Consider the following 48,220-nt stretch of genomic DNA (forward strand, 5'->3'; position numbering starts at 1 on the left):
TTCGCGGGGTTGTACGCGCTGTCGATCGTGAGTGCCGCGCTACTGCCTTTGTTGAGCGGTGAGTTTGCGAATTGGAACGAGGCCTTGTACGACGGGACGTTCTCGCGTTTGGCGATTGGGAGCGTTGCCGCGCATGCGGCGGTGTATGCCGTACGCCGCGCCGATATCAGGGCATGGCTGGGTTTTGCGCTGTTTGGCGTCCATGCGTTTCTGTTCGAATCGTACCGGTTCGACCGGTATCCGTGGATCGACGACATGCTCGGCCTTACGAAGTTTCCGTTTGGAGCATTCAATCTCGCGGCCATCGCCATCCTGGGATCGGTGTTCGCCCAGTGGTTTCATAAGCACTCCGGCGACCCAGGCAAAGGCATGCGCGAACGAATCCTCCCCGTGGCGACGTGGAGTTTCATCGCCTCGTATTGCGTGGAATGGATTCAGTCCAGCGAACATCACGATGTCACGACGGCCTTGGCGCTGTTATCGGTCGGGTTGACAGGGTATCTGGTGATGGCGTCGTATGCGATGGGGACCTTGGGCATTGTGGTGCCTGCGCTGCGGGCGATCGGAAAGAACCTGCTTCTGGTGTTCATCGTCACAGCCGAGGTGATAGACAGATACCTGGAGGCTGTCGCCGATACGGCTATCGAAACGCATCCCTACGCAGCGCTGCTGGTCGTCGGTGTAGTGCCGGTGGTTGCCATAACGTACATGGCGCGATTTCTCGAAAAGCGCAACATTGTGGTGAGACTGTGAGTACCGGCGAAGACTCGATTCGAAGCTCCAGCGCGTGGAAACGGCGCGCACTGATCCTCATTGCCGTTGCCGCGGTGCTGGCGCTGTTCGAGCCGGTTCGGCAGCAGGGCCGGGCGATGGAAGCGCGCGTGGAGGATGGGCGGACCGTACTGAACGTGGCGCTGGTTTGGTGGGAGTATGCCAACACGCATAACGGTGCGCTACCACCGTTGGATCCCCGGCCCGGAGTGCTCCTGTTCGATGAGTCGAAGGTCCGCAAGGGCTATGCGCTGGGGCCTGTATTGAAGGGTAACCAAGAGAATCCCGGTGCCGCGGCGTTGTTCGGCGATTTGAATGGAAACTTCTCGTATACGCTCAAAGACCTGGCCGATGCCAAACGTTTTTTCTACCTCGGCTACGGCGTCACCAATGATGCGGAGGGCCTGAGTCTGATCGAGGCGTACCGGCGGCAGATAGAATCGGGCGGTGACTTTACAGCCGATTTGAGCGTCGAGAAAGGGCGCGGAACCCTGGGATCGGATTCGCTTCGGATGCTTCACTTCAATCTGCCGGGGATACTGGCCGCGGCTGGCTTGCCTTTAAGCGGCGCCGTTCCGCGAATCCCGGTGCTGATCGAACGTCCTACCGAAAAGGAGCCGCGCGGCGGCTGGGTCGTGTACTTGGATCGTCAGATGACGTGGATGCCGTATCCCGGACCTTTCCCGATGACAAAGCAGTTCATCGAAGGTCTCGAAGGACTGACTGATCTGCAGACGAAGAAGCCATAACGCAATCACGGGTTCCAGCGTTCGTGTTCCGTGACGTCGTATCCAAAGCCCGCCGCCATCAGGACATCCCGCCAGTCGATCTTGGCTTCGTCAATCCACTTCTTCAGCGTATCGAGCCGCCCCTCGGAGAGCTTCATCACCGCAAACCGGAGACGTTCCGATTTCACAGGATCGGTGTCTTGCGTGAAGGGCAGATTCTCCGCGCATTCCGTTTCAAGTAAACGCGCGGCCTGTTCGCGAAGGGCGGGCACAAACACGCGGCTCAAACGATCAAGGGTCTTCTCGCTCAAGGGAACCATGTTCGGGACCCTCCAGGTTGGCAACGGGCGGCCAGTCCAGCTTTCCTGATACACTTGCACGTGTCGCCCGTTTCGTCAATGGGCAACCACGGCCGTGCCGCACGGTCTACGGAGGGAAAAGAAGTATGCCTCTCCTCTCGCCGGTTCGACGCATGCTGAAGCGCATCCATCCTGAGGGAATTCCGTGGCCGGCAACGCTGCTCTACAACGCCGTGAGCCGTTCGTCGGTGTTCCAACAGCACTATGTCTTCGTTGCTCAGGACATCGCCGCGCACATCCAGGAAGGACGTGTGCTCGACGTCGGCACGGGACCCGGCTGGTTGTTGCTGGCGATCCGCGCGCAGTCTCGCGACCTGGAATTGGTAGGGATAGACATATCTCCGGCTATGGTGCATCAGGCGCACGAGAACATCGGCGCAGCGGGATTGGCCAATCATATCGAGGTGCGCGAGGGCGGCGCGGCGAACATCCCGTTTCCGGAATCCTCTTTCGATCTCGTAGTCAGCACGGGATCGCTGCATCACTGGACTGACGCCGAGGGTGGGTTGAACGAGATTTACCGCGTGCTGAAGCCGGGTGGAACGGCCCTGATCTATGACGTGGTAACGAACACGCCAAAAGCAGCGATGACTGAAGCCGCAAAGCAATTCGGACGCCTGAAGGTCCTCTTATTCTGGCTGCACGGTTTCGAGGAGCCGTTTATGTCGTCCCACGCGTTGGAGACGTTGGCGAAAGAGACGCGCTTTGGCGAAGGAGTCACGCGGTTCGCGGGCGTGCTTTGCTGCCTGAAACTACTCAAGCCTGCCTGACGTTGATGCGCGGATAGGTGTCGCTTTTCGGAGCGCTTGCGGACTCATCGATCCACATCGGTCCAAAGCAATGCTCGATTCCGGATGCAAGGGAAGCGATGTCAATTCCGTTTGCGATGCCGCGAGTCAACGCTTCGGTTTCGGCGAGCAGCGAATTCAACAGTTCGTAGGCGTCGCGGCTATGGCGGCGAGCCCCGCGCACGGAGCCCATGTGCAGTTTCAGTACCGCGGCGGCCGTCTTGATCAGTGCTTGAAGCAGGCGGCCTTCCAGCGAATCCCTGCCCGATTGTTGCCAGAGATGTTCCCATGCCTCGTGCGCCTCCCAGAGGTATCCCTGGTGGTACAGGTCTACTCCGAACAACAGGGTGTCGCGCACCAAAAGTCCCGCATGGGGCGGCGCGAGGTTGGAGTGTCCGTCGGGGTGACGCGTGGGATGCGGGCTGATTCCGGGAACATGCCGGTACGTTGGCCACGGGGCGCCCGGACAGTACCGTGGCGCATCGGCCCACACGGGGCGCGGCTCGGTCACGATGCGAACTCTCGCGCTCACTGGTCTCCGAGTTTCACGGGAGGAGTTGCGCCCGTACTCAAGGCAAGCCCCTTTTGCGAGAAGCGCGCAAACGTAATGGTCTCGTACGGGTTCTTCTCGCCGCACTCGTAGAAACAAGCGATGGAACCGTCTTTCAACGAGGCCAAATCCGAGTAGGCCGCCGGGCCGCCGTGCAGGACCCATGCGATCGGCCACGTCATGCCCGAGTCGTAGCTGAGACGCACGGTCATTCGTTCCCGCTTTGTGCTCGCGGGATTGGAGAAGATGAGGGCATCTTTAGAACCGCCCTGTTTGAGTTGGACGCGAAGTATGCTGGCTTGGCAAACCGGTTCCACCAAGGCCGGAGCCACTTGTACGGGAGTCCATGAAAGCCCGCCGTCATTGCTGAACGAAACGCGGCGCCGGTTATCTCCAAAGTAACTGCGCATGTTGAGACAGACTCGGCCATCCGCGAGTTCGACAGCGATGCACTCGTTGACTTTCGGGCCCGCGATGCCGCCCAGTTGCCATGTGTGTCCGCCGTCCTTGCTCAAGATGGCATGTGAAAACATGTGATCAACTTCTGGCCCGACGCGATTGTCGCAGGGGACGAGCAGCGTGCCGTCGCGCAGTTGAATCGAATGCCCTGGCCCCGTTGCATACCAAAGAAACTCCGGTTTGCTGACTTGGCTCGTAATCTCGACAGGGGTCGACCACGTCGCGCCGTCGTCCTGGCTCCGCATGACCCACACGCTAATCGGGGGACCTTCCTTGCGCAAGATAGCGTCTTCGCTGGTGGCGCCGTCCTTCTTTGTGAACGGCAGAATGATGTCGCCCGTTCTTTGGTCGACCACGGGAGCGGGATTTTGGCAGGCGTTTGTCTGGTCGTTGACCAAGACCTGCATCGGAAGCCACGTGTTTCCGCCGTCGGTACTGCGCTTCAACACGAGATCGATGTTGCCGTTGTCGCTGCTGCCTTTAACCCGGCCTTCGCAAAAGGCGAGCAGCGTTCCCTGCTTTGTCACCACCAACGCGGGGATGCGATAGCTTGCGTAGCCGCCCTTTCCGCTTACATAGAGAGCGGCCTGGTGGATATCCGCGGCGGGCTGAGCGGAATCGTCTTTGCGTGTTGCGCAACCGCTTGCGGCGAGCAGGCCGAGCATTGCCGCCACGACGATGAATCGATGCATGAACCTTACTCCTCGACTTCAGCTTTGCGATCAATCTCGTGTTTCTTTAGGCGATATTGCAGTGTCTTGTACGAAAGCCCCAACAGTTCCGCGGCATCTTTGATCGATCCGCCCGAACGGGCAAGGGCTTGTCGAATGAAATCCTGCTCCAGATCCTCGAGGATGATGCCGCCCGCGGGAAGCACGAAGGCTCCCGTCTCGGGCTGGCGGTGCCGCAGTTTTTCCGGCAGATCGTCCACGTGCACGGTGTCACGGTCGCACAGGATAAAAACCTGCTCCAGCGTATTCTCCAATTCGCGAATGTTCCCCGGCCACCGGTAGCGGCGCATAGCGTCCAGCGCGTCAGGTCCGACCGAAGGGCAGGTTTTCCCGATGCGCGCCCCGATCTTCTCGCGGAAATGGCGGATCAACAGCGGCAGATCCTGCATGCGGTCGCGCAAGGGAGGAAGCGGCACGGTCATGACGTCGAGGCGGAAATAGAGGTCTTCGCGGAAATCGCCGGATTCCACGTGCTTCTTAAGATCGCGATTTGTCGCGGCGATGACGCGCACATCCACCTTGCGCTGTGTGCTGGAACCGACGCGCTCCACGACGCCGTCTTGGAGGACGCGCAGCAGTTTTGCCTGGCTCTCGAGACGCATGTCGCCGATTTCGTCCAGAAAGAGCGTGCCGCCGTTGGCCGTTTCGAACTTGCCCTGGCGGCTTGTATCGGCGCCCGTGAATGCACCCTTTTCGTGGCCAAACAATTCGCTCTCCACCAAGGTATCGGGAATGGCGGCGCAATTGACTACGGCAAAGGGCTTCGATTTACGCGGCCCGGCGAAGTGGATGTGGCGCGCGACAAGTTCCTTGCCCGTGCCCGACTCCCCGAGTATCAAGACCGTCGTATTCAACGGGACCACGCGATGCACCACATTGAAGACGCGCTGCATCGCGGGACTTTCGCCGATAATGTTGCCCATTGATGCGGCGCCTGCGACGAGTTCACGCAGTTGCGTGTTTTCGCGGCGCAAATTGCTGCGCTCCAGCGTGCGTTCGATGACGACAAGCAGTTCATCCTTGTCGAAGGGTTTGGCCAGGTAGTCGCTTGCGCCTTCCTTCATCGCGGTGACGGCGGTCTTCACGGTGGCATACGCCGTCATCACGACCACGTCGATGTCGGGACGAATCCGTTTCGCCTGGCGGAGCAATTCGACGCCGTCCATTTCCGGCATGCGCAGATCCGTCAGGAGCACGTTGTAGGTTTCGTCGCGAAGCGATGCCAAGGCCTCCTTGGCCGATGCGACGCCCATCACGGCGTAACCGGACACCGTGAGGATGTCCACGAGAATGTGGCGTTGGGTCTCGTCGTCTTCTGCGATAAGAATGCGGGACTTCATAATTAGGTTGCCTTTGGTACCGTTAGGGGAGTGTGCGACTGAAGCGGGAGCGATATCAACGCCTGGCACCCTTGCCCGGGCGTACACGAAAGCTCGATAGACCCCCCATGTTCCTCAATGATGCCGCGCGTAATGGACAGCCCCAGCCCGGTTCCGGTCGGCTTCGTTGTGTAATACGGGTCGAATACGCGTTCGGCGACTTCTTTCGTAAGACCGGGGCCGTCGTCGCGGATTTCGATTTGGCAATGCGTTTCCGTGACGCGCGAGAACAATCGAACGCGCCCGTCACGCGGGCACACTTCGAGTGCGTTAATCAAAACGTTGAGTACCGCGCGCGTGCATTGTTTCGGATCGACCTGCAGACGAGTGTCGCCCGCGCGCAATTCGGAACTTAAGCGGACGCCGCGGGCTTCCGCATCCTGGCGCACCAAGCGCAGGCAATCCTCCAGCAACGCGTCGATGCGAATCTCTTCGGGCTGCAACTCGCGCTCCTTCGCGAGGGCCAGAAACCCGCCGACGATTTCGTCGAGCCTGTCGACTTCGCTGCGAATGGTCTGGACGTGTTTGACGGCAGGGGCGCTGTCCGGGTCGCCGTTCAGCGTGTCCAATACGTGGCTGGAAAGGAGCTTGATGGCGTTGAGCGGATTGCGCACATCGTGCGCGATGCCGGCCGCAAGCGATCCCAGCGCCGAGAGACGCTGTGCTTGCCGCAGGTTGGCCTCGACCACTTCTTTTTCCTGCAATGCCGAGACCATGCGGTTAAACGTCAGTTCGAGATTGCGGATCTCGCCGGAGACGTTCTTGGCTTCGACGGGAACGAAGTTGCCTTCACTGATTTGGGCGCACGAGTCGGACAATTCGCGCAGCGGGCGTAGCGTGCGCGCGATGAACACAACCATCAGCACGATGGTTACCAGAAAGCCGGTAGTGAAGGCGAGTATGTATCGGTTCTTGAATGCGCGGACAATTTCCGTCTGCGGAGTGATGTGAAACTGGGCCGTGATTATCACCGGCTTCCCGCCCGGGTAGTCGATCTGGTAGGCCGTGACCAAGTAGCCCCCCTCCACGAACTGAGAGACAACATTCTTCATTTGCGTGTTGTCATCGACCTGTTTTATGTCGACAGTCACGTCCCCGTACTTTTGGAGCGGGCCTTTCAGTTTCTCGGGATCGGGACTTTGCTCGGGGTTCTCGTTCATCCACAACTTCACATCGCCTGCCATCGCGAGCGTCTGGGCCTCCATATCGGAGATGACCTGATGGATGTAATGGACCGTTACCAACGAGACGGAACCGAACAAGCATAGGACCAGAATCACGCAGAGCGCGATCACGCGCACGATCAGCGAGTTGTACCATCGAACGGGAGGATATGTCGCGTTTGGGGCACGCATGGCCCCAGTTTACCAAAGTTCGCCGGTTTCTTGCGGCGCGCGGTCTTCGACGGGTTCGGGGCGCGAGGCGGGGGCGGTGGGCCGTGGAGGTTCGACCTCGCCTTTTAGCAGCTTCATGACTTCCTGGATGTCGTCCCACGTCTTGCGTTTGTCGGCGGGGTTGCGCAAGAGATACGCGGGGTGATATGTCACGCGCAGAGGGATGCCGTGATACAGATGCCACTTTCCGCGGAGCTTGCCGGTGGAGTCTTCGGTCTTGAGCAAGGTTTGCGCGGCGTGCCGGCCCAGGGCGCAAATGGCTTTCGGCCGCAACAACTCCAGTTGCCGAATCAGGTAGGGTTCGCACTTCTCCTTTTCGTCGGGAAGGGGATCGCGGTTGTCGGGCGGACGGCACTTGATCACGTTGCAGATATACACGTCCTCGCGGCGTATCTTCATACCCTTGACGATGATGTCGGTGAGCAGTTGACCTGCCGCTCCGACGAAGGGGATACCGCGCCGGTCTTCTTCCGCGCCGGGTGCTTCGCCGACAAACACCAATTCGGCATTCGGATTGCCATCGCTGAAGACCGCCTGCTTGCGGCCCGCGCACAGTCCGCATTTCGTGCATTGACTGACCACCGCCGCCAGTTCTTCCAGTGTCGTAATCGTCGACGGATCGATGACGGGCGTCGAGCCGGGGATCAATCCGACCTGTGGCCGGGTTTCGACGGATTGCTCCTCCGAGACCCATAGATCGTCTTCGACCGGCTCGGGTTGCCCGATGGATTCGAGGAGGGCCTTGACCTCCGGCGAAAGCGCAATGGTCCCTTTGCGTGGATGGGCCGCGCGCCGTACGAGTTCGGTTGCCAACGGGATCAACTCGGAATAGGGATCAGTCATGATGGCGGAAACCCTGTGAGGAGAGGATTCTGAACGGCTTCGGCATCATTTCCGGGCGCACTCCGCGCGCAGCCACGCCAGCGCCAGCGGATGCGACTCCCACGCATATCCGATACTTGCATGGAAACGGTCCGCCTCAAAATCGAGTTCCTCGTCTTCGGGCGTTTCGGGGTCCGGCGCATCGTCGTCCGTGTAATACAACTCGGCGAATGGATTGCGCTCGCGGGCCAGCTTAAGCGTATCGCGCGCGCCGCCGATGTCTCCGGCGAGATACCGCTCCAGAATACGCCCCCAGAGCAGTTCATCGTATTCGCGTTGGTCGTCTGGCAAGTACGAAGAGAGCACTTTGCGCGCCAGATCCAGTTCACGGGCGATCAGACACGATTGCAGAAGCTTCACACGCGTGTGCTGGAGATCCTTGGGGTCGTTTTGCAGGGCGTGGTCGATGCATTGTGACGCGCCCTCGGTGTCGCCCACTTCCAGGAGACTCACCAGCAGGATGACCGAGGCGCGCAAATATGGCAGCACAAAGATACCAGCCAGTTCATCGTCCTTGTCTGTCGCGTACGGCGTCGTCCCGAGTCGTCGCTCCGCGAGCGCAAACGCCTCGCGCAGCTTGGGAATTCGCACGTTGACGTCTTCTTCCATTGAGGCCATGACGAGGAGGGCGTCGCTGTTTTCGGGATCGATGTTCAGCGCATCCTGCGCCAGATTGGCGGCTTCGTCGGGATCTTCCGTGGCAAACGCGGCCGTACCCAGCATCTGTGCCATTTCGGCGGGACGTTTTGCCATAACGTCGGCGGCGCGCGCGGTCAGCAGGTCGATGGACATGGTTTCGAACTGCGCCAGAACCGCCTCCAGTTCCTCGCCTTTCAGATTCTTCTTCGCATCTTCCCGGATGTAGTACAAGAGACGAAACGCCGTTTCCTCCGTGAAGCTCGACATTTCTTCCGGGATCTCGTCGTCATCGAACTCGTCGTCGAGATCGCCATGAATCGCTTCATTTGCTTCGTCGACGTCGAAGTACTCTGGGTCCCAATCGCCAAAATACTCCAGGGTGTCCTGGTTCTCTTGCGACTCGGGATTGGCCAAGGCTTCCACTAAATTCAAATAGCCGCAGACACCGCCGCAGTCTTCAGGCGGGCAGGCCCGTTCGCCAGCAACGCACATGGGGTATTCCAGTTCATCGTCATAGGGGACGCGCTTTTCCACATTGACAGTGTGTACCCACGAGTCGCCGAAATCGTACGTGTACTTTGCCGAAGCCTTGGTACCTTCAAAGACATCGTTCAGGGTGTATTCCGATTCGTCCAGCCACTCGGTATCGAGTTCGTCATTCATGGGGCCATACGACTTCTTGGCGATCTCGAATTCATGGAGATGCCCGTTTTCCCAGCCCATGGCGTCCTGAATAAGGAAATGGAGATCGGCGAGCGATGCATTTCCCGGCAGCAGCACGCGTCTCCAAATAGGCGGCTTGATGTCATCCAGGGTGATCTTTATCTGAAACACTTCGGGGCCGGACTGCTCACTCTTCATTCTTTTCTCTTCCTCGTAATCGCTCGTATGTATCGGATCTGGGCGCGAGATAAAAAGCCTACTCCTTCACATACAGGTCTTTCCACGCGATTCCGTCCACACCGCCTGTGTGAAGCTGAAGCGCGAAGGCGCCCTCCGTGAGGTTGGGTGCGGGATCGGTCCAGTCGACGACGGGAATGCCATTGATCCATGTTTGAATATGGCTGCCCTCGGACTTGATCTCGATTTCATTCCAATCGGTAGGCTTTAACGCGAACGCCGCCGGGCTCTTCATGTCGGGCTCGACGAGCCAGCCGCGCTTGTAGCTCTCGTAGATCCACCCGCTGGGGCTGGCATTGCCTTGGTTGGGGTCGGCGGGGGCCACTTCGCCCTGCACGCCGGAGATCACGGGGTATTGCTTCTCGTCGTACTTGATGGTCGAGTGATAGAACAAGCCAAAGTTGCCCTCGCCTGCCATCTTGAACGTGCCGCGTACGTGGAAGTCTTTCCAGGTATCCTTCGTCGCGAGGTAACCTTCGGATTTCTTCTCGCCGCTGCGGCCCCAGATGACACCGTCCTCGACGGACCACTTCTCCTGGCCCCATTCGACCCAGCCATCGAGGTCCTTGCCATTGAACAGCGGACGCCACGTTCCGAGACGGCCAAGGTCCTTTACTTTGACGTTGCGAAACTTCATTTCGGAGGGTTGTCCATCCTGACGTTCACGGACCACGAAGGCAACGTGGCCTTTGACATACGGGGTCGTCGGGCCGCTGACTCCTCGGCTGCCTTTATGTGCCAACGTCACCGTCACTTTGCTCTCTTGTGCCGAGATGCCCAGCGTGGCCCATGATCCGGGTTCCGGTTTGAATGCCGTCGAGAAACCACTAATCGAGGTAGTTGTGGACCCTTCGGCATGCTGCACGGAAGCCCCGCAGCCCTGAATATCGCGGGGTGCGGCGGCGATAGCGGCACCTTCCGGAAGCGGCAGCTTGGGCAGCGCGTGGCCTCGAAGATAGACACTTGCGAGGAATGGCGCCTCCGCCTGGACGTCCAGCTCCAGTTCCGCATCGGCGTATTCGCGGTCGCCAATGATAATGGCCTCTTCGCCGGGTTTGGCGCGGCCGGTAAGGACTCCGTCCTTGACAGACCAGTCGCCGCTGATGACTTTCCAGCCGGCAAGGTCAGCACCAGGCGTGATGTCTTGGAATTCTTGAGCGCCAGCCGAAATGGCGGCGAATACCGCGAAAAGCGCGATTATCTGTTTCATGATGTGACTCGATCCCCCTCTGGTTCGTTGGGCGCGAAATTGGTGTACGTGCAGTCCTACACCAAACACGCGTCATTGTGCAAGAATACCAACGGGCATTGTGCCGTGATACGTCAGAAAAGTCCTTGATTCTTAAGAAGATTGCGGTATCCATTCGGCAAATGGATTGAAACGAATGCACCTTCTCGTATCCGCCTTAGGACATGTGTGGGAACTGGCGTCACCGGTCTTATCTTCCCTTCGGATGCATCATGAAGAAGATTGACGGCTGAGTCTATCATTGCGTGCCGATAGGAAATGCATGATCTTTGCTCCAGCTCGCAATAATCCGCGCGTTCGACAACGCAGCACTGTTCCTTATTCGATTCCCAGTGGCTGAAATTCACGATGAGGAGTCTATCCGGGTCTTGGAAGGGGTCGGATACGACGACGCATAAATGAGCGGCAACTCTGGGGTATGGCTTACTCCAGTACGCGAACCCCGCATCAATAACAGTGGGTTGCGTCATTCGGAGGTTGGCTAACCGCGCGAAAGCGACGCGAAGTACTTATCCTCGTCGCGATTCCGTTCAATTTCCCGAAGGTCTGCTGTTCGCCCCACAGCTTCCACGATATCGGAAAGCGGGATCGGATTGGATTGCCTCAAAGACAGTTTGCCGGGCTTGTTCTTGATGTACTCGGCAAATTCATGCGTTAGATCGCGCAACTTCCATTGATCCCAATCTCTGTATCGGTTGAAAACCTCCGTCAATTTAGCCGCTTCATACTGCGATAGAAGGTCATCGCCCGGATCGGAAATCAACTCTACGTCTTTGTCCTTCGTAGAGATATGAACCGTCCATTCGTCGGGACATGCGACTTTTCTGACACAGTTCGTGATATCGCTGAGAATCGGCCCATCCTTCAATGCAAACGGCGCATCTCCGCTAATGGGAAACCCATGCTCTTTGATGCTTTCCCGGTCTGCGATATACATCAACTTGATTAACTTAAGGTATGGCATCTTCTTGCCCTCTGCCAAGGAGAGCAAGAGTGCGGCCTCTTGAGTGGCTTTCCTGCGATTGAATACGAATGACACCTGTGCATCCTCCTCTAGGAGTATACCACAAGAAACGGTCGGATTACTGAATAGATTATCCGTGTTTCCAAAGGCTCAATACCTTAAGAACCCAAGGGCTGGGTCACGACACCGCCGCGCACGGGAGGCGCGGGCCTGAAAGGACGGACACTTCCCTGATATAGTGGTGCAAAATCGACGCGTTCTGGGTATGGGGGAGTCAACGATATGACCGCAGGAAATTACGATCCGTTCAGTCCGATGAGAACGTTTGTGCAGACCGCCCAAGCGGCGCTGCCGGAACTCGACACCTGGAAGCAGATCACGGACGAAGAGGTTGAGCTGGTCGCGGACATGACGCGCCGTAACGAGTTGTCCGGGGGTACGCCGGTGGTGCGGGCGTTCGAGGCGCGATGGCGGCAATGGATTGGCACGCGCTACTCCATCACCGTGATGAACGGAACATCCGCGTTGTACAGCGCGTACTTCGGGTTGGGCGTCGGTCCGGGGGATGAGGTCATCTGCCCCGTGAACACGTGGATCTGCACGATTGCACCGGCGGTGCTGCTGGGGGCCAGGCCCGTGTTCTGCGATATCGACCCCGAGACCCTGCTGATGGACCCCACCGATTTGGAGCGCAAGATTTCCGATAAGACGGCGTGCATCGTGCCCGTACACCTGTGGGGCAACGTGTGCGAGATGGACGCGATCATGGCAATTGCGAAAAAATGCGGCGTCCGCGTGGTCGAAGACTGTTCCCACGCGCACGGGGCCAAGTATAAGGGGCGCATGTGTGGGGCCATCGGCGATGCGGGATGCTGGAGCCTGCAGGGGTCGAAATCCGTCAGTGCGGGCGAAGGCGGCGTGATGACGACCGACGACACCGACCTATTCGAGCGGGCCTGTCTGCTGGGGCAGGTCAACCGCATCGAGGGCGTCGATCTGGTCACGACCCGGTACGAAGAGCATCAACCGCTGGGCTTGGGCATGAAATTCCGGGCGCATCCGCTGGGCGTCGGCATTGCCAATGTGCAGCTCGACAAGCTCGACGCGCTAAACGCTCGGCGGCGGGCGTACATCGAAGATGTGGAGGCCGGGCTTGAGGATATTCCCGGGCTGCGCCCCATCCATGTGCCGGAAGGCGCGGAGCGCGGTGGATACTACGGCTTCCCCGCGATCCACGAACCCGAAGCCATGGGCGGCGTATCCACAGCGGATTTCATCGCTGCGCTGAAACAAGTGGGCGTCAACGCGACGGCCACGCCCTACGTGAATCTGCACACGCTGCCCATTTTCGCGAAAGGATTCGACGTGTTCACTCGCAACCGCGGGCCGCTTTGCCCAAGCGAAGGATATGCCGGTTATGCGTCCGGGGACTTCCCGGGCGCCGAGCTTGCGGCAAAGCGAACCGTGTTTCTGCCTCGGTTGAGCAATCCCACGCCGGGGGCCGCGCAAGCGATACTGGATGCATTGTGCCGGACGGCGGAGAAGCTGATTGAGGGGGCCCGGTGAGTCCTGTCAGCTCCACAACACCGTTGGGTGAATCGCTGGCCGGTTTTGAATCGGCCATGCGCCGGTTTCAGAACGTCCTCAAGCCTGACGACCGGTTGTATGGGGCCGTATTCGACGGGACCGAAGACTGGACGAACCTGCTTGCATACAAGCTGGTGCCGCACCTTGCCGAAGAGAGTTGTCTCATCGTTGCGATCACCGGCGGCACAAACACGGGGAAGTCGACGGTCTTCAACCTGCTTCTTGGCCGGGCTGTGAGTCCGGTGATGGCGACCGCCGCCGCGACAGCGCGGCCCCTCATCGCCGCGAACGACCGCCGGGCGAAGGAATGCCTTGAGGGAAAGTTTGTGCCGGAGTTCGCGCCGCGTCCGCTGGAGCAGGCCGAAGCCGTGATTGGACGCGAGGCACCTGCCAACACGCTCTACGTCGCGCGCGAAGAGTCGTTGCCGGACCGGCTTGCCCTGTTCGACACGCCCGACGTGGACTCGATCGAGCGCGAGCATTGGGAAGTGGCAGACAATATTCGCGCGGCGGGCGACGTGCTCGTGGCCGTACTGACGGGTGAGAAGTACAAGGATGACCGGGTGGTGAGCTATTTTCGGCACGCCATCGCGTCGGGCCGCGTCGTTGTGCCGGTGATGAACAAGGCGAACCCCGCGCGAGACATGGAAGTGGCGCGAAAGCAGTTGGCGGAGTTTGTGGAACTGGTGGGGTGCGACACGCCGGTCTTTGCGATCCCGCACGACTTCAATGCTTCCGAAAAACTCGACCAACCCATTCGTGCGTTGGACCGCGATGAAACGCTGCTTGCGTATCTGTTGTCCCTGGACGTGCCGGCCATCAAACGACGGGTCTATCAAGGCACCGTTGCTCACTTAACAGAACGTGCAGGCGCGTTTCTCGAACACGCCACGGGCGTCGGGCTTGTGTTGCGATCCGCGATGAACGAATTCGACGCGCGCGCAATGGCGGCCGCGGCCAAGTACGATCCCGCTCCGGGGTCGGCGGTTGGCGGCATGTTCCATGAGTATGTTCAGCGCAAACGCGGTCTGCTGTTTCGTTGGATCGGGTCGGGAAGCAAGCTGGTGGTGCAAGGGGCGAGTGCCGTAGGGCGCACCATCACCGGGGCGTTTCGGAAGCGCGCACAGCTTGAAGCCAACGCGGCAAAACAGACCGATGCCGAGTTGCATGCGACCCACGCCAAGAACATCGATCGCATTGCGCGCGAGTTGCTGGCAGAGTCCATAGCCTTCTCGCGGAATCTGCGTGAACCCGCCGCGCACCTGGTGGAGGCACCGCTGGAGGACACGGATGTGGAGTCGGCGGCGCAAAACGTGATTGAGAATACGCTGTCTTCGGAGAACGTGTCGGAAGAGTTTCGCCGGCACGCTTATCGGACGCTGGACGCATGGTGGAGCGATCACAAGGGGAAGCGGCGCGTGCTTGAGGCGCTCGATGGCATTCTTGCCGTGACGCCCGCGGCGATTGCCGCGCCGATATCGTTGCACACGGGCGGTGTGGGCGTGGCAGAGACGATGATTGTCGTGGGGCCGGTGGTAGAACAATTCATGGCGCGCGTAATCGAGTATCAGTTTGGCGATGCCCTGTTCGATTTTCTTTCGCCGTGGCGCAAGGAGCAGCAAGACGCGCTGTACCGCGCCTTGCGCGCACACCTGTTGTCACCGGGTCTGGATGAATTGAAGCACTATTTGGACGCGCTTGAGGGAGAGCCGATGCGCGAACTGCGGAGTTGGCACGAACGATGTCGGACAGCTTAGGCGGGATACTGGCGCGGTTGGAGGAAATCGCCGCGTACGACGGGCCCTGGAAGCCATTGCGCGACGAAGCGCCGCTATTGCGGGCGCGATTGCAGGAGCTGCGCGAGCGCGAAACGCGATTGGACGATCTGCTTGTAGTCGCGTTGGTCGGCGGATCGGGCGTAGGGAAATCGACGCTGCTGAATGCCTTGGCGGGCGACCAACTCGCGGCAACGTCGGAGTTTCGTCCGTGCACATCCGTGCCGACGGTATATCACCCGCCTGGAGCCGTGCTGGGGATGAAAGACTGGAACCGGGTGTCGGGTTCCGCGCTGGAGAACTTGGTCATTATCGATACGCCCGATTCGGACACCGTCGAACATGCGCACCGCGAGAAGGTCGTGGAGGCGTTGCGAGAAGCGGACGTGATTCTCATCTGCGGAAGTCCGGAGAAGTATCTCGACGAGGCAACGTGGTCATTGCTGCGGCCGCTGCAAGGCGAACGCACCATGGTGTGCGTGGAGACGAAGGCCGATCTGTCGACGGAGGATGTGCGCGAACACTGGACAGCGCGATTGCGCGAGCAGGGGTTCGAGGTGTCCGGGTACTTTCGCATCAGCGCGCGCCGGTCGTTGGATCGCAAACTGACGGGACACGCGCCCCACGGAGACGAGTTCGATTTCGCGCGGTTGGAGGCCTTTCTCCGAACGGAATTGTCGAGCGAGCGGGCGCGGCGCATCAAACGCTCGAATGCGCTCGGTCTACTGACAAAGACGCAGCAACGCTTGACAGAGAATGTTGTTGTGCGGAGACCCGAGTTGGAGTCGCTTCAAACGAAGATCGGGGAGACCGACAAGGCGATTGCGCGCGAGACGTGTACGATTATCGGGCGCAGGCTGTTCGCGGAACCGCACCTCTGGAACTATGCGTTGGGCCGCGAAGTGGCGTTGCGCGCAAAAGGCATCGTGGGCACGTTGTACCGCATTCTGGAAGCGGCGCGCTCGTTTCCCGCGCGGCTGGCGCAACGGTTCTCGTGGGGTGGTGCAGCGTCGGCGGGGCGGCAGGCCGCGGCCATGCTGAACGAAGATGGCGTGTTCGCGGAAGACATCACGGTTGCGACCGACGCGATTCGCGACGTGTATGCGCAGCGCCGCAGCGAGCTCGCGCTGGATTGGGTGCGCGCGGGGTTCGAGCCGTCCGACGCTGAAGCGGGCTTCACGGAGTTCCATCACGCGGTACAACAGCGTCTCGGCTTCCTGTTGCGAGGTCCTGCCCGCGATCGTGTTGTGTCCCGCGCGAAATGGTTGACGTGTTGGCCATTGGCCCTGTTGGTCGACGCGCCTCCGGTCGCGTTTGTGGGGTACGCGGGATATCGCATCGTCTCCGACTATTTCATGGGCGTCGTGTTGACGAGCGACTACTTCTTGCATAGCGGCGCGGTGTTGGCGATTTTGCTTGCTGTAGAGTTGCTACTCATTTCGTTGATTTCGCGCATGTGCGCGTGGTCGGCGCGACGGCGCGCCGCGAGCGATCTGCGCGCCGCGATACTCTCGGGCAACCTCGCGTTTCTTCACGAGCGCGCGGTGCTGACAGTGGCATCATCCAGAGTGCGCGACCTCGAAGAAGTGCAGAGCGCTTCGGTATAGGTATCAATCGGTCGCTAAACGGAAAACGCCCCCGAGTTCGGGGGCGTTGCGTTTGTAAGAGCGACTGAAGTTACTTGCCTGCGGGCGATTTGGTCTTGGCGACGAGCGGCAACAGGTTCTTGTCGATGTCCGCATCGGACTTGCCGATGTCAGCCTTGAACAAATACCAATTCTCAACGTGCTCGGCCGAGCCTCCTTCGGATGCCAGTTTCGCTGTAGCCCCGAGGGATTCAATCTCAAGCATGTCTTCGTTCGTGAACGTTTCGGTGTTGCATCCGCCGTCCGGATAAATCGCGCCTTCTTTGTACGCGAAGCGCTTCACAAAGACGTCGCCGTTCAACGTATAGGCTGCCCAGCCCGGCGTGTTCTTGAAACCGACCTTCTGCGGCTTCGTATTCTTGGGATCCTGCTGAAGCTGGATGTATTTCGTGCTCCATGTCCAACGCGGGTCGGCCATGTCCGTGTAGTGCCACAACACGAGTGGACGCGCCGGCAGCAAGTAATCGGTGTGCGCGCGGAATTCCTCGTGCGGATAGATTGCGCGGCCGTTCTGCGCCATGACCGACAGCGCCCACGGGGCCAGTTCAACGTCCCAGAGATTCCGGTTCACGGCGCGATGAAGGACCGTCACGAGGTTCTCCTTCGGGTCGACCGTGATCTCCATTTGCTTCTGAATGCCCGTCGAGGCCTCGACATCTTGCGTGAGACGCAAGGTCGTTCCGTTCCACTCATACATTACAGGGGAGTTGTCGGGCGAGTACGTGCGAGGAATGGCTTCGGGCGCGTGCCAGAAGCGATGACCGCCATAGATGCGCCAGTCGTCGCCGCCGGTCTTGCCCTGCATCTCTTTGTATTCACGGAACAGATTTTGACCGCCGACAAATCCAAGGCGCACGACGCGCGGCCCGACATCCGTCGTCACGACGACCTCGATTTGTCCGTTGCTCAACACGATGCAGTTCGGCCAGCCGCCGAATTCTTTCTTCTCCATGGTCACCTCCGCGTGCGCCGCGAATACCGGCGCGAACAGTACAAACGCCACGACAAGGCTGAGACGCTGCATGTGGCACCTCCGCTTTGTTTTCCGGTTTGGGAACCCGACTCCCGCGCAGCACTGTAGCAAAAGACGGGGGTGTGTGGCGAGAATTGGCGAGGACAAGTGGACAAAGGGAAACGTGCTGGATTGGCAAGCACGCTTGTGGCTGCGGCAATCACTGGCGCCCTTACAGGGCGCACGCTTAGGGGACGTGGTTACCCGGGCTTGTGTATGCCGTGCCTGCGGCGCAATGAGCGAGCCGCATGTGGGTGCGGGCTGCGTCTTTGATTGGGTAACGTTGTGCTAACGGAACTGAGAGTGACCGGCGCTTGGGTTCTGAATTGCGTCATGAGTTGGGAAACTGCGTGCCTAAAGCGCCCTAGATTTGTAGTAAGTATGAAATCGGATAAGGCAATTGGGCAAACGTAAACAGAGGGAAATCACTGTTCTGCTTAACTCCTACAATTGATTTCTTGAGCGCCGTAGGTGCGTAATACCAGAGCCTGGGGTGCGGCATGGCGGGCCGCCATGGCGTACCCCAGGAATAATTGCCGACAAGAAGTGCGCCCTGTAGGGGCGCGAGTAGTTCGGAAGGAGGCGCGGTGTCGCAATCGTTGGCACGAATCATTCTTCATGTGGTGTGGAGCACGAAACATCGGAGGCCGGTTATCTCGGATATTGTAGCCCCTTCGTTGTATTCATACATCGGGGGGATTCTGCGCGAATGCGATTCGTCGCTGGTCGCCGCCGGGGGGATGTTTGATTACGTTCACCTTCTGTGCGAGTGCTCGAAGAACCATGGGGCTTCGAAGATCGTTAAGGAAGTGAAGGTTGGCTCATCAATTTGGATAAAGACACAAAATGCGGTGCCGGGCGATTTTTGTTGGCAGGCGTGATACGCCGCGTTTTCGGTTAGTCCGTCGAATATCAAGCGCGTTGCGGAGTATATCGGGTCGCAGCGCATGCACCATGCGAAATTGTCGTTTCAGGCTGAATTGCGGGCGCTGTTGAAGCGGCATGCGGTGACGTTTGACGAGCGGCACGTGTGGGATTGAGGGCGGAAAGCTACTCGCGCCCTTACAGGGCGCACGCTTAGGGGGCGTGGTTACCTGGGGTTCCGGTTCGCGTCTGCCGACGCAAACCTCCACCCCTGGCTGGAGTATTTCGCGCTTGCAGCGCTCTGGAGTATCGAATCAAATCATCGTTGTGTACCGGTGGTTGAGTCTCTTTGGGTTGCGGCTATGCCACCCCAGGCTGGAGTATTTCGCGCTTGCAGCGCTCTGGAGTATCGAATCAAATCATCGTTGTGTATCGGTGGTTGAGTCTCTTTGGGTTGCGGCTATGCCACCCCGGGCTGGAGTATGCCGTGGAAGAACGAATTGGGCAGGCGCGTGAGTTGCGAAATAGGATGGGACATGCCATGCCTGCGGCAATAGAGACAGATCGCGCCTAAGACGGCATAAGTATTCGCTCATAAGAATTCCCTGAGGCAAAGAGCAGGCAATATGTCGTTCGGTGCGTCTTGCTGCGATAGCCTTAAGCGATTTCTCCTTAGAATTCGCATTGCGCGCGCGACCGTGTATGCTATGCGCCGAATTGCGAATCCCCTTTACTGGAGCTACACGATGCCGTATTTCACCGAACTGTCCGCGTTGTTTGAAGAGGTTTCGAACTGGGCCGATTTACGGCATGAGCAGAAGGCGAAGATTGCGCCGATTCTTGCCAGGTTGCAGAAGACCCTTGCCGATTCCAAGCGCGACTTGGAGCGAGCGAATCCTGCCTCGGAAGTATCCAAACGAGAACCTAACAAACTCGTCGAGATTCAGGCTGTGCGCCCCAAAGGGCCGCGACGCATCGGAAACGCGATGCCCAAGGATCGCATTCAATCGCGCATGCGCGGCGCGTGGCTGGGACGTGCGGCGGGGTGTACGTTGGGTGCGCCGGTCGAGTCGTGGACGCCGGACGCGATGGAAGATCTGGCGCGCGTCGGGAAACAAGCGTTTCCGCCAACCGACTACTGGGCCGTTCATCCGAACCCGAGCCGTGTCCACTATAACGAATGCACATTTCGCGAGTATCTCAAGGGCAACCTCCGGGCAGTTCCGGTCGACGACGATCTGGCCTACACGCTGCTTGGCTTGTTGATCCTGGAACGGTTTGGGCCGAAGTTCACCACGAAGGACGTGGGCGCGGCCTGGCTCGATCATGTGCCCATGGCATACACCGCGGAAGAAGTGGCATTGAACAATCTCAAACGCGGCGTGCCCGCGGCCAAAGCTGCCGAAATCGGGAATCCCTATCAGGAGTGGATTGGCGCGGACATCCGCAGCGATCCGTGGGGCTATGCCGCGCCGGGCTGGCCGGAACGCGCGGCGGAATACGCCTACCGCGACGCGTATTTGTCGCACCGCTACAACGGCATCTACGGCGAGATGTTCTTTTCCGCCGCGATAGCCGCCGCTTTTGTCGTGGATTCGCCGATGGAAGCGCTGCGTATCGGACTGACGGAGATCCCGAAAGAGTGCCGTCTTGCCGACGACCTTCGCTGGGCCTTCAAGCGCGCGCCGCGCATTCGCGATTGGCGCGAAGCGCGCAAGGTCGTTGATGAGCGCTTCAAGGGCATGCACCACGTTCACACGAATAACAATGCGTGCCTGACCGTGTTTGGATTGCAGCTTGGGGGCGGTGACTTCACGAAGACCATCGGCGGGATTGTCGCGATGGGACTCGACAACGATTGCACGGGGGCGACGGCGGGGTCGATCTTTGGCGCGGTGTACGGTATCGAACGCATCCCGGAGCACTGGTGGAAACCGTTCGGAAATGGCGTGCGCAGTTATCTGAAGGGACACAAGAAGTTCACGACAAGCGATGTGGTGAAACGGTTCCTCGCTGTGGCGCGGCGCACGTGGGAAGACGCGACGTAGCTTCTGCTCAGCCGGATTTCGCCGGGTTCAACTCCAGCGGAGTAGTGCGCCACTTCGTATGCTCGAATGCGTAGAACGTGAGAACGAACCGGCTCACGTGGCTTACCAGTATCGCGGCCCAGATTACGTTCGTGCTCAAAAGTCCCAGCGATTTGAAGACCTGGCAGATCGTGAGCAGGATGACGATCTGGGTCACGATGGCGATCCACATTGGCTTCTTCGTTTCGCCCGCGCCAATGAGCCCACCGGTCAACGCGAGGGCCGTGGCAAGAAACAAGCCCGATACCGCCAGAAAGCGCAGCAGCGTGACCCCGTACAGCATGACGTGTTCGTCTTTTGCATTGAAGATTCCCAACAAGGCTTGCGGCACGGTCACCGCTACAATTCCCCACACGACGGCCCACACGAGCCCCATCGCCGTGGCGATATGAACGCCGCGCTTGCCTCGGGCGGGCTTGCCGGCGCCGATGTTTTGCCCCATGAGCGAAGAAGAGGCGCCGCGCAGCCCCAGGGCGGCCCACGTCAGGAAAGAAAACAACTGCGCGTAGCAGATGGTGTAGGCCGCTTGGGCCGCTGAACTGAATTCGAGCGAGCCAATGTAGCGGTATACGAAAATGCCGCCGATGTTCAGCGCCACCGCGTGAATGCCCGACGGCACGCCAATCCGCGCCACGACCTTGAGCACGGAGAAATCGGGGATCAAGGTCCATTTGGGCGGCGGCTGCAGAATCATCTTCCGGCGGAGGATCAGGGTGATCGTGATAATGATGGCGGGAATCGGGGCGAAGCACGTGCCAAGCGCGGCGCCCGTAGTGCCCATGGGCTTGAAGATGCCCAGTCCGGTGATGAAGACGGAGCTGAGCAGGATGTTCACAGCCGTTGTCAGGATGGACAACATCAGCGGGATTTTTGCTTCGCCGGAAGACTGCATGGCCGTGCTCAACAAGAAGACGGCCGAGAGCGGAAGACCGCACGCGAAGAGGGTTCGCAGGTAAGGTATCGCGTAGAGTTGTACATCGGGCTTGGCGTTGACGTGCGCAAGAACCACGGGCGACAACAGGTACCCGATCGGCGCGATGACGAAAATCACGAGGTAGAGTGTCGCGAGAAACACGTCATGCATGACGCGGCTCATTTCCTCGCGCGCCTTTTTGCCGGCGGACTGCGAGATAAGCACGCCCATACCGTGAAACAAGGACGCGAGCGACACCACGACAACCAGGAAGATAACCCACGACACGCCGATAGCGGCGTTTGCGGCCACGTCTTGGACATAGTGGCCCACCAACACCTGATCGACCAGCCCGCGCAGGCCGTTGATGATATTCATCGTGACAATCGGCCACGAGAGTTTCCATACCGAGCGCAGGATGCTGCCGGAGACTAGATCGTCGTCAAAAGCTTTCATTCGTGCCGTGCAGTTGCCGAGTAATGGCAGAAGACATGCGCCGAAACCGCATTTCGTCGCAGATTCCTGCCTCCTTGTAAGAGGCAGACTATATCACGGAGCGGGTGCGGCGGACGATTTCCCCTGTTATCGATGGGAGGGAGGACGAACTCAGGTACTCACTGGAATTGCCCTATCCGTCATTCCCGCGCAAGCGGGAATCCATCTTAGGTCCAGCCCGCACGTCACACGGCAAAGATGGACCCCCGCTTTCGCGGGGGTGACGACTAGTGTTAACGCAGATGAGTTATCGCGGAGCTAGACCGCGCTCAAATCGCAGCAGCCGCCGCGAAGGCCTTCTTTGCCGCCTCCAATGTGCGGTCGAGTTCGTTCTTGCCGTGGGCGGAACTCATGAACATGGCCTCGAACTGAGACGGAGCCAAATACACACCGTTTTCGAGCATGGTCCAGAAGAAAGCGGCGTATTGCTTCGTGTTGGAGGCCGTCGCTTCGGCGTAGTTGCGCACGGGCCCGTCGTGGAAGAACATGCACGCCATCGAACCCACGCGAGTCTGGCACACGGGTATCCCCGCTTCGCGCGCGAGTGTGCCAAGACCGTCGCAGAGAGTTTCCAGCGACTTCTCGATGGACTCGACGACTCCGGGCGATGAAAGGACTTCGAGCGTGGCGAGTCCCGCCGCGGTGGCCAACGGGTTTCCGGAGAGCGTGCCCGCCTGGTAGATGGGGCCGACGGGAGAGACGTGGTCCATGATCGAAGCGGGTCCGCCGTACGCGCCGACGGGAAGCCCACCGCCGATGACTTTGCCGAGCACGGTCAAGTCGGGCGTGATGCTATACCGTTGTTGCGCGCCGCCCAGCGCAACGCGGAAGCCCGTCATGACCTCGTCGAAGATAAGCAATGCGCCGTGCTGTTTCGTCAAGGCGCGTAACCCTTCGAGATAGCCCGGCTCGGGTAGAACAACGCCCATGTTGCCTGCGACGGGTTCGATGATGATGCACGCGATCGCGTCGCCATGTTCCTTAAATAAAGCCGTAGCCGCGTCGAGATCGTTGTAGGGCATGGTCAGCGTGCAGGACGCATAGCCCGCGGGAATGCCGGGGCTGGTCGGCACGCCCAGCGTGGTCAGACCGCTGCCGGCCTTGACGAGCAATCCGTCGACGTGCCCGTGATAGCAGCCCTCGATCTTCACGACGAGATCCCGCTTGGTGTAGCCGCGCGCGAGACGTATCGCGCTCATGGTGGCTTCGGTGCCGCTGTTGACGAGCCGAACCTTTTCGATGGAGGGGACCAGCTCCACGATGCGTTCCGCGAGACGGATTTCCGCTTCCGTGGGGATGCCGAAGCTTGAGCCTTTGGCCATGGCTTTCTTAACCGCGTCCACGACCTTTGGATGGGAATGGCCAAGCACCAACGGTCCCCAGGATAGGACGTAGTCGATGCATCGGTTTCCGTCGGCGTCGGTAATCCACGCGCCATTTCCTTCCGCGACAAAGAAGGGATCGCCGCCGACGCCTTTGAACGCGCGCACGGGGCTGTTGACCCCGCCGACCATGACGCGGTTTGCCTCTTTCCACAACTGGGCCGAACGTTCGGATTTCATGGAGCCTCCTCTAATCTGGATATATCACGAATGCACACGAACTTATCACGTAGGCTTTGCGATTGCGAGACTTGCAGCGAAAAACAAGAGACTTCTCCGAAGACAGAGTATGTTTGTGAGAAACCCATGCCTAAACAATGGTTCCCGCTCTTACTCGGTATGCGCCTGCTCCGCAAACTGCTCGATTGCGACATCGCCGTCCGGGAAACTCGCGATAACCTTGAGTTCGCCACCCATGGCGGCCACATACCGGCGCAGGGTGCTGACGTACATGTCCGCTTGGCGTTCGATTTTCGACACGGCCGTCTGGCTCATCTGCAACGTTTCTGCCATTTGCTGCTGCGTCAAGGTCATCGCTTTGCGCAACTCGTCAAGCCGCATTTCGGCCATGAGCGTTTGCGCGCGGACCGCGTTCTGTTCGCGGCGAGCGGGCGGAATAGCGGACTGAAGCCGGGAAAACGATTTCGCCATCAGAGTAGTCCTTCTTTGCGCAACGCGTTCAAGTGCTCGTCATAGGCGCGATCGGCTAAGGGTATTGCCATCTCGTACCATCGATCCGAGCCGGTCTTGTCTCCACCGAGGAGAAGGATCGCGACCCTTCTCGGGTCGAAGGCATAGAGAATCCGAAGAGGTCTTCCAGCATGCTGAATCCTCAACTCTCTCATGTGCCCGTGGCTGGAACCTTGCAGACTCGATGAATAGGGAAAGGGGAGTTGCGGACCGCGTTCCTGCAAGAGGCGCACGACCACATCAACGGAATCCTGCTCGTCATCGGACAGAGAATTCCACCAATCCTCGAACTGGTCTATATACTCCACTTCCCAGCTCACACGTCAATTATAACACAAAGGTTATAGAACAAGAAGGTTCTTTTTGGCCGTGTCGCAAAGAGGTAGAAGCAATAGAGATCGTCACCGCCCCCCAAAACGAGGTATCGTAGACGCCTGCTCGCGTGCATCCCGCCCGCGCGCACGGACGATACAGGGGGGAACGCTCATGCATGCAATTCGTTGGGGTCTCGCGGTGGTGCTGGGGGTTGCCCTTGCACACGGTGGCGAACGCGCGAAATGGACGGAGGCGGCGAAGTCTTTTGGCCTTGGGCCGATACCCGCCACAGTCGATCTGCGAAACATGCAGACGCGCTGCATCGTCGAACGAAGCTGCGTGGCGCTCGATGCGACGGCGGCGCGGCGTCACGAGGGAATCGCGGCGGGCCAGTGGCAGGCGTGGCGCGATGCGGTGCGCAAGGCCGTGGCCGAGGGCTTGGGCGACATGCCGTTCGGCGAGCGGGGCTGTCCGCTCAATGTGCGCGTGGTGTCGCGGCACGAACGGCCCGGATACGTCGTGGAGAATGTGTTGTTCGACTCGCTGCCGGGGCTGGATGTGAACGGCTCCGTGTACTTGCCGCTGGCGTCGAAATATCCGCCGCCGTGGCGGGCCATCGTGGTACCGGTCGGACATAGCGCGAAGACCAAGGAGAGCTACCAGATTCCCGCGCAGGCGTTTGCGCGCATGGGGTACGTCGCCATCACGTTCGATCCGCCGGGACAAGGCGGCGAGAAGAAGCCCGGCAACGACCATTTCGTCGACGGGGTTCGCTGTTTCCTTACAGGCGAATCATCCAACCGGTTTTTCGTCATCGACGCGATTCGATGCATCGACTACCTCGCGACGCGTCCCGACGTGGATATGTCGAACGGTGTGGGTATGACGGGCGTCAGCGGCGGCGGCACCACGACTCTCTTCGCGACGGTGCTGGACGAACGCATTCGCGTATCGGGGCCGTCGTGCTGTGCGGTACCGCTGGCGATGCATCCGGTGCTCGATGCCTATGCGCCGTGCCCGGAGACACTCGCAATCGCGCGCTTCGGACAATACGACGAAATCGATTTACTTGTCGCGGCAATGCCGACGCCGGTGCTGCTCATGGCGGGAGCCAAGGACGAAGTGTTTACCGAAGCGATGAGCCGCGACATCGCGGCGGATGTCAGCGGTTCATTCGAGCAGGCAGGATTCGGCGACAAATTCCGGTTCTTCCTCGATCCAGGCGGACACGCGTACACCGTCGCGATGGCGGTCGAGTTCACAAAGGAGATGGACCGTTGGGTGGCCGGTATCGCGCCGCGCGAGTGGCCTGACCTGAAGCGCGAAGACTTCGAGATGGCGCCCGACGAGATCCTCGCGTGCAATCCGCGCACCGACCGCAACATGCGCACCGTCACCACCGGCCGTGCCGTCGAACTGCGCGCACAACGCGCGGGAACATCCATACCGGAAGCGGCGCGCACTCTCATGCACGTTGAAGAAGCTGTCCCCGTGCCGGAATCACGCGCCGGCGAACCGCAATTGGTGTGGTATCACTATCTGCAAGAAATCCTGCTGAAACACGAGGGGAACATCGAGTTGCCGGCGACGTTCTTCTATCCCGCAAGACAAGGATGGAAGGGAGCCGCGCTCTTGTACTTCGACGACCGCGGACGCTGGACCGATTTGCACACCGGCGGCATGCTCGCGGGACTCAGCGGCGCGTTGAGCGAAGAAACGAACGGCCCGGCCATACTCACGGTGGATGTGCGGGGGTGGGGCGATTCGCGTCCGAACGATATTCGTTACGACATTGCCGGTTGGGGTTCGCGTGACCGATGGAACGCGTACGTCTCTGCCGCGCTTGGCGATCCGGTCATGGCGATGCGGATACGCGATGGCCTCGCGGCGCTGGCGTACCTGCGGACGCGTCCCGAAGTGGATGCGTCGAAGATCGTTGTGGGCGGTCGCGGATTGGGCGCGCTAGTCGCGCTGCACATCGCGGCTATCGACGATTCGGTGGCCGGAGCCGTTGCGGCAGATGGGCTGGCGAGTTACGAACAACTGGCATCGGCGGAATCGTACGCGTGGCCGCACGAAGCCTTTTTCCCCGGCGTCTTGAAGCACTACGATTTGCCTGAACTCGCGGCGGCGCTGAAGATGCCGGCGCTGATTCTGAATCCGCTGAACGCGCAGAAGAAATCGCTTACGAAAGAAGATTGCGATGCGATCTACGGCACCTTGAACATAAAGAGCCAGGTGCATTCCGGCTGGGATGAAGACACGCTGGTCCGGTTCGTGCGAGACACACTGAGCGGTGGACCGCGCTAGCGCGGGCATTGGCGGAAAGAGCAACGAGACAAACAACCGCTACTCGGTATCGGGCGGTATGCACACGTCTCTGATCGCATTCATTCACACGGTCTCTTCTGTAGAGTGACGAGGGCTCGGCAGGCTCCAGCCTGGCGCGGCATTGCCTCAACCAAAAGAGACTCAACCACGGATGAACACCGATAGACTCCGATAAACAAACCAAATGAGCGCCTCTGTTCTCGTGACCTCTGGCATCTACACTACTTCCAGCCTGCGGCATACACCACGCCGCGGTCATCGACCGCGGCGCTACCGGGGCTGCCTCTCCTTGTGGCGCAGCCGCCCTCGGCTGCGATTCAGTAGCGCAGCGCTCGCCGAGCGCGGCGCCGATAACCGAGGTCTCGGTCTTGGCTCAGCACATCCAGGCAAATCCGTAAACAGTCCGTCAAATCCGATTGAACAAAGCGCTGCACGTGCAATCGAGACGTAGTCCCCGCCTTGACCCCTTGTCCCGTCCATGCAATGTCTGCGAAATCCAGATACAATGTCTGTTTCGAGAAGCGTTTGTTCCATGCATTTGAGGTAGACACGAGATGGGAAGATCGAAGCAGCAACCTGGTGGAGTCCGCTCGGCATTCTTGAGCCGGTTGCAGACCACGGTTCGCGGGTACATTCTTCGCGGAATGCTGGTGCTGGTGCCGCTGGGCGTAACGGCGTATGTCCTCAAGTTGTGCTATGGCCTGACTGCGGGGATGCTGGTGCCGTGGCTCCGGCGCTACACGGGTGAAATGCCGGGATATGCCATTGCCCTGTTGTCGGTGTGTCTGTTTGTCGCCATTTTGTACGTCATTGGATTGGCGGCGGGCTTGGTGCTGGGTAAACGGCTGATCGCGGTTGGCGAATGGATCCTTGCGCGCATACCTGTAGTAAAGACTATTTATGGCGCGTCTCGCCAGGCCGTGGACGTCCTCTCGATTCAATCGGAAGGCCCGTCTTACAAAGCGGCGGCGCTCGTGCCCTTTCCATCTCCGAGTGTGCGGGCCATCGCGTTCGTAACAGGACGCTTGACCATCGACGGAAAAGAAGGGTTCTGCAGGACCTTTGTTCCAACCACTCCCAATCCCACGAGTGGATACTTCGAGATCTACCCGGAGGAAATGATTCAACTCACCAACCTCACCGTGGAAGATGCGGCCAAGGCCTTCATGTCGGCGGGTATTCTCACCCCGGAGCGGCTGAGTCTGCCGGAATCGGCGAGCCTGGACACGGCGCGAAAGCCGGTTGCCGCGCAGGAACCCTTGACGATCGCCACCCGTCTCGCGGCCGCGCCGAAGTCCCTCTTCAGACGCGTCGTTAAAAGCACCCGGAACCGGCTTGTGTCGGGACTGCTGGTGCTGGTGCCCATCGGCGTGACGATCTTCATCGTCACGTTCATCTACGGACTCACGGCGGGCCGGATTGAGCCGCTGGCGCGCATGATATCGGGTCCGCTTCCGCCCTACGTGATTGGGTTCATTTCGATTCTGCTGCTGCTCATCTCACTGTATCTGACGGGCCAAGTGGCGACCGCTGTTGTGGGCGCGCGCCTGATCCGGCTGATGGAATCGATCATCAACCGTATGCCGCTCATTACGACGATTTACGGAGCGACCAAACAGATCATCGAGTCGCTCATCGATCCTGGTTCCGGACCGAAATTCGAAGCGCCGGTCCTGGTCGAGTTTCCGTATCCTGGCGTACGCACCATCGGATTCGTGGTCGGCCGTATTGTGGGAATCGACGGACAAGAGTTGCTGAAGATCTTTGTGCCCACGACGCCGAACATCACCGTGGGCCTTCTGGAGCTGTGCGACCCCGCCACCGTGACAGGGTGCAGTCTGACCCTTGAAGAGGCGGTCAAGATGGTGGTTTCCGGCGGCATTGTGGGCGATGAGGCGCTGTACACCCGCCCACTCTCGGAAGTGCTGAAACCCAAGCCAGCACCGGACGCATCGGAAACCGATACGTCTGGCTGACTGCGCTGCTTATTGGAATCGGAGCGACTAAGCCCCCAGCGAAGCTTGCATCTTCTCGGAATCGCGTTTCACGAAGAACACGATGCCGATGACGAGCAGGATTCCAGAAAGCACATAGGATAGGCCGCCAAGCGCAATAGCACTGCCTAGACTGATGTCATAGTGTTGCTTGACGTAGCCCACCACAAGCGGGCCGCCGCCTCCAGCGATCCAGCCGACGGCATTCATAAAACCGGCCGCCGTTCCGCGCGCCTCGGGGCGAATCACGTCGTACATGGACGCGAAGATGTTCGCGTCGTATACACCTTTGAAGAAACCCCAGCAGAGCAAGGCGGCATACGTAAGCATGAGAGTGTGGCTTTCTCCACAGATCAGCACGAACGGGGCCGCGCCGAATACCCCGATAGCCTGAACCAACATGCGGCCGCTGGCGATTCGCCCGCGCAGTTTATCCGCGAGCCAGCCGCTGAACGGCGCGCCGAAAATACTGGCAACTTGCATAAAGAGGGTTGAACTGAGGCCCGCCACGGCGAGGCTCTTCAATTCGAAACGCTCGGTCAGGAACACGGTCATCCAGCCCAGAATGATGACGAACACGAAATTCGCGCACACAAATGCGCCGAACAGAGTAAGTACCGTCGGAGTCTTCCAAATGAGGGCGAGCGTTTCGCCAAGTGGGAGCCGCTTCGGAGGAGAAACCGGCTTGCCCGCATCAAGTTCATCCGCAGCGCCGCGGCGAGGTTCGCGAAGAAAGAAGAAAAGGACGCCAGCCAGGATGACACCCAGTCCGCCAAAGATCACGAAGGAATAGCGCCAACCCCATTGATCGGCGATCGCGCCCGCGAACAAGCTTCCCAAAATGGTGCCACCGTAGACACTCGTCTGGTGGACGCTCATGGCCCGGGAGCGCGTCGCCTTGCCGTGGTAGTCGCTCACCAGCGACATCGACGCGGGGAAATAGAACGTCTCGCCAAGACCTTCCATAGCCATGAAGCCGAAGAGCTGCCGCCACGTTTTCGAGAGGGCCGTGGCCATGCAGATGGTGCTCCACGTCACCAAGCCAAACAAAATGGCGGTCTTCCGGCGGATGCGATCGATGATGAACCCCGCGAACGGCGCGCCCAAACCGTACACCCATGCGAATGCCGAACTGACGAGTCCGATTTGAAGGTCGGTCATGTGCAGCTCTTTGCTGATGAGCGGCATAGAGACGCCAAGGGCCACGCGATCGGCGTAGTTGAAGAACGCGATGAACCACAGCATACCCACCACATACCATTTGTAATTAGGACTGACGGGTTTCTCCAGATCGTGTATGCCGGGCATGCGTGATCTCCATCAAGTGATACCGTGCGTATGAAATCTATCCGTACAATAACAGCGAGCTGTTCTCGCTTATCCGTGCGTTCTTCACTGCGATGCTGTGCGTCTCAAGACGAATTTCTCAGCCTCGACGGCCCAGAAGACGACGGAACTCAACGCCAACGCGACGGCCATGTCGAACGCCGACAGCGGAACCATAGCGAATACTTTCTGAAGAAACGGCACGTAGATGAGCGCGCACTGAAGCAACACGGTCGCCGTTACGGCAAGCATAAGCGACCGGTTAGACCAAATACCCGTGGTGAACAGCGAGTCTCTCCCCGACCGAATGGCCAGCACGTGCGCCATCTGCGAAAGCGTGAGGATCGTGAACGTCATGGTTTGCCAACGCGTGGCTCCATTCGAGCCCGCGGCTTCGTGCGACCAGTAGTACCAGCCAGCGCCCAACGCGATTACCGCCATGAGCAGACCGACCCAAACCACATGAATACCGAGACCGTGCGCGAAGATGCTTTCGCCGGACTTTGAAGGCGGACGGCGCATCACGTTTCGCTCGGGCGGTTCCACGCCTAGTGCCAAGGCCGGCAATCCGTCCGTAACGAGATTCATCCAGAGTATTTGCAGCGGTAGCAGCGGCAGCGGCATCCCCAGGAATGGCGCCGCAATCATGACCCACAATTCTCCGGAATTGGTTGTCATCAGGTACTTGATGAACTTGCGAATGTTGTCGTAGATCGTGCGCCCTTCCGCGACCGCGGCCACGATCGTGGCGAAGTTGTCGTCCAACAGGATCATGTCGGACGCGCCCTTCGACACGTCGGTGCCGGTGATCCCCATCGCGACACCGATGTTGGCCTTCTTCAGCGCGGGCGCGTCGTTCACCCCATCGCCCGTCATGGCCACAATCTCGCCGTTCTTCTGCAGGGCGTCGACGATAGCCAATTTGGATTCGGGCGCGACCCGGGCGAACACCTGCGAATGGCCCACGGATCGCCGCAATTCGTCTTCGTTCATCGCCTCCAATTCGAGGCCGGTGACGGCTTTGCCTCCGTGCTCAAGCAGGCCGAGCTCGGAACCAATGTGCGAAGCGGTCAACGGGTGGTCGCCGGTGATCATGATGGGCCGGATGCCCGCCGTCTTGCACAAGGCCACGGCGTCGTTCACCTCGGGCCGGGGCGGATCGATGAGCGCCATGAGACCGGCGAAAACAAGATGGCATTCAAGTTTGCCAACGGTCGTTTCCTGTGGCGGTTCGTTCAATGGCGCGTACGCAAACCCCAATACCCGCATACCCTGACTCGAGAGAGCGTCGTTTGTGCGAAGGGTGTCGTCGATGTGCCGCTGATCGATGGTGTGCACCGCGCCGTCAACGAGGATGCGGTCACAAACTCCCAGCAGGCCGTCGACTGCCCCTTTCACACACGTGACATACGCAGGCGCAGGTTCGCCGGGGGACACTAACCATCGAACAGGTGCATCGGACGTAACCTTGTGCAACGTGGCCATCCGTTTGCGGACGGAGTCGAAGGGGGCTTCAGCGATGCGCGGCATCGCCTGCTCCAGGCGCACCTTGTCCAAACCCAGTTCTGCCGCGCCTTCGCACAGGGCGGTTTCCGTGGGATCGCCGATGGCCTTCGTCTTTCTGTTGGCCTCTGCCTTCGTCCATTGCGCGTCATTGCACAGCGCGCCGATGGACAGCGCAATAGCAAGCGAGGGAGATTGCCCGAGCGTTGCCGGTTCGACGGGTAAATCGAATCGCTTACCTCCGGCCACCACACTTCGAACACTCATGCGGTTTTCGGTGAGCGTACCGGTCTTGTCCGTGCAGATGACCGTCACGGAGCCGAGGGCTTCCACGGCCAGTAACTTGCGGATGAGGGCATGACGAACCAGCATGCGCTGACCGCCCAGCGCCAGCGCGATGGTCACCACGGCGGGGAGTCCTTCCGGAACCGCCGCAACCGCCATGCTGACTGACGTCAAGAAGAGTTCCCGGAGATGACTGACGCCCTCCCGCCAAAGCCCGAGAACAAAGATGAGGCCCACGAGAATCAACGCAACCACGGCGAGCACCTTGCCGAGGTTGTCCAGTCGAACCTGCAGCGGCGTCGGCGAGCGGTCCACACTTTGGATCATCGTCGCGATCTTGCCGAGTTCCGTTCGCATGCCCGTCTCGGTGACCACAAACATGCCCCGTCCGTAGGTGACGCTGGTACCCATGTAGACCGAGTTTGAGCGTTCGGCAAGAGGCGTATTCTCTTGCCCTTGCCATGCCCACTCTTTTTCGGCGGGAACCGATTCACCGGTCAGCGCCGCTTCTTCCACTTGAAGGTTTGCAGACTCGACGAGGCGGCCGTCGGCGGGAATGCTCGAACCGGCTTCAAGAAACACGATATCGCCCGGGACAAGGTCGCGCGCGCTGATGGACACAAGCGCACCGGAACGGCGCACGCGCACGGAAGGAACGGCCAATTGCTTGAGCGCGGCCATGGCCTTCTCGGCTTTGTACTCCTGGCGGACACCCAACACGGCGTTGACAACGACAATCGCGAGAATGGCGATGGCGTCGGTTGTCTCACCGAGCAGGAAGGATATGGCGGCGGCGATAATCAGAATTACCACCATGATGGCGGTGAGCTGTTCCCAGAGGATGGCCCACGGACTCTTTATGCCGCGCTCTTCCAGCTCGTTATGACCGATCGTTGCGAGTCGCGAAGAAGCTTCGTCGTCGGAGAGCCCATGTGCGGGATCGACCTGAAGTGCGGAGAGCGCTTCATCAACGGTCTTGCTATACCACATACTGCTCGTGCACCCCATGTTCGGAAACCGGACCCCCGCGACCGCAGCGAACCGAATAGGGGTCGCGAAACGCGGAAGATTGCATCAAGGAGACGACTCTCAGATTACTACGCAGTCGGCGTTTGCCCGGCTCGAAAGATAATCGTGAATGGCCTTGGCCGCGCGTTTTCCGGCGCCCATGGCCTCGATTACCGTCGCAGCCCCGGTCACGATATCGCCCCCAGCATACACGCCGGGCAGGTTGGTCGCCCCCGAAACCGGATCGGCAACAATATTTCCCCACTTGTTGAGCTGGATACCCTTCGTAGCGCCCGTCAGCAGAGGATTCGCGCGAGACCCCAGGGCCGGTATCACCATGTCGCAGGGAATCTGGAATTCGCTTCCCGCGACCGGGATTGGCCTGCGGCGGCCCGACGCGTCCGGCTCGCCAAGCGACATTCGGATGCACTCCATCGCACACACGCGGCCTTGATCGTCGCCCACCAACGAAACCGGCGCGGCAAGCAGATGGAAGACGACTCCTTCTTCGCGCGCATGTTCGACTTCTTCCGCGCGCGCGGGTATCTCCAACTCCGAACGGCGGTAAACGATGGAGACGGTCTTCGCGCCCAGGCGCACCGCGACCCGCGCCGCATCCATGGCGACGTTGCCCGCGCCTACGACTGCCACGCGCTGACCAACAAACACCGGGGTTTGGTACTCGCCAAACCGATATGCCTTCATCAGGTTCACTCGCGTAAGGAACTCGTTGGCGCTGTACACACCGACCAGATTCTCGCCGGGAATGTCCATGAACACGGGCGCGCCCGCGCCCACGCCAATGAACACCGCACTGAATCCGCTCTCGAATAGAGACTCAATGGTGAGGACCTTGCCGATCACCATGTTCAACTCGATCTGAACGCCGAGGCTCTTGATGTAATCGACCTCGCGGTCGACGATGGCCTTGGGCAGACGAAACTCGGGTATGCCGTAGCGAAGCACGCCGCCCGTGTCGTGGAACGCTTCGTAAATCGTGACGTTGTAGCCCAGTCGCGCGAGATCGCCCGCGCAGGTCAGCCCTCCGGGACCGCACCCGATAACGGCGACCTTCTGTCCTCGTGGTTTCACGTGGAAGGGCTGCGGCGGCACGTGTTCGGCTTCCCAATCCGCGATGAATCGTTCCAGGGAACCGATTGCAACGGGCCGTTCCGATTTACCCACGACGCACCGTTGTTCGCACTGCTTTTCTTGCGGACAAACGCGGCCGCACACAGCGGGCAGGTTGTTCTTCTCTTTGATGATACGCGCGGCAAGGGGCAGATCGCCTTTGACGATGGCCTGAATAAACGCGCGGATATCGACCTCGACGGGGCATCCTTCGATGCATGCGGCGCGTTCGCAGCCGCGGCAGCGCAGGGCCTCGGCAAGCGCCTCCTCGGGCGTGTACGCCCGCTTCACCTCTTCGAACGTCGTGCGATGCTTGATGAGTTCGCCGATGGATTGCAGCACGCTCAAGGCCGCCGATTCTTCGAAGTACTTGGAGTAATGCTTCTGGTTTCGCGACTCAAGCGCCGCGACCATTTCCTGGATGCTTTCCTCGAATCGGCATGCGTGGCCGTCAATCGGCACTCTCGCGCGGCCTTCCAGGGCGCTCGCCTCTTGGGTCTTATACGTGCGCTGGCGTATCGTCAATTCGTCGAAATCGACGATAGCGCCGTCAAACTCCGGGCCGTCGACGCAGGCGTATTTCACCTCGCCGCCCACCGTGACGCGGCATCCGCCGCACATACCGGTCCCGTCCACCATAACGGGGTTCAGGCTGACGACGACGGGGAGTCCGTGGCGTTTGCAGCACTCGGTTACCGCCTTCATGTGCGGCACCGGTCCGATGGCAATCACTTCATCGATGCGCTCGCCCGCCTTGACCAAATCGTCCAGCACCTGCGCGGCATAGCCCTTCTGCCCGGACGAACCGTCGTCCGTGGTGACGATTACGCGGTCGCTTACGGCGGCCGCCTTGTCCTGCCAGAAGAGAAGCGAGGCATTGCGCGCGCCGAGAATCGAGATGACGCGATTGCCCGCGCTGTGATGCGCCTTCATCTGGGGAAACATGGGCGCGAGACCGAGACCCCCGCACACGCAGCAGATGGTCTTGCCGGGGCCGTGAATGTCCCGGTCTTTGCCGAGTGGCCCAACGACGTCTATGTAGTGTTGGCCAACCTCAAAAGCGGCCAGGTTTTTCGTACCCAGTCCGATTTCCTGCATGACTAGCGTGATGGTGCCTTCATCGGGATTGGAGTCGGCAATCGTGAGCGGGATGCGCTCGCCAAACTCGTCGCCGCGCACCAATACGAAATGACCCGGCCGGGCCGCGCGCGCAATTAACGGCGCGCGAACCTCCACCTCAACGATTTGCTCAGATAGCCGCCGTTTTGCAGTCAGAGTGAACATTCGACTTGCTCCCAAACTTGGGTGGGCACTGCTTTCATCCCCATTGGAAAATGAATTCTCCGCCGCTTGGCCACCTGCAAACGGCCAAGCCACGGTTGACGCCACGCGCAGATACTTCGCGCATCGGCCGGAACAAACCGGCCTAGTTTAACTCTACTCCCACTCGATGGTGCCCGGAGGTTTCGAGGTAACATCGTAGAGAACGCGATTGATATGTTTCACTTCGTTGCAGATACGATTGGCGACGCGCTGGAGGACGTCCGGCGGAAAGCGGAACCAATCCGCCGTCATCGCGTCTTCGCTCGTGACTGCGCGCAGACTGCAAACTTCTTCGTAGGTGCGTTCATCCCCCTGGACGCCCACGCTTCTTACCGGAAGCAAGCACACAAGCGCTTGCCAAATCTCTCCGTACAATTCCGCCCGCTTAATCTCGTCGATGAAAATGGCATCCGCGTCGCGCAGCGTGTCGAGACGCTCTTTCGTCACCGCGCCGATGCATCGCACGCCCAAACCGGGGCCGGGGAACGGGTGCCGCCAGACGATCTCATCGGGCAAGCCCAGTTCCTTGCCGAGCGCGCGAACTTCATCCTTGAACAGTTCCCGCAGCGGCTCCACCAGTTCGAGGTTCATGTGCTCGGGCAGACCACCGACATTGTGATGGCTCTTAATCGTCACCGAGGGGCCGCCCGTGGCGGACACGCTTTCGATAACATCGGGATACAGCGTACCTTGTGCAAGGAAATCGACTTTGCCGAGACGATTGGCCTCTTCCTCGAACACGTCGATAAACAGACTGCCGATAATCTTGCGCTTCTGTTCGGGGTCGCTCACGCCGGCAAGCGCCGCGAGAAAGCGATCTTCGGCATCGACGTAGTGAAGGTCGACGTGAAAATTGTCGCGGAAGACCCGTTGCACCAACTCGGCTTCGCCCTTGCGCAAGAGGCCGTTATTGACGAAGACACACGCGAGGCGGTCGCCGATGGCGCGGTGTATCAACATCGCCGCGACGCTCGAATCGACGCCGCCGCTCAATCCGCACACGACGCGCCCGTCGCCGACCTGCGCACGGATTTCTTCAATGGCCACATCGACATAGGAACCCATGTCCCAATCCGCGGGGCAGCCGCAGATGGTGTGCACGAAATTGGAGAGGACCTTGGTCCCTTGCGGCGTGTGAACGACCTCGGGGTGAAACTGCACGCCGTAAAACCGGCGCTGCTTGTCAGCGATGGCCGCAAACGCGCAGTTTTCCGTCGTGCCGATGGTGGTGAAACCGGGGGCGAGCTTCGTGATGGAGTCGCCGTGGCTCATCCACACTTGCGTGCGGGGATCGATGCCGTCGAGGAAACCGGTGTTGTCGGTATGCTCCAGATGAGCGATGCCGTACTCGCGTTTGGCGGCGCGCTCCACTTTTCCGCCGAGCATATCGGCGAAGAGCTGGACGCCGTAACAGATGCCGAGGATGGGAATGCCCAGTTCGAAAATGGCGGGGTCGGGCTTGGGCGCGCCCTGGGCATGGACGCTTGCCGGGCCGCCGCTGAAGATGATGCCGGCAGGCTTGCGCGCTTTGATGTCTTCCACGGACACGTTGTACGGAAGGATCAGGCTGAACACCTTCGCTTCACGCACGCGCCGGGCGATGAGCTTGCTGTACTGCGCTCCGAAGTCGAGGACGATGATGGGCCGGTTGTGTTCTTGCATTGCCGTTGCCGTTCTTGGTGACTGCGCTTAAGTCTCCGACGTTATGTCGCTCTCTTTGAGAAGGACATCATGAGCCCCGCCTTCGCGAATGCTGGTCGCGGAGACGAGCGTGAGGCGCGCGGTATCGTGCAATTCCGCGATGCTTCGCGCGCCGCAATTGCTCATGGTCGAACGAATCTTGCTAAGTGTGATGGCGAGGTTGTCTTTCAGACGGCCCGCGTACGGGACATACGCATCGACGCCTTCCTCGAAGGACAGCTTCGACGCGCCCCCGGTGTCATACCGCTGCCAGTTGCGGGCGCGGTCCGAGCCTTCCCCCCAATATTCCTTCATGTAATTGCCGCGAACGCGAATCTTGCGGCCAGGCGCTTCGTCGAACCGGGCGAAGTAGCGGCCCTGCATGACGAAGTCTGCGCCCATGGCCATCGCGAGCACGACGTGGTAGTCGTGAACGATGCCGCCGTCGGAACACAGCGGCACGTAGACGCCGGTGTCCTTGCAATAGGCGTCGCGCGCTTTGACCGTCTCGATAAGCGCGGTGGCTTGTCCGCGGCCAATGCCCTTCTGCTCGCGCGTGATGCAGATTGATGCCGGGCCCACGCCCACTTTCACGAAATCCGCGCCCGCATCCGCAAGATAACGGAATCCGTCTTCTTCGACGACATTACCGGCGCCAACGCGGACATGTTGCCCGAAACTCGACTTAATCCATTGAATGGTCTCGGCTTGCCACTCCGAATAGCCGTCAGAAGAATCGATGCACAGCACGTCGGCCCCTGCTTCAAGCAACGCGGGAACGCGCTCCTGATAGTCGCGGGTATTGATGCCCGCGCCGACGAGGAGGCGTTTGTGGTCGTCGACCAATTCCTCGGGGTTCTCCCGATGAGCGTCGTAGTCCTTGCGAAATACGAGGTAACGAAGGCTCTGGTCATCGCTCACGATGGGGAGACAATTGAGCTTGTACTCCCAAATCATGTCGTTCGCCTCGCTCAGCGTCATGCCTTCCTTGCCGTACTTGAGCTTCTTGAACGGCGTCATGAAATCGCTGATAGGCGCTTTGAGGTCGGCCTTGTGAATCCGGAAATCGCGGCTCGTCAGAATGCCCATGAGCTTGCCCGTGGGCGTGCCGTCCTGCGTGATGGGAATGGTCGAATGCCCGGTTCGCTCAATCGCCGCGACCACGTCGCTCAGGGGCTGATCGGGCCGCAGGTTCGTGTCGCTGGTGACAAAGCCCGCCTTGAACTTCTTGACCTTCCGGACCATCTCGACCTGCGATTCGATGGACTGCGAGACAAAGATGAACGAAATGCCTCCGCAACGCGCCAGCTCGATGGCCATGTTATGGTCCGAGACGGCCTGCATAATGGCGGAAACAAAGGGGATGTTCAGGGAAAGGTCCGGTTGAGACCCGACGGAATGGCGTACCAAAGGCGTGCGCAGGGAAATCTTGTCCGGCGTGCAGTCTTTGCGCGTCAGATTCGGAATCAGCAGATATTCGCTGAAGGTACGAGAAGGCTCGTTATAGTAGAACGCCATGGCCGGCATCCTCCTGAATAGCGATTGACGCTTCCAACGACGTTTGGGAACCCGCCACTCCGAGGAAGGAGTTTCCTCCACTGGAGACAGTTCGCCTGTGAAGCTCAAGCGCCGTCATCATAGGAAAAAGAGAGTATAATGAGCGGCCAGAGTGCTGTCAAATTCACAGGCAAATGTCCTAGCGTTTTGGGAGTCAACCCTGCTGAACGCTGGTTGGTTCGCTACCTGGGAGTGGTGCTAACGTGAGTATTTCAAAAGGTTTGATGATTGGCTACGCGCTCGTGCTGTTTGCCGCTTCCTGCACCACGGTCCAGTACACCGGCGAGCCATTGCCGCAGACAACGCGCCTTGACGTGTATGTGAAGGATGCGCCTGCCGACCGGCCCCACGTCGAGCTGGGCGAATTGAAGCTGTTCGCGCAGGCCAACCGGGTCAGCGAGAACCGTTTGCTCAAACGCGCCGAAAAAGAAGCGATGAAACGCGGCGCGGACGCCATCGTCTACGAATCCATTGAGGTCAAGAACGTACGGGACCGCGACTACTACGCCGAGTCCCGCAACCGCGACCAATCCGACGAATTCAGCCGCCCCAACTACGACCGCGTACGCATCATCAAGGCAAAGCTCCTGAAGTTCGAGTAGCGTGTGTGCGCTCTGAAACAAACTGTCGTTCTAAGTGGAGGACCGCCGGGCGCGGGTTTTGGTCACGGAAACAGCGGTCGAGTTACTCGCTTCACTCGGCGACGGACAACGTGCGCGCCTGTCCCTTCGCCACCGACCACTCAATCTGTTCCTCTGGAGCGCTGCAAGCGCGAAATACGCTAGCCTGGGGTTTCGATTCGCGTCACCGACGCGAATCGAAACCCCAGGTACCAGCCCCCCACCCAACGTGAGCCCTGTAAGGGCGAAAGCAACTTGCAGGGTCCGTTTCTTAGGAGCGCAACGAAGGATCTGGCTTCAAATGCCTTACCTTTGCCAGATCCTTCGTCCGCCTTCGGCGAACTCAGGATGACAACGTCGTGATTACTGCGTGCCGCTCGTCCGCGCGATGCCGTGCGCGGGGACTGCTACCTTGTGCTCCCGCTCCCCAGCGCGAATCGCGACCGTTGCCTCTGCGTCCGTGGTGTTCAGGAGCAGATGGCTGATGGCGTCGGTTTGGGTGACGAACACGCCGTCTTTGGTCATGGGATACACGGGCAGGCGCAGGCGCTCGAACTCCGCCGTAAGCGTTTTGCCCAGGGCTTCCCAATCCGCGACGCGTACCACGGAACCCTTGCCGAGACGCCGTCCCTCGCGCGATTTGCCGAACAGGTGTCTTTCGGGCGCGCGGGTCTTCTCCACGCTCCTGAATTCGCCTACGTCCATGACGATGAGGCGTCCGCCGTCGCGCACCCACCGTGCGATCCGTTTGGCGTCCTTGGTTTCCATGACGCTGCCGTGGGCAATCACGAGAACGGGGTAGCGGTCGAGCGCGCCGCGCCGCAGCATCGACTCGTCGACGTAGTCGTAGTCGGCGATATCGCGCATGGTCCGGGCCTTATCGAAATACCTGCCCCACCGGAGCGTCATGTGGACTTCGGGATACCAGAAGGCCACGGGCACCACGGGGTTAGGCACGTGAAAGAGGTGGTGGAGATTGGCCTGCTGCACGTCGATGGACGGCGCACGGCTGACGAGATTGGCGGCGTAGTCGTGGAGCTGGTTCGCGCCGGAGGCTGTCGCATTGTAGATGCGCGCGACGACCCCGCGCTCGTCCTCGGGACCAGCGGGTTCGAACCCGAAGTAGGCCCCGTAATGCCGGCCCGCCGCAGCCACCCATCGGGTGATGGCGAAGTTGGCGGTGTAGTCGGAACCCTCGTTGGTGATGCGGACCCCGGCATCGTGCTTCGCGGCCACGCGGCATTGTTCGGCGAAGTTCGAGCCGTGCTCGGGCGGGGCATCGCCGCCGGTGCACAGGTAGATGGGCGTGTCGGGGAAATGGCGCCGGGTCGCCGCCATCCACCAGTCGGCGAACTCGGTCATCGAGGCACGGTACCAGTCCACGAAATCCAGCCAATGGCGGCGGGTCTCGGGGGAGGCGTCGGCCAGACTGTTGCGAAACGCCTTCATATCCCTTTCGCCTTCAATGGGATAACTCACCGTATCCCATGATTGAAAGTCCGTGCCCCAGACTCCGTTGAGGCGGCGCAAGGTCGCGTACTTCTTCCGGGCATAGGCCTGGAAGTCGGCCCGGGCATAGGGGTCGCCGCACCAGAACCCTTGATGGTTGTGGTATTCGCCGGGGATGAAGAAGGTCCAGCCGCCGCCGGTGACGGAGTAGATCGCCTCGCCGAAGTCGCCTTGAATGCCCAGCAGTACGGACTCGATTACCCCCTTATCCCGATAACGCTCCGCGAAGGCGGCCAGGAAGCGGTCGATGCGCGCGGGAAGGTTGGGGTTCCAGAGCGACTCGATTTTGCTGTCGGTTCCGTGTTCGAGGCAACGACAGGGCACATGCTCCTTGCCGGAGCGGAACCAGTTGGGCGTCGAGTAGGCGGGGCCGACAATCAGGAATGGCACCCACTTTAAGTCATTGTCCTGAAGTATCTTAACCTGCTTGTCCCACTGCGTCCAGTCCCACTGCCCCTCCCCGGCGCGCTCGCATGTTTCCCAGGTCACGTAGCTTTCGACGCTTGTGGCCCCCAAGAGCCGATACAGGGGGCCGTCGGCTTCGGACGGGTCGCCGCCGAAGGTGTAATACATGTCGCTGGGGCGGGAGGCGCGGTGCTTTCCGGAGAGCGCCTGCTTCATCCGCTCCACGTCAGAAGGCACCGATATGCCCGGGTTCTCCGTATAAACCTCTACGCGACCAAGAGTTAGACCGCCTGAACGAAATATCCGGAAATCGGCCCCGCCGTTTTGCAGTCCGGCGAGTTTGGCGTTCGCAACCGAGATGAGGTCTTTGGCCCAGGTGCGTGAGTCGGTGAAGATCGTTTGCTTGCCCGGCTCGTAGGGCTTGCTCGTCGAGTTGTACTGGAACTCGGAGATGCCGTAGCCGGTATCGAGGAACTCAACGTAGATAAAGAGCGTCTCGCCGGTCTTGGCTTTCAGGTTTGGGTCAAGCTGAAAGTACAGGTACGAACTGCCGGAAATCTGGGTTACGGCCTCGCGGCCTTCCACGACCGACCGTTGCCACTGGCCATCGGGTACCAATATCTGCCGAAGCCCTTGTTCGTTTCCAGGTGACCACGACGCCAGAGGGTCCGCGAAAGCCGTGCTCGCGAACAGGATCGCGGCCAGTAAGCCCGTACACTGCCTCATTCAAAGATCCCCCCTCTGTTGTGTACCCTCTGCTTCGACATGTGCATGCGCCCACTGCTAATGAGCGCAAGCGCCTTGCCCTATGCTACACTGAGCGACCCCGCGCTGTCGCGGGGAACATTCCCACGTCGCGCACGGTTACTTTGAAGCTAACAATAGTATCTACCCGAGTTTAGAAGCGATTTCATGAACTTTCTACAGACCCTTCGCGAACAGATCGTTGTGATTGACGGCGCCATGGGCACCCAGGTGCAAAACCTTGCCCTCACGGACGAGGACTACGGCGGCGTCGAATTCCGCATGCTCCCGGACATCCTGGTCTTCTCTCATCCCGAGGCGATCCGGGACATCCATCTCAGCTACTTCAAGGCGGGGGCAAACGCGGTCGAGACCAACACCTTCGGCGCGTCGCCCTACCGGCTCTGCGAATACGACTTTAGCCGTCTCAGTCTGGAGCGGTTCGCGAAAGTGCCCTACGGTATCGAACTTCGCCGGCTTTCGTACGACGAATTTGCCTACTACCTGAGCCGGCGGGCAGCGGAGGTCGCGTGCGAGGCGCGCGAGGTCTACCGCAAGGACCCTGCCTATGACAACCGTCCGCTTTTCATCCTGGGGTCCATCGGCCCCTCCAATCGGGTGCTTTCCAGTACCGACGCCAACCTGAAACTGTCGACGTTCGATGCGATGGTCGACAACTTCTACCACCAAGTGAAAGGGTTGGTCGAAGGCGGGGTGGACGTACTGCTCTACGAGACGCAGCAGGACATCCTCGAACTGAAGGCGGCGGTGTTCGGCGGATTGAAAGCCATGCGTGAGTTGGGTAAGCGCTTGCCCATCATGGCCCAGGTCACCGTCGACCAGTTCTCGAAGATGCAGATTTTCAATACGGACATCCATGCCGCGCTGGTCACGTTGCAGGGTATTGGGATCGACACGTTCGGTATCAATTGCAGCATCGGCCCGGACCTCATGGCCAAGACGGCCGAGAAGCTTGGCCGCTATTCGTGCCTGCCGATCTCGATTATTCCCAATGCGGGGTTGCCCGTATCTGAAGACGGCCGCACGGTGTTCAAGTTCAAGCCCGACAAGATGGCGGAGTATCTCGACACGTTCGTGCGCGAATACGGCGTGAATATTGTGGGCGGGTGTTGCGGGACCACGCCCGACCACATTCGCGCTATCGCGGAGACGATGCGCGGCCGCAAACCCGTGGCGCGGACGCGCGAGAACGGTCTCTACGTGTCCGGGCCTCAAGAAGCGGTGCTTCTCGATAGCAGCAAGACGTTGATCATGATCGGCGAACGGCTCAACGTGCGCGGTTCGATTAAGGTGCGGCAAGCCGTTGAACACGGCGGCCCCATTGATCACGCGTCATTGGAAGAAGTCGTCGATGAACAAGTGCGCGGCCTTGGCGTCAAGGTCATCGACGTGTGCATGGACTCCAACGTCGTGGACACCACCACGGCGCTGAAGGAGGTCGTGCACAAGCAAACCACCGACTTCTCGGGGGCCATGTGCCTCGACTCGTTTGCCGTGGACGCGCTGGCCGAGGCAATCAAAGTCTATCCGGGCAGGCCCATCATCAACTCCATGTCCATGGAAGAAGTGGCCGACGGGGTAACCAAGGTCGATGCCGTTGTCGAGGCAACGAAAGACCATTGGCCGATGTACATCGGGCTCGCGGCGGGACCGAAAGGACCCGGCGCGACCGCCGAAGAGAAGACCGACCTTGCGCGGCAGATTGTTGAGCGCGCCGGCGCGCATGGCGTGACGCCCGATCAGATCTTCATTGACATGAACGTGTTTCCGCTCGGCTCGGAGTCGGAAGAAGGGATGAACTTCGCCGTGGAATCGTTGAACGCGATTCCGCAGATCAAAGCGATTCACCCGGATCTACGGACCGTGTGCGGCGTCGGCAACCTGACTAACGGTCTCGCGAAGAAACCGTACATGCGCAAGGTGTTGACCTCGGTGTGGCTGGATGAAGCGCGCAAGCGCGGTCTGGACGCGGCGATCATCAACCCGAACCACTACGTTTTCGTGAAGGATCTCGATCCGCGCGATTACGACCTTGCGTTGAAAGTCATCCTCGAACACGACATGAACGCATTCGAGGAATTGGAGACGATTGCCGAGCAGAAGAAGGGCCTGGAGGTCGTCAAGCGCACGAGCTATGCCGATCTCGACGTGGAGACGGCCATCTGCGAGAAGATCAAAGACGGTCACAAGGAGCGCGAGCACGGCAACATTGAAGTCGGCGGGCATCACTATAAATACGCCGACCGAATCGTGCTTCAAGTGGCGGAGGTCATCAAGCACCGCGAACCGCTTGAGTTTGTGAACACGCATCTCATGCGCGCCATGAACGAACTGGGCGATGGGTTTGCGCGCGGCGAGGTGTCGCTGCCGCATCTGCTGAAGTCCGCCGACGTCATGAAGCAGGTGATGGGTTTCCTGGAAGAGTACATGCGGATTTCCTCGGGAGTCGACGTCCACGCGAAGATCGAATACAAGGGGACGATCGTGCTGGGCACGGTGTATCAAGATGTACACTCGATCGGCAAAGACCTTGCGAAGACCTTGTTTGAGAACTACGGTTACCGCGTAATCGACTTGGGCGTGATGACGCCGCTTCAGGGCTACATCGACGCGGCGAAAGAGCACAAGGCCGACGCTATTGGCATGTCGGCGCTGCTGGTGCAAACGTCCAATCATATGATCACGGTTTCGAAGATGATGGCCGAGCAAGGGCTCTCGCATCTGCCCGTGTTAATCGGCGGCGCGCCCGTGAACGATCGGCATGCCGCGTATGTCGCGATGGCGGGCGCCTCGGACACGGCGGCGATGCGATCGAACGTCTTCTACTGCCCGACGGCGATGGATGGCGTGAACATTATGAATGCGCTGCGCGCGCAGAAAGACACGTCGGCATACCTCACGCAGAATCTGCAGAAGCTGCAACGAAACTTCGAGCGCGCGGAGAAGAAGGCGCTGGAAGAGGAAGAGTTGCTGAAGACGTTGCCGCGGCGCACGGTGTCGTTCGCGGCGCACCGCATTCCCGATGATCCCTGGTTTGCCTATGACGTCTTGAAATTCGATTTGCGAGACTTCCGCGCTCACATCGATACGCGCACGTTGTTTGCGCTCAACTGGAAATTTGGCGGCTCCGCGTCGCGATTGAAGCAAGGCGAGACGCCGGAGAAGTTGAACGCGCTGTTCAACGAATGGATCGAAAAGGCGAGCGCCGACGATTGGGTGCAGCCGATGGCCATTTGCGGCGTGTATCCGTGCCAATCGGATGGAAGCGAAGTCATTGTCTACGATCCCGAAGACACAAGCCGGATCGTATGCCGGTTCGGTTTTCCTCTTGTGATCGGCGCGGGCAAGAAAGACACGGTCTGCGCGGCTCAGTACTTCCATCCCAAGAATTCGGGACAATTCGACGCCATTGGCGTTCAGATTTCCACCAGCGGGCCGCACGTGGATTATCACATCAACAAGTTTCGCGAGGCGGGCGATTCGGAGTCCACGCTCTACCTGCAAGGGTTGTCGGATCGGGTGGCCGAGGACCTCGCCGACTACGTGCATGGGAAAATGCGCGCGCGTCTTGGCTTCGACGCGAAACACGGCATCCGCTGGTCGCCGGGTTATCCCGCGATGGCAGACACCAAGTACAACAGGACGATTCTCGAGACACTGCACGCGCAGGAACTCATCGGTGTTCGTATCACGGAGGCGGGTGAGTTTTCGCCAACCGGAACAACGGCCGCGGTCGTGTGCTTCCATCCTGACGCGCGCTACACGTAATACGGTTGAAGCGGGGTATTGGAGACCGGGAGTGAAGAGTAAGCAAAACCCATATCGCCATCTTATCCTTGTGTGCACGGGAGATTCGTGTGCCGACAAGAAGGCCAAGAAGTTGCGCGACGAGATTCGCGAGTTGCTGGAAGAGCGTGGTCTGGACGACGAGGTCCGCTGCTCGCGCACGGACTGTCTCGGGAAGTGCGGCGACGGGCCCAACGTTGTGGTGTCGCCGGGAGACCGCTGGTTCAAAGGCGTGAAGCCCAAGGACGCGAAAGAACTCCTGGACGCCGTGCTTCATGGGACGGAGAAGCACCGAACGATGGACTCGAATACCCTGGGAGCCGCTTATCTCGAATCGATCGTGTATCGCTTCGAAGGCGCGAAGGAACTCGGCGACAAGGCTTTGGCGCAGACTTCGGACGACGACCTGACTTGGCGTCCGGATGAGGAGTCCAATTCGATAGCCGTGATTGTGCAGCATTTGCACGGCAACATGCTGTCGCGATGGACCGATTTTCTGACAACGGACGGCGAAAAACCCACGAGAAACCGCGATGGCGAATTCGTCGAACCGGAGTCGGCCACGCGCTCGGCAATCCTTGCGAAATGGGAGCAAGGCTGGGCGTGCATGCTGAGCACTTTGCGAGCGTTGAAGCCCGACGATTTGCTCAAGGACGTGACCATTCGAGGACAGAAGCTCACGGTGCTCGACGCGATCCAGCGACAGTTGGCCCACGTGCCGTATCATGTCGGACAGATTGTGTACTTGGCGCGCATGCGCAAGGGAGCGGAGTGGCAGACGTTGTCTATTGCGCGCGGGCAATCCGGGCAATACGTACCGCAGAAGAGGGACTGAGCGGCTCCATGCAAACCAACGCGCTTCCGCATGAGAAGATCATCTTTGTGTGCACCAACGTACGCGAACCGGGCGAACGCGTATGCTGCGCGGGAGCCGGCGGTTGCGAACTGCGCGACAAGCTCAAAGCGATGGTCAAGGCCCGCCAACTGCGGTCCAAAGTCCGCGTGAGCCAGTCCGGCTGCATGGACAAATGCGAAGACGGCCCCAACATCATGATCTTTCCCGACAACGTATGGTTGTCAGGCGTACACGAATCCGATCTCAACGCGATTGTTGATGCGGTCGCGCGCGCCGTCGAAACCGGTGAGCCGCTCGGGCTGGGCTGAACCCCGGAATCCTCCCAGCGGTCTCAATCCTGATTTCTACGCTACGACTTCCACGTATTCCGTGGTCACGCTGTCCTTATCCAGGTGGAAGAGCCGGAATCCTTTTGACGTCGTACCGTCGTGGTTGTCGCGCGTGGAGGAACAGCACGCGGTGGTCGTGAACAGAATACCGTCGCGGGTCTCTTCCTGATTGCCGTGGAAATGGCCTGAAGCCACGAGCTTGAGGTTGTGTTCCGAAAATAAGCCGAGGACTTCGTCGGCGTTCTGCACGCGATAGGCTTTTGTATTCGGGTTGAAGGGGTGATGCGTGAAAAGCGCAATCGGGCGTTTGCCGTTCGTGTGTTTGAGCTGCTTTTTGAGCCAGTCAATCTGATCCGGGCGGATAGCCACGTCGGACTTGTTTTCGTTGCACGAATCGATGCCGATGAACAGCCAGCCCTCGTCTTCTTGCCTATGGTCGGGTTCTCCGAAGAACTTCCGGTAGTTGTTCAGAATATCCTTGGCGCCCATATTGACATCGTGATTGCCGGGAATAGCGAACCACGGTTTCTCCAGGCGGCTGAGGGCATCGTAAGCCAAGCTCAATTCGCCAAGTTGGCCGTCGGAGGCGAGATCGCCGAGCGCGACGGTGAACCGCACCTTGTCCGTGGCGTTGATCATCTCCGCGGCACGCACAACGATGCTGATGCTTCGCGAATCCAGCACATGGATATCGTTGATTGCCGCAAAGGTGACGCGGCCCGGGCCGCCCGGCACCAAGTCTACATCGGTAATCTTGTCGAGGCCGGTGCGCGCGCATCCGGCAAGCCCTGCCGCACCTACCAGCCCGATAAACTGTCTGCGCGTAAGTTTCATGACACCGATCTCCATATCAAGCCGACATACGCGGCCATTGCTTTCGATTGCTTTCCAGCCCCGTCCTGTGCAGGCCAACATTTTGAATCGGGCTATGACGGGTGTCAAGCCTGCGGCGCGCCAGCTTGATACCCATCTTGGGCCGTGGTTTGTACTGCCCTCCAGAGCATTCGGAGAAACAGGAGAATAACAGCGTCGCCCGCGCATGATCCTATTCTTCAGAAGTACGCCGGCGCGCCGCTTTGTGGTTGCGCGGCACGTGGCAGGAGGGGGAGAATTGAAGGAAGGCCCGAAAAGTCCAAGCCGCGCTCCATGCAGAAACTGGAGAACGAGATCATGGCTAAGAAGAAGACGGTGCTCGTGGTCGTTGCGCATGCCGACGACATGGAGTTCATGGCGGCCGGAACGGTCGCCCGGTT

The 48,220-nt window shown here is 59.8% G+C and carries 35 protein-coding genes; 14 read left to right on the forward strand and 21 right to left on the reverse strand.

The window, feature by feature from the left end:
- Together K1Y02_05910 and K1Y02_05915 are read left to right on the forward strand one after the other, a co-directional pair.
- Positions 1–753: hypothetical protein (locus K1Y02_05910; GenBank protein MBX7255876.1), on the forward strand; the 753-nt coding region annotated here is incomplete at its 5' end.
- Positions 750–1,520: a hypothetical protein gene (locus K1Y02_05915; protein MBX7255877.1), complete on the forward strand. Its 771-nt coding sequence runs from the start codon at positions 750–752 to the stop codon at positions 1,518–1,520. The genes K1Y02_05910 and K1Y02_05915, both read left to right, overlap by 4 nt.
- Before the next feature lie 5 nt (positions 1,521–1,525).
- Here the strand turns inward: K1Y02_05915 and K1Y02_05920 are convergent, their stop codons facing one another.
- Positions 1,526–1,819: a hypothetical protein gene (locus tag K1Y02_05920; protein MBX7255878.1), complete on the reverse strand. Its 294-nt coding sequence runs from the start codon at positions 1,817–1,819 to the stop codon at positions 1,526–1,528.
- Between the two features lie 125 nt (positions 1,820–1,944).
- Here K1Y02_05920 and K1Y02_05925 point away from each other — a divergent pair, with 125 nt between their 5' ends.
- Complete coding sequence (locus K1Y02_05925; protein MBX7255879.1) at positions 1,945–2,628, forward strand: class I SAM-dependent methyltransferase; 684 nt, start codon at positions 1,945–1,947, stop codon at positions 2,626–2,628.
- On the opposite strand, the gene K1Y02_05930 is transcribed toward K1Y02_05925, so the two are convergent.
- From K1Y02_05930 to K1Y02_05965, 8 genes are all read right to left on the reverse strand, one after another.
- On the reverse strand, positions 2,615–3,178 hold the full coding sequence (locus K1Y02_05930; GenBank protein ID MBX7255880.1) for a DUF309 domain-containing protein: 564 nt from the start codon (positions 3,176–3,178) through the stop codon (positions 2,615–2,617). The two genes, K1Y02_05925 and K1Y02_05930, sit on opposite strands and share 14 nt — an antisense overlap.
- Positions 3,175–4,347, reverse strand: a complete 1,173-nt coding sequence (locus tag K1Y02_05935) for a glycoside hydrolase (protein ID MBX7255881.1) — start codon at positions 4,345–4,347, stop codon at positions 3,175–3,177. Before K1Y02_05935 ends, K1Y02_05930 begins: the two co-directional genes overlap by 4 nt.
- 5 nt (positions 4,348–4,352) lie before the next feature.
- On the reverse strand, positions 4,353–5,726 hold the full coding sequence (locus K1Y02_05940; protein MBX7255882.1) for a sigma-54 dependent transcriptional regulator: 1,374 nt from the start codon (positions 5,724–5,726) through the stop codon (positions 4,353–4,355).
- Positions 5,727–5,728: 2 nt separating this feature from the next.
- Complete coding sequence (locus K1Y02_05945; GenBank protein ID MBX7255883.1) at positions 5,729–7,120, reverse strand: HAMP domain-containing protein; 1,392 nt, start codon at positions 7,118–7,120, stop codon at positions 5,729–5,731.
- Between the two features lie 9 nt (positions 7,121–7,129).
- Positions 7,130–8,002 (reverse strand): uracil-DNA glycosylase, encoded by an 873-nt coding sequence (locus K1Y02_05950; GenBank protein ID MBX7255884.1) that lies wholly within the window; start codon positions 8,000–8,002, stop codon positions 7,130–7,132.
- A 45-nt stretch (positions 8,003–8,047) separates the two neighbouring features.
- On the reverse strand, positions 8,048–9,541 hold the full coding sequence (locus tag K1Y02_05955; GenBank protein ID MBX7255885.1) for a hypothetical protein: 1,494 nt from the start codon (positions 9,539–9,541) through the stop codon (positions 8,048–8,050).
- A 58-nt stretch (positions 9,542–9,599) separates the two neighbouring features.
- Positions 9,600–10,790: a DUF1080 domain-containing protein gene (locus K1Y02_05960; GenBank protein MBX7255886.1), complete on the reverse strand. Its 1,191-nt coding sequence runs from the start codon at positions 10,788–10,790 to the stop codon at positions 9,600–9,602.
- A gap of 520 nt (positions 10,791–11,310) precedes the next feature.
- Positions 11,311–11,868: a SocA family protein gene (locus tag K1Y02_05965; GenBank protein ID MBX7255887.1), complete on the reverse strand. Its 558-nt coding sequence runs from the start codon at positions 11,866–11,868 to the stop codon at positions 11,311–11,313.
- Between the two features lie 207 nt (positions 11,869–12,075).
- Between K1Y02_05965 and K1Y02_05970 the strand changes: the two genes are divergently transcribed.
- The 3 genes from K1Y02_05970 to K1Y02_05980 are packed head-to-tail and all read left to right on the forward strand — an operon-like array spanning position 12,076 to position 16,762.
- Complete coding sequence (locus K1Y02_05970) at positions 12,076–13,359, forward strand: DegT/DnrJ/EryC1/StrS family aminotransferase (GenBank protein MBX7255888.1); 1,284 nt, start codon at positions 12,076–12,078, stop codon at positions 13,357–13,359.
- On the forward strand, positions 13,356–15,137 hold the full coding sequence (locus K1Y02_05975; GenBank protein ID MBX7255889.1) for a 50S ribosome-binding GTPase: 1,782 nt from the start codon (positions 13,356–13,358) through the stop codon (positions 15,135–15,137). Before K1Y02_05970 ends, K1Y02_05975 begins: the two co-directional genes overlap by 4 nt.
- Positions 15,122–16,762 carry a 50S ribosome-binding GTPase gene (locus K1Y02_05980; GenBank protein MBX7255890.1) on the forward strand — a complete coding sequence of 547 codons (1,641 nt, stop codon included), beginning with the start codon at positions 15,122–15,124 and terminating at the stop codon, positions 16,760–16,762. Before K1Y02_05975 ends, K1Y02_05980 begins: the two co-directional genes overlap by 16 nt.
- A gap of 70 nt (positions 16,763–16,832) precedes the next feature.
- On the opposite strand, the gene K1Y02_05985 is transcribed toward K1Y02_05980, so the two are convergent.
- Entirely contained in the window at positions 16,833–17,825 is a 993-nt protein-coding gene (locus K1Y02_05985) for a DUF4380 domain-containing protein (protein ID MBX7255891.1), read from the reverse strand.
- 575 nt (positions 17,826–18,400) lie between these two features.
- Here K1Y02_05985 and K1Y02_05990 point away from each other — a divergent pair.
- The gene (locus K1Y02_05990) at positions 18,401–18,694 is read left to right on the forward strand and encodes a transposase (GenBank protein MBX7255892.1); all 294 of its coding nucleotides are present in this window, start codon (positions 18,401–18,403) and stop codon (positions 18,692–18,694) included.
- A gap of 729 nt (positions 18,695–19,423) precedes the next feature.
- On the forward strand, positions 19,424–20,725 hold the full coding sequence (locus K1Y02_05995) for an ADP-ribosylglycohydrolase family protein (GenBank protein ID MBX7255893.1): 1,302 nt from the start codon (positions 19,424–19,426) through the stop codon (positions 20,723–20,725).
- Between the two features lie 7 nt (positions 20,726–20,732).
- On the opposite strand, the gene K1Y02_06000 is transcribed toward K1Y02_05995, so the two are convergent.
- From K1Y02_06000 to K1Y02_06015, 4 genes are all read right to left on the reverse strand, one after another.
- The gene (locus K1Y02_06000) at positions 20,733–22,133 is read right to left on the reverse strand and encodes an MATE family efflux transporter (protein ID MBX7255894.1); all 1,401 of its coding nucleotides are present in this window, start codon (positions 22,131–22,133) and stop codon (positions 20,733–20,735) included.
- Between the two features lie 308 nt (positions 22,134–22,441).
- The gene (gene hemL / locus K1Y02_06005; protein MBX7255895.1) at positions 22,442–23,734 is read right to left on the reverse strand and encodes a glutamate-1-semialdehyde 2,1-aminomutase; all 1,293 of its coding nucleotides are present in this window, start codon (positions 23,732–23,734) and stop codon (positions 22,442–22,444) included.
- Between the two features lie 150 nt (positions 23,735–23,884).
- Positions 23,885–24,205, reverse strand: coding sequence for a helix-turn-helix domain-containing protein (locus K1Y02_06010; GenBank protein ID MBX7255896.1), 321 nt, complete (start codon positions 24,203–24,205; stop codon positions 23,885–23,887).
- Positions 24,205–24,564, reverse strand: a complete 360-nt coding sequence (locus tag K1Y02_06015; protein MBX7255897.1) for a type II toxin-antitoxin system RelE/ParE family toxin — start codon at positions 24,562–24,564, stop codon at positions 24,205–24,207. Before K1Y02_06015 ends, K1Y02_06010 begins: the two co-directional genes overlap by 1 nt.
- A gap of 166 nt (positions 24,565–24,730) precedes the next feature.
- Between K1Y02_06015 and K1Y02_06020 the strand changes: the two genes are divergently transcribed.
- Together K1Y02_06020 and K1Y02_06025 are read left to right on the forward strand one after the other, a co-directional pair.
- Positions 24,731–26,869 carry a dienelactone hydrolase family protein gene (locus tag K1Y02_06020; protein ID MBX7255898.1) on the forward strand — a complete coding sequence of 713 codons (2,139 nt, stop codon included), beginning with the start codon at positions 24,731–24,733 and terminating at the stop codon, positions 26,867–26,869.
- Between the two features lie 575 nt (positions 26,870–27,444).
- The gene (locus K1Y02_06025) at positions 27,445–28,866 is read left to right on the forward strand and encodes a DUF502 domain-containing protein (protein MBX7255899.1); all 1,422 of its coding nucleotides are present in this window, start codon (positions 27,445–27,447) and stop codon (positions 28,864–28,866) included.
- A gap of 27 nt (positions 28,867–28,893) precedes the next feature.
- On the opposite strand, the gene K1Y02_06030 is transcribed toward K1Y02_06025, so the two are convergent.
- The 5 genes from K1Y02_06030 to K1Y02_06050 all read right to left on the reverse strand — a co-directional run bounded on the left by K1Y02_06030 (position 28,894) and on the right by K1Y02_06050 (position 38,658).
- Positions 28,894–30,192: an MFS transporter gene (locus K1Y02_06030; protein ID MBX7255900.1), complete on the reverse strand. Its 1,299-nt coding sequence runs from the start codon at positions 30,190–30,192 to the stop codon at positions 28,894–28,896.
- A gap of 84 nt (positions 30,193–30,276) precedes the next feature.
- Complete coding sequence (locus tag K1Y02_06035; protein ID MBX7255901.1) at positions 30,277–32,988, reverse strand: cation-translocating P-type ATPase; 2,712 nt, start codon at positions 32,986–32,988, stop codon at positions 30,277–30,279.
- Between the two features lie 99 nt (positions 32,989–33,087).
- Positions 33,088–35,421, reverse strand: a complete 2,334-nt coding sequence (gene gltA / locus K1Y02_06040) for an NADPH-dependent glutamate synthase (protein ID MBX7255902.1) — start codon at positions 35,419–35,421, stop codon at positions 33,088–33,090.
- Positions 35,422–35,574: 153 nt separating this feature from the next.
- Positions 35,575–37,122: a glutamine-hydrolyzing GMP synthase gene (gene guaA / locus K1Y02_06045; GenBank protein ID MBX7255903.1), complete on the reverse strand. Its 1,548-nt coding sequence runs from the start codon at positions 37,120–37,122 to the stop codon at positions 35,575–35,577.
- Positions 37,123–37,149: 27 nt separating this feature from the next.
- Positions 37,150–38,658 (reverse strand): IMP dehydrogenase, encoded by a 1,509-nt coding sequence (locus tag K1Y02_06050; protein MBX7255904.1) that lies wholly within the window; start codon positions 38,656–38,658, stop codon positions 37,150–37,152.
- 242 nt (positions 38,659–38,900) lie between these two features.
- Between K1Y02_06050 and K1Y02_06055 the strand changes: the two genes are divergently transcribed.
- The gene (locus tag K1Y02_06055) at positions 38,901–39,299 is read left to right on the forward strand and encodes a hypothetical protein (protein ID MBX7255905.1); all 399 of its coding nucleotides are present in this window, start codon (positions 38,901–38,903) and stop codon (positions 39,297–39,299) included.
- Between the two features lie 381 nt (positions 39,300–39,680).
- Here the strand turns inward: K1Y02_06055 and K1Y02_06060 are convergent, their stop codons facing one another.
- The gene (locus tag K1Y02_06060) at positions 39,681–41,957 is read right to left on the reverse strand and encodes a family 14 glycosylhydrolase (protein ID MBX7255906.1); all 2,277 of its coding nucleotides are present in this window, start codon (positions 41,955–41,957) and stop codon (positions 39,681–39,683) included.
- Positions 41,958–42,143: 186 nt separating this feature from the next.
- Here K1Y02_06060 and K1Y02_06065 point away from each other — a divergent pair, with 186 nt between their 5' ends.
- From K1Y02_06065 to K1Y02_06075, 3 genes are read left to right on the forward strand one after another with little or no spacing between them, the layout of a single operon-like run.
- Positions 42,144–45,764, forward strand: coding sequence for a homocysteine S-methyltransferase family protein (locus K1Y02_06065; GenBank protein MBX7255907.1), 3,621 nt, complete (start codon positions 42,144–42,146; stop codon positions 45,762–45,764).
- 31 nt (positions 45,765–45,795) lie between these two features.
- The gene (locus tag K1Y02_06070; protein MBX7255908.1) at positions 45,796–46,617 is read left to right on the forward strand and encodes a DUF1572 family protein; all 822 of its coding nucleotides are present in this window, start codon (positions 45,796–45,798) and stop codon (positions 46,615–46,617) included.
- Between the two features lie 8 nt (positions 46,618–46,625).
- A complete protein-coding gene (locus tag K1Y02_06075) occupies positions 46,626–46,946 on the forward strand; it encodes a (2Fe-2S) ferredoxin domain-containing protein (GenBank protein MBX7255909.1) in 321 nt (106 codons plus the stop codon).
- A gap of 36 nt (positions 46,947–46,982) precedes the next feature.
- On the opposite strand, the gene K1Y02_06080 is transcribed toward K1Y02_06075, so the two are convergent.
- A complete protein-coding gene (locus K1Y02_06080) occupies positions 46,983–47,801 on the reverse strand; it encodes a metallophosphoesterase (protein ID MBX7255910.1) in 819 nt (272 codons plus the stop codon).
- Positions 47,802–48,220 lie beyond the last annotated feature (419 nt).

It is taken from the genome of Candidatus Hydrogenedentota bacterium (genome assembly GCA_019695095.1).
Lineage (GTDB): Bacteria > Hydrogenedentota > Hydrogenedentia > Hydrogenedentales > SLHB01 > JAIBAQ01.

What these genes read in the sequence shown, in the direction of transcription:
- K1Y02_06065 (MBX7255907.1), top strand. Translation starts at nt 42,144, where the DNA reads ATGAACTTTCTACAGACCCTTCGCGAACAGATCGTTGTGATTGACGGC.
- K1Y02_06020 (MBX7255898.1), top strand. Translation starts at nt 24,731, where the DNA reads ATGCATGCAATTCGTTGGGGTCTCGCGGTGGTGCTGGGGGTTGCCCTT.
- K1Y02_06035 (MBX7255901.1), bottom strand. Translation starts at nt 32,988, where the DNA reads ATGTGGTATAGCAAGACCGTTGATGAAGCGCTCTCCGCACTTCAGGTC.
- K1Y02_05935 (MBX7255881.1), bottom strand. Translation starts at nt 4,347, where the DNA reads ATGCATCGATTCATCGTCGTGGCGGCAATGCTCGGCCTGCTCGCCGCA.
- K1Y02_05920 (MBX7255878.1), bottom strand. Translation starts at nt 1,819, where the DNA reads ATGGTTCCCTTGAGCGAGAAGACCCTTGATCGTTTGAGCCGCGTGTTT.
- K1Y02_06030 (MBX7255900.1), bottom strand. Translation starts at nt 30,192, where the DNA reads ATGCCCGGCATACACGATCTGGAGAAACCCGTCAGTCCTAATTACAAA.
- K1Y02_05980 (MBX7255890.1), top strand. Translation starts at nt 15,122, where the DNA reads ATGTCGGACAGCTTAGGCGGGATACTGGCGCGGTTGGAGGAAATCGCC.
- K1Y02_06025 (MBX7255899.1), top strand. Translation starts at nt 27,445, where the DNA reads ATGGGAAGATCGAAGCAGCAACCTGGTGGAGTCCGCTCGGCATTCTTG.
- guaA (MBX7255903.1), bottom strand. Translation starts at nt 37,122, where the DNA reads ATGCAAGAACACAACCGGCCCATCATCGTCCTCGACTTCGGAGCGCAG.
- K1Y02_05945 (MBX7255883.1), bottom strand. Translation starts at nt 7,120, where the DNA reads ATGCGTGCCCCAAACGCGACATATCCTCCCGTTCGATGGTACAACTCG.
- gltA (MBX7255902.1), bottom strand. Translation starts at nt 35,421, where the DNA reads ATGTTCACTCTGACTGCAAAACGGCGGCTATCTGAGCAAATCGTTGAG.
- K1Y02_06010 (MBX7255896.1), bottom strand. Translation starts at nt 24,205, where the DNA reads ATGGCGAAATCGTTTTCCCGGCTTCAGTCCGCTATTCCGCCCGCTCGC.
- K1Y02_05995 (MBX7255893.1), top strand. Translation starts at nt 19,424, where the DNA reads ATGCCGTATTTCACCGAACTGTCCGCGTTGTTTGAAGAGGTTTCGAAC.
- K1Y02_06060 (MBX7255906.1), bottom strand. Translation starts at nt 41,957, where the DNA reads ATGAGGCAGTGTACGGGCTTACTGGCCGCGATCCTGTTCGCGAGCACG.
- hemL (MBX7255895.1), bottom strand. Translation starts at nt 23,734, where the DNA reads ATGAAATCCGAACGTTCGGCCCAGTTGTGGAAAGAGGCAAACCGCGTC.
- K1Y02_05955 (MBX7255885.1), bottom strand. Translation starts at nt 9,541, where the DNA reads ATGAAGAGTGAGCAGTCCGGCCCCGAAGTGTTTCAGATAAAGATCACC.
- K1Y02_06050 (MBX7255904.1), bottom strand. Translation starts at nt 38,658, where the DNA reads ATGGCGTTCTACTATAACGAGCCTTCTCGTACCTTCAGCGAATATCTG.
- K1Y02_06080 (MBX7255910.1), bottom strand. Translation starts at nt 47,801, where the DNA reads ATGAAACTTACGCGCAGACAGTTTATCGGGCTGGTAGGTGCGGCAGGG.
- K1Y02_05925 (MBX7255879.1), top strand. Translation starts at nt 1,945, where the DNA reads ATGCCTCTCCTCTCGCCGGTTCGACGCATGCTGAAGCGCATCCATCCT.
- K1Y02_05960 (MBX7255886.1), bottom strand. Translation starts at nt 10,790, where the DNA reads ATGAAACAGATAATCGCGCTTTTCGCGGTATTCGCCGCCATTTCGGCT.
- K1Y02_05985 (MBX7255891.1), bottom strand. Translation starts at nt 17,825, where the DNA reads ATGCAGCGTCTCAGCCTTGTCGTGGCGTTTGTACTGTTCGCGCCGGTA.
- K1Y02_06075 (MBX7255909.1), top strand. Translation starts at nt 46,626, where the DNA reads ATGCAAACCAACGCGCTTCCGCATGAGAAGATCATCTTTGTGTGCACC.
- K1Y02_06000 (MBX7255894.1), bottom strand. Translation starts at nt 22,133, where the DNA reads ATGAAAGCTTTTGACGACGATCTAGTCTCCGGCAGCATCCTGCGCTCG.
- K1Y02_05950 (MBX7255884.1), bottom strand. Translation starts at nt 8,002, where the DNA reads ATGACTGATCCCTATTCCGAGTTGATCCCGTTGGCAACCGAACTCGTA.
- K1Y02_05940 (MBX7255882.1), bottom strand. Translation starts at nt 5,726, where the DNA reads ATGAAGTCCCGCATTCTTATCGCAGAAGACGACGAGACCCAACGCCAC.
- K1Y02_05970 (MBX7255888.1), top strand. Translation starts at nt 12,076, where the DNA reads ATGACCGCAGGAAATTACGATCCGTTCAGTCCGATGAGAACGTTTGTG.